43 protein-coding genes, 3 pseudogenes and 1 riboswitch are annotated in these 55,973 nt (G+C 61.1%); of the genes and pseudogenes, 33 read left to right on the plus strand and 13 right to left on the minus strand.

The features are described 5' to 3' along the window. The 3 genes from JFT80_RS14325 to hldE all read left to right on the plus strand — a co-directional run. On the plus strand, positions 1-1,032 hold a 1,032-nt coding region (locus JFT80_RS14325), incomplete at its 5' end, for an O-antigen ligase (RefSeq protein WP_201148292.1). 15 nt (positions 1,033-1,047) lie between these two features. Continuing rightward, the gene (msbA, locus tag JFT80_RS14330) at positions 1,048-2,853 is read left to right on the plus strand and encodes a lipid A export permease/ATP-binding protein MsbA (RefSeq protein WP_201148293.1); all 1,806 of its coding nucleotides are present in this window, start codon (positions 1,048-1,050) and stop codon (positions 2,851-2,853) included. Between the two features lie 112 nt (positions 2,854-2,965). Then, positions 2,966-4,387, plus strand: a complete 1,422-nt coding sequence (hldE, locus tag JFT80_RS14335) for a bifunctional D-glycero-beta-D-manno-heptose-7-phosphate kinase/D-glycero-beta-D-manno-heptose 1-phosphate adenylyltransferase HldE (protein WP_201148294.1) — start codon at positions 2,966-2,968, stop codon at positions 4,385-4,387. Positions 4,388-4,483: 96 nt separating this feature from the next. On the opposite strand, the gene JFT80_RS14340 is transcribed toward hldE, so the two are convergent. From JFT80_RS14340 to JFT80_RS14355, 4 genes are all read right to left on the minus strand, one after another. Then, on the minus strand, positions 4,484-5,452 hold the full coding sequence (locus JFT80_RS14340; RefSeq protein ID WP_122841539.1) for a metal ABC transporter ATPase: 969 nt from the start codon (positions 5,450-5,452) through the stop codon (positions 4,484-4,486). A 32-nt stretch (positions 5,453-5,484) separates the two neighbouring features. Continuing rightward, the gene (locus tag JFT80_RS14345) at positions 5,485-6,297 is read right to left on the minus strand and encodes an aldo/keto reductase (protein ID WP_201148295.1); all 813 of its coding nucleotides are present in this window, start codon (positions 6,295-6,297) and stop codon (positions 5,485-5,487) included. Further along, the gene (locus JFT80_RS14350) at positions 6,294-7,469 is read right to left on the minus strand and encodes an FAD-binding oxidoreductase (RefSeq protein ID WP_201148296.1); all 1,176 of its coding nucleotides are present in this window, start codon (positions 7,467-7,469) and stop codon (positions 6,294-6,296) included. The genes JFT80_RS14345 and JFT80_RS14350 overlap by 4 nt, the downstream gene beginning before the upstream one ends. A gap of 178 nt (positions 7,470-7,647) precedes the next feature. Further along, a complete protein-coding gene (locus tag JFT80_RS14355) occupies positions 7,648-7,980 on the minus strand; it encodes a multidrug efflux SMR transporter (RefSeq protein ID WP_201148297.1) in 333 nt (110 codons plus the stop codon). A 104-nt stretch (positions 7,981-8,084) separates the two neighbouring features. Between JFT80_RS14355 and JFT80_RS14360 the strand changes: the two genes are divergently transcribed. Both JFT80_RS14360 and waaA read left to right on the plus strand, forming a co-directional pair. Continuing rightward, complete coding sequence (locus JFT80_RS14360; protein WP_201148298.1) at positions 8,085-8,981, plus strand: LysR family transcriptional regulator; 897 nt, start codon at positions 8,085-8,087, stop codon at positions 8,979-8,981. Between the two features lie 11 nt (positions 8,982-8,992). Next, a complete protein-coding gene (gene waaA, locus JFT80_RS14365) occupies positions 8,993-10,270 on the plus strand; it encodes a lipid IV(A) 3-deoxy-D-manno-octulosonic acid transferase (protein WP_122841542.1) in 1,278 nt (425 codons plus the stop codon). Positions 10,271-10,395: 125 nt separating this feature from the next. On the opposite strand, the gene JFT80_RS14370 is transcribed toward waaA, so the two are convergent. Next, positions 10,396-11,829 carry a TolC family outer membrane protein gene (locus JFT80_RS14370; RefSeq protein WP_201148299.1) on the minus strand — a complete coding sequence of 478 codons (1,434 nt, stop codon included), beginning with the start codon at positions 11,827-11,829 and terminating at the stop codon, positions 10,396-10,398. A gap of 206 nt (positions 11,830-12,035) precedes the next feature. Then, a riboswitch (TPP riboswitch) is annotated at positions 12,036-12,141 on the plus strand. A gap of 146 nt (positions 12,142-12,287) precedes the next feature. On the opposite strand from JFT80_RS14370, the gene thiC reads away from it, so the two are divergent. Both thiC and cytX read left to right on the plus strand, forming a co-directional pair. Next, positions 12,288-14,180, plus strand: coding sequence for a phosphomethylpyrimidine synthase ThiC (gene thiC / locus JFT80_RS14375; RefSeq protein ID WP_201148300.1), 1,893 nt, complete (start codon positions 12,288-12,290; stop codon positions 14,178-14,180). Between the two features lie 140 nt (positions 14,181-14,320). Further along, a pseudogene (cytX, locus tag JFT80_RS14380) lies at positions 14,321-15,614 on the plus strand (putative hydroxymethylpyrimidine transporter CytX). On the opposite strand, the gene JFT80_RS14385 reads toward cytX, so the two are convergent. After that, on the minus strand, positions 15,583-16,329 hold the full coding sequence (locus JFT80_RS14385; RefSeq protein ID WP_201148301.1) for an RsiV family protein: 747 nt from the start codon (positions 16,327-16,329) through the stop codon (positions 15,583-15,585). The pseudogene cytX and the gene JFT80_RS14385 sit on opposite strands and share 32 nt — an antisense overlap. A 206-nt stretch (positions 16,330-16,535) precedes the next feature. Here JFT80_RS14385 and JFT80_RS14390 point away from each other — a divergent pair, with 206 nt between their 5' ends. From JFT80_RS14390 to JFT80_RS14430, 9 genes are all read left to right on the plus strand, one after another. After that, entirely contained in the window at positions 16,536-17,153 is a 618-nt protein-coding gene (locus tag JFT80_RS14390; protein WP_201148302.1) for an NUDIX domain-containing protein, read from the plus strand. Next, positions 17,144-17,596 (plus strand): DUF1249 domain-containing protein, encoded by a 453-nt coding sequence (locus JFT80_RS14395; protein WP_008079245.1) that lies wholly within the window; start codon positions 17,144-17,146, stop codon positions 17,594-17,596. Before JFT80_RS14390 ends, JFT80_RS14395 begins: the two co-directional genes overlap by 10 nt. Before the next feature lie 99 nt (positions 17,597-17,695). After that, positions 17,696-18,511 carry a 3',5'-cyclic-AMP phosphodiesterase gene (cpdA, locus tag JFT80_RS14400; RefSeq protein ID WP_201148303.1) on the plus strand — a complete coding sequence of 272 codons (816 nt, stop codon included), beginning with the start codon at positions 17,696-17,698 and terminating at the stop codon, positions 18,509-18,511. Between the two features lie 122 nt (positions 18,512-18,633). Continuing rightward, entirely contained in the window at positions 18,634-19,242 is a 609-nt protein-coding gene (locus tag JFT80_RS14405; RefSeq protein WP_201148304.1) for a YqiA/YcfP family alpha/beta fold hydrolase, read from the plus strand. 51 nt (positions 19,243-19,293) lie between these two features. Further along, positions 19,294-21,201: a DNA topoisomerase IV subunit B gene (gene parE / locus JFT80_RS14410; protein ID WP_201148305.1), complete on the plus strand. Its 1,908-nt coding sequence runs from the start codon at positions 19,294-19,296 to the stop codon at positions 21,199-21,201. After that, on the plus strand, positions 21,201-22,190 hold the full coding sequence (locus tag JFT80_RS14415) for an esterase-like activity of phytase family protein (RefSeq protein WP_201148306.1): 990 nt from the start codon (positions 21,201-21,203) through the stop codon (positions 22,188-22,190). Before parE ends, JFT80_RS14415 begins: the two co-directional genes overlap by 1 nt. Then, entirely contained in the window at positions 22,187-22,711 is a 525-nt protein-coding gene (locus tag JFT80_RS14420) for a TIGR02281 family clan AA aspartic protease (RefSeq protein ID WP_201148307.1), read from the plus strand. Before JFT80_RS14415 ends, JFT80_RS14420 begins: the two co-directional genes overlap by 4 nt. 7 nt (positions 22,712-22,718) lie before the next feature. Beyond that, the gene (gene parC / locus JFT80_RS14425; protein WP_201148308.1) at positions 22,719-24,986 is read left to right on the plus strand and encodes a DNA topoisomerase IV subunit A; all 2,268 of its coding nucleotides are present in this window, start codon (positions 22,719-22,721) and stop codon (positions 24,984-24,986) included. Positions 24,987-25,163: 177 nt separating this feature from the next. Then, on the plus strand, positions 25,164-25,877 hold the full coding sequence (locus JFT80_RS14430; RefSeq protein ID WP_201148309.1) for a membrane integrity-associated transporter subunit PqiC: 714 nt from the start codon (positions 25,164-25,166) through the stop codon (positions 25,875-25,877). A 905-nt stretch (positions 25,878-26,782) separates the two neighbouring features. Here the strand turns inward: JFT80_RS14430 and JFT80_RS14435 are convergent. After that, the gene (locus JFT80_RS14435) at positions 26,783-28,297 is read right to left on the minus strand and encodes an AhpA/YtjB family protein (protein ID WP_201148310.1); all 1,515 of its coding nucleotides are present in this window, start codon (positions 28,295-28,297) and stop codon (positions 26,783-26,785) included. Between the two features lie 134 nt (positions 28,298-28,431). Between JFT80_RS14435 and serB the strand changes: the two genes are divergently transcribed. Beyond that, a complete protein-coding gene (serB, locus tag JFT80_RS14440; RefSeq protein ID WP_201148311.1) occupies positions 28,432-29,646 on the plus strand; it encodes a phosphoserine phosphatase SerB in 1,215 nt (404 codons plus the stop codon). A 113-nt stretch (positions 29,647-29,759) separates the two neighbouring features. Here serB and JFT80_RS14445 read toward each other — a convergent pair whose 3' ends face one another. The 4 genes from JFT80_RS14445 to JFT80_RS14460 all read right to left on the minus strand — a co-directional run bounded on the left by JFT80_RS14445 (position 29,760) and on the right by JFT80_RS14460 (position 34,997). After that, positions 29,760-31,538, minus strand: a complete 1,779-nt coding sequence (locus tag JFT80_RS14445; RefSeq protein WP_201148312.1) for a molecular chaperone — start codon at positions 31,536-31,538, stop codon at positions 29,760-29,762. Positions 31,539-31,716: 178 nt separating this feature from the next. After that, on the minus strand, positions 31,717-32,577 hold the full coding sequence (gene asd / locus JFT80_RS14450; RefSeq protein WP_201148313.1) for an archaetidylserine decarboxylase: 861 nt from the start codon (positions 32,575-32,577) through the stop codon (positions 31,717-31,719). 13 nt (positions 32,578-32,590) lie between these two features. Next, a complete protein-coding gene (locus JFT80_RS14455; protein WP_201148327.1) occupies positions 32,591-33,436 on the minus strand; it encodes a rhodanese-like domain-containing protein in 846 nt (281 codons plus the stop codon). Between the two features lie 22 nt (positions 33,437-33,458). After that, the gene (locus JFT80_RS14460; RefSeq protein WP_201148314.1) at positions 33,459-34,997 is read right to left on the minus strand and encodes an HDOD domain-containing protein; all 1,539 of its coding nucleotides are present in this window, start codon (positions 34,995-34,997) and stop codon (positions 33,459-33,461) included. Positions 34,998-35,163: 166 nt separating this feature from the next. Between JFT80_RS14460 and motA the strand changes: the two genes are divergently transcribed. Both motA and motB read left to right on the plus strand, forming a co-directional pair. Beyond that, complete coding sequence (gene motA / locus JFT80_RS14465) at positions 35,164-36,015, plus strand: flagellar motor stator protein MotA (RefSeq protein ID WP_201148315.1); 852 nt, start codon at positions 35,164-35,166, stop codon at positions 36,013-36,015. A gap of 3 nt (positions 36,016-36,018) precedes the next feature. Beyond that, positions 36,019-37,044, plus strand: coding sequence for a flagellar motor protein MotB (gene motB / locus JFT80_RS14470; RefSeq protein ID WP_201148316.1), 1,026 nt, complete (start codon positions 36,019-36,021; stop codon positions 37,042-37,044). Positions 37,045-37,182: 138 nt separating this feature from the next. Here the strand turns inward: motB and rsgA are convergent, their stop codons facing one another. Next, a complete protein-coding gene (gene rsgA, locus JFT80_RS14475; protein WP_201148317.1) occupies positions 37,183-38,214 on the minus strand; it encodes a small ribosomal subunit biogenesis GTPase RsgA in 1,032 nt (343 codons plus the stop codon). A 107-nt stretch (positions 38,215-38,321) separates the two neighbouring features. On the opposite strand from rsgA, the gene orn reads away from it, so the two are divergent. Then, positions 38,322-38,864: an oligoribonuclease gene (gene orn / locus JFT80_RS14480; protein WP_201148318.1), complete on the plus strand. Its 543-nt coding sequence runs from the start codon at positions 38,322-38,324 to the stop codon at positions 38,862-38,864. Between the two features lie 160 nt (positions 38,865-39,024). Further along, a complete protein-coding gene (locus tag JFT80_RS14485) occupies positions 39,025-39,636 on the plus strand; it encodes a trimeric intracellular cation channel family protein (protein ID WP_201148319.1) in 612 nt (203 codons plus the stop codon). Between the two features lie 146 nt (positions 39,637-39,782). Here JFT80_RS14485 and queG read toward each other — a convergent pair whose 3' ends face one another. Then, on the minus strand, positions 39,783-40,847 hold the full coding sequence (queG, locus tag JFT80_RS14490) for a tRNA epoxyqueuosine(34) reductase QueG (RefSeq protein ID WP_201148320.1): 1,065 nt from the start codon (positions 40,845-40,847) through the stop codon (positions 39,783-39,785). Between the two features lie 63 nt (positions 40,848-40,910). On the opposite strand from queG, the pseudogene JFT80_RS14495 reads away from it, so the two are divergent. The 12 genes and pseudogenes from JFT80_RS14495 to JFT80_RS14550 all read left to right on the plus strand — a co-directional run bounded on the left by JFT80_RS14495 (position 40,911) and on the right by JFT80_RS14550 (position 55,905). Further along, positions 40,911-42,409: pseudogene (locus JFT80_RS14495) on the plus strand (NAD(P)H-hydrate dehydratase). Then, positions 42,397-42,867: a tRNA (adenosine(37)-N6)-threonylcarbamoyltransferase complex ATPase subunit type 1 TsaE gene (gene tsaE / locus JFT80_RS14500; RefSeq protein ID WP_201148321.1), complete on the plus strand. Its 471-nt coding sequence runs from the start codon at positions 42,397-42,399 to the stop codon at positions 42,865-42,867. The pseudogene JFT80_RS14495 and the gene tsaE overlap by 13 nt, the downstream one beginning before the upstream one ends. Positions 42,868-42,918: 51 nt before the next feature. Further along, positions 42,919-44,295 (plus strand): N-acetylmuramoyl-L-alanine amidase, encoded by a 1,377-nt coding sequence (locus tag JFT80_RS14505; protein WP_374091358.1) that lies wholly within the window; start codon positions 42,919-42,921, stop codon positions 44,293-44,295. 8 nt (positions 44,296-44,303) lie between these two features. After that, positions 44,304-46,202, plus strand: coding sequence for a DNA mismatch repair endonuclease MutL (gene mutL / locus JFT80_RS14510; RefSeq protein WP_201148329.1), 1,899 nt, complete (start codon positions 44,304-44,306; stop codon positions 46,200-46,202). Then, a complete protein-coding gene (gene miaA / locus JFT80_RS14515; RefSeq protein ID WP_201148322.1) occupies positions 46,202-47,173 on the plus strand; it encodes a tRNA (adenosine(37)-N6)-dimethylallyltransferase MiaA in 972 nt (323 codons plus the stop codon). The genes mutL and miaA overlap by 1 nt, the downstream gene beginning before the upstream one ends. A 96-nt stretch (positions 47,174-47,269) precedes the next feature. Continuing rightward, positions 47,270-47,530 (plus strand): RNA chaperone Hfq, encoded by a 261-nt coding sequence (hfq, locus tag JFT80_RS14520; protein WP_007902656.1) that lies wholly within the window; start codon positions 47,270-47,272, stop codon positions 47,528-47,530. Between the two features lie 12 nt (positions 47,531-47,542). After that, positions 47,543-48,844, plus strand: coding sequence for a ribosome rescue GTPase HflX (gene hflX, locus JFT80_RS14525; protein WP_201148323.1), 1,302 nt, complete (start codon positions 47,543-47,545; stop codon positions 48,842-48,844). 96 nt (positions 48,845-48,940) lie between these two features. Beyond that, entirely contained in the window at positions 48,941-50,116 is a 1,176-nt protein-coding gene (hflK, locus tag JFT80_RS14530) for an FtsH protease activity modulator HflK (RefSeq protein WP_201148324.1), read from the plus strand. After that, positions 50,116-50,985, plus strand: a complete 870-nt coding sequence (gene hflC / locus JFT80_RS14535; protein WP_008078329.1) for a protease modulator HflC — start codon at positions 50,116-50,118, stop codon at positions 50,983-50,985. The genes hflK and hflC overlap by 1 nt, the downstream gene beginning before the upstream one ends. 313 nt (positions 50,986-51,298) lie before the next feature. Continuing rightward, entirely contained in the window at positions 51,299-52,486 is a 1,188-nt protein-coding gene (locus JFT80_RS14540) for an ATP phosphoribosyltransferase regulatory subunit (RefSeq protein WP_201148325.1), read from the plus strand. A 54-nt stretch (positions 52,487-52,540) separates the two neighbouring features. Continuing rightward, complete coding sequence (locus JFT80_RS14545) at positions 52,541-53,830, plus strand: adenylosuccinate synthase (RefSeq protein ID WP_201148326.1); 1,290 nt, start codon at positions 52,541-52,543, stop codon at positions 53,828-53,830. Between the two features lie 139 nt (positions 53,831-53,969). Further along, positions 53,970-55,905 (plus strand): annotated as a pseudogene (locus JFT80_RS14550) (methyl-accepting chemotaxis protein). Positions 55,906-55,973 lie beyond the last annotated feature (68 nt).

The raw sequence follows: 55,973 nt of genomic DNA on the forward strand, positions 1-55,973 counted from the left end.
CCGCCCATTACAGTTCGACTCAAAGAGCTGCTGTACGAACAGCGCTGGATCTACCTGCCGCTGCTGGGTTTGCTCGTCTGGTCGTTGATCAGCCTGTCGTGGACCAACGTCGAGGAACCCGCTCGCGAGGCCAAGCGCCTGTTGTACATAGTCGTGTTCCTGCTGTTTTTTCCGATATTGGCCAATGGTCGACCGGAGCGCGTGATTCGCCTCATGCAGTGGGGCGGTTTTGGCCTGGCGCTGACAGCCCTGGCCGCCGTCATAAAATTCTACGGTGTTAATGGCAATGCCTGGGTTGCACGTCTTGAAGGCCTGGGGGAACTGTCTCACCCGATCCTTGGCGGCTACGTCATCGGGCTGGCGGCCGTGTGGCTCGTGCTTTGGGTGCCCAGCGAGCGCTGGATGCAGGCCCTCTGGGCCGTGGCCTTGGGCTTGCTTGGCGCATTCGTGGTGATGAGCCAGAGCCGGGGTGCGGCCCTGGCGTTGTTCTTCACGTTGCTCGCCATGCCCATCTGGTGCCGGGACCGGCGCAGCTGCGTCGTCGCCATCGGTGCCCTGGCGGTGGCGCTGCTGGCGTTCTGGTTGCTCGAACCACTGGTGCTGGCCCGCGGTGCCTCCTATCGTCCGGAGATCCTGGTTGCCAGCCTCAACATGATCGCCGAGCATCCATGGCGCGGCCTCGGGCTGGGCGGCGACTACAAGGTGTTCGCCGCAGACATGTATTTCGACCATGCCCATAATCTGTTCAGCCATGTGGCAATCGAGCTGGGTCTGCCAGGCCTGCTGCTGTGGTGTGCAGTCTGGTTTGGCGTGCTGCTTGAGGCCTGGAAAGCCAGGACGTCGCTGTACGGCCAGGGCATTATCGGCATCTGGCTGTTTTCCACCCTGGCCATGCAATTTGATGCGGCCAGCCTGACCGGCACGCCCAGGGCTGAGTGGTTCATCAGCTGGCTACCGATCGGGTTGGCCAGTGTTTTGGTATGGGCGCGGGCCAACCCCGGTGCCTGTGATAAAATTTCGCGTTCTTCCTAACAAGTGAGCTCTACGATGAGTGACGCACCGCCCAAAGCGGGACAGGACTCCAGCCTGAAAATCTATCTTCGGCTGTTGGGGTATGTAAAACCCTATGTTGGCCTTTTCCTGCTGAGTATCGTGGGCTTCGTGATCTTTGCTTCCACCCAGCCGATGCTGGCGGGGATCCTCAAATATTTCGTCGACGGCCTGAGCAACCCTGAAGCGGTGCTCTTTCCCAATGTTCCCTATCTCAAGGACCTGCAGTTGCTGATGGCGGTGCCACTGCTGATCATCCTGATCGCGGCGTGGCAGGGCTTGGGCTCGTTCCTGGGTAACTACTACCTGGCGAAGGTTTCGCTGGGGCTGGTGCATGACCTGCGCGTCGAGCTGTTCAACAAGCTGCTGGTACTGCCCAACCGCTACTTCGATACCCATAACTCGGGGCATCTGATTTCGCGCATCACCTTCAACGTGACCATGGTCACCGGCGCCGCCACGGACGCGATCAAGGTCGTGATTCGTGAAGGCCTGACCGTGGTGTTCCTGTTTGCCTATCTGTTGTGGATGAACTGGCAGTTGACGATCGTGATGCTGGCGATTCTGCCGGTGATTGCCTTTATGGTGGGTACCGCGAGCAAGAAATTCCGCAAGCAGAGCAAGAAGATCCAGTTGGCCATGGGCGATGTCACTCACGTGGCGTCGGAAACCATCCAGGGCTATCGCGTGGTGCGCAGCTTCGGCGGCGAAGTCTACGAACAGAAACGCTTCCTCAAGGCCAGCCAGAGCAACACCGACAAACAGCTGCGCATGACCCGCACCGGCGCGATCTACACGCCAATGCTGCAACTGGTGATCTACAGCGCCATGGCGGTGCTGATGTTCCTCGTGCTGTACCTGCGTGGCGATTCCTCGGCGGGCGACATGGTCGCCTACATCACCTTGGCCGGCCTGCTGCCGAAGCCGATCCGCCAATTGTCCGAAGTCAGCTCGACCATCCAGAAAGGCGTGGCCGGTGCAGAAAGTATTTTCGAACAGCTGGACGTTGAGCCAGAAGTCGATACCGGTACCGTCGAGCGCGACTCGGTGACCGGTCGTCTGGACGTGCGCAATCTGAGCTTCACCTACCCAGGCACCGAGCGTGAAGTGTTGAAAAACATCAGCTTCACCGCGGCACCCGGCCAGATGATCGCGCTGGTGGGTCGCTCCGGCAGTGGCAAGTCGACCCTGGCCAGCCTGATCCCTCGTTTCTACCATCACGAGACCGGCGAGATCCTGCTCGATGATGTCGAAATCGAAGACTATCGCCTGCGTAACCTGCGTCGGCACGTGGCACAGGTCACCCAGCACGTCACGTTGTTCAGCGACACCGTGGCCAACAACATCGCTTATGGCGACCTGGCCGGCGCGCCGCGTGAAGACATCGAAAAAGCGGCGCGTGATGCGTACGCGATGGACTTCATCGAGCAATTGCCTGAGGGCCTCGATACGCAAGTCGGCGAAAATGGCGTGCTGCTCTCTGGCGGCCAGCGTCAGCGGCTGGCGATTGCCCGGGCTTTGCTCAAGAACTCGCCTTTGCTGATTCTCGACGAGGCTACCTCGGCACTCGACACCGAGTCCGAGCGGCACATTCAGGCGGCTCTGGATCAAGTCATGAAGGGGCGCACCACGCTGGTGATCGCGCATCGTCTGTCGACCATCGAGAAAGCCGATCTGATTCTGGTCATGGATCAGGGCCGCATCGTCGAGCGCGGTACGCACGACCAGTTGCTGGCGCAGAACGGTTACTACGCACGCCTCAATGCCATGGGCCTGGATGCTCCGGCCGAAGACATCGCCTGATCCAGACCCGGGGGCGAAGAACGATGTTTCATCCTGTTGCAGCCTGCGCACAAGCCTGCGCCAACCCTGTGTTAATATCGCGCCCCTGTTCATTTTGTATGTGGGTTGCTCCATGAAGTTGTCCATGCCGCGATTCGATCAAGCCCCTGTCTTGGTGGTCGGCGATGTCATGCTCGACCGTTACTGGCATGGTGGTACCTCACGGATTTCCCCTGAGGCGCCGGTTCCGGTCGTAAAAGTCGAGCAAATCGAAGACCGTCCGGGCGGTGCTGCCAACGTTGCCTTGAACATTGCTGCGCTGGGTGCGCCGGCATCTCTGGTCGGTGTGACCGGCGATGACGAAGCCGCCGACAGCCTGAGCAACAGTCTCAAGGGCGCGGGCGTGCGAGCTCTGTTCCAGCGCATCGCGCATCAGCCGACCATCGTCAAACTGCGGGTCATGAGCCGACACCAGCAATTGCTGCGAATCGACTTTGAAGAACCGTTCGCCACCGATGCCCTGGCCCTGGCCTCGCAGGTTGATGACCTGCTCGAAGGCATCAAGGTGCTGGTGTTGTCGGATTACGGCAAAGGTGCACTGAAGAACCATCAAACCCTGATTCAGGCGGCTCGCGCCAAAGGCATTCCGGTGCTGGCCGATCCCAAGGGCAAGGACTTCTCCATCTATCGTGGTGCAAGCCTGATCACGCCGAACCTCAGCGAGTTCGAAACCATCGTCGGCAAATGCAGCGATGAGCACGAACTGGTGACCAAGGGCGCGACCCTGATGCAGGAGCTCGACCTCGGCGCCTTGCTGGTGACTCGCGGTGAGCACGGCATGACCTTGTTGCGCCCCGGTCATCCCGCGCTGCACCTTCCCGCACGGGCGCGTGAAGTGTTCGACGTCACGGGGGCCGGTGATACGGTGATTTCGACCCTGGCAGCAGCGATCGCAGCCGGTGAAGAATTGCCCCATGCAGTGGCCCTGGCCAACCTGGCCGCGGGTATCGTGGTCGGCAAGCTGGGTACTGCTGCCATCAGTGCACCGGAACTGCGGCGCGCCATTCAGCGCGAAGAAGGCTCCGAGCGCGGTGTGCTGGGGCTCGAGCAACTGCTGCTGGCGGTTGACGATGCCCGTGCGCATAAAGAGAAGATCGTGTTCACCAACGGCTGCTTCGACATATTGCATGCCGGTCACGTGACTTACCTGGAGCAGGCGCGGGCCCAAGGCGATCGTCTGATCGTTGCGGTCAACGACGATGCGTCAGTGAGCCGACTGAAAGGTCCTGGGCGTCCGATCAACAGTGTTGACCGGCGCATGGCCGTCCTGGCCGGCCTGGGCGCTGTGGACTGGGTTATCAGTTTCTCGGAGGGGACCCCGGAAAACCTGCTGCGCGAAGTCAAGCCCGACGTTCTGGTCAAGGGTGGCGATTACGGCATTGAGCAGGTGGTGGGTGCGGACATCGTGGCAGCCTACGGCGGCACGGTGAAAGTGCTGGGGCTGGTGGAAAACAGCTCGACCACGGCGATTGTCGAGAAAATCCGCAAGTCGTAAGAGCTGGCCTGCGATCCTTGAAAATTTCTTTGATCGCACGTCAAAGGATCGCAGCCTGCGGCAGCTCCTGCCCTGTAGACGCTGCGATCTTTTGGTTCAGGAACTGACCTTCTTGCGTGGCACGATTCTCTTGAGCAATTGCTTGGCCTTGCCCCGCAACCTCGCTAAACCCGAGTCCTTCCCCGGTGGGCTCAGTCCCTGCTGCTTCACCCAATCCTTCCACTTGATCCGCTCATCGCGCACCAGCCAGCCTTCCTGCAGGGCAAAACTCTCTGCCAGGTACAACCCGCGAGTGCTCGCCGGATACAGGTGGTCCTTCTTCAAGGTGTAGAGCTCAGCCATCGGCTGGCCGTCCTGCAAGGGCATCAGGTACAGATCGGGCCGTTTGCGATCGAGCCTGGCCACCAGTTGGTCGCCTTCCAGGCGTTCGTCGACATGGAACAGGCTGAGCGACTTGGCTTCCTTGGGGACGTCGAGGCGTAAGTCGTAGATCAGTTGCAACGAGGCTGTGGGCAGGTGCACGTAAGCGCGTGGACGTTCGATCAGTTGCATGTTCGCGCAGCGCACCGGTCGAGCCGATCCCGACAGGGGCGTCAATCGAAACGGCAAGGCTTCCCGATAATGCAGGGCGGACGAGTAGGGCGCAGGCAGCCAGGTGTCATTGAAGCGTCCGCCAAGCCAGCCTTCGGGCGTTTCCAGCAGGCATTCTTCGGCGATTTCCTGAATGGCCGTGTGCAGCGGCAGGTTGAGCTCGTGGGCCGGCACATAACCGGAGATCAGCTTGAGCACCACGTCGCCGCGATCCTGTCGGCGCTGGCGCACCAAGACCCAGTAATCGCGGTTCTGCCAGTGCAATGTAAGGCGCACCGAAACCCCGAGGTTGGCCAGCTCCACGGCGAAGCGCTCTGCATCGGCCACGGCCACGGGGCGGCGACGCTGCAGGGTTTGCGAGAAATTGAGCGGCATTCCGACGCTCTGGTAACTCAGGCCTTCGGGAGTCGCTTCGACGAATAACGGCAGGGTCTTGAAGTTGCTGGGGTTCTTTCTTATGAGCGTACGCGGCATGTCGGCTCCTGCTTAAGGCCGCGTCGGCGGCGTCAGTTTCTACGAAGGACCTGGGCAACGGTCGCGACATTGTGGGCGAGGTGCAGCGGATTGATCGTGCCGACAATAGCACTGGCAACGCCCGGATGTTCAAACAACAACTCGAAGCTGGCGCGCACCGGATCTACGCCGGGGCTCAGGCAAACATGGCCGCTGGCCAAGGCTTTTTTCACCAGAATGGCTTTGCCGTGGGCAGCAGCATAGTCAATGACAGCTTTCTCGTTTTGTTCGTTCAGATTGTAGGTGACCATCGCGCAGTCCCCTTGCTCCAAAGCTTTCAGGCCACCTTCGACGGTTTTGCCGGAGAAGCCGAAGCCGCGAATCTTGCCCTCGGCCTTGAGCGCCGCGAGTGTCGCGTAAACCTCTTCGTGCTCGAGAATCGCCACGTCGTTGCCGTCGGAATGCACCAGTACCAGATCGATAAAATCGGTTTCAAGACGTTGCAGGCTGCGCTCGACGGACATCCGCGTGTGAGTCGCACTGAAGTCGTGACTGGACTGGCCATTGGCAAACTCTTCGCCCACCTTGCTGACGATCACCCAGTCCTGGCGCTGGTCACGCAGCAACGGGCCGAGGCGTTCTTCGCTGTGGCCATAGGCCGGGGCGGTGTCGATCAGGTTGATCCCCATGTCCCGTGCGAGCTTGAGCAACATGCGCGCTTCATCATCGCCCGGGATCTGGAAACCGTTCGGGTACTTGACGCCCTGGTCGCGGCCCAGTTTCACGGTGCCCAGGCCAAGTGGCGAAACCATCAGGCCGGTGCTGCCCAGCGGGCGGTGCAGTTCGTGCAGGGTTGGTTGGCTCATGGCAACAGTTGCTCCCAGGCTGGAACGCCCATCGGTGGTTTCGGCAGCGCCGGCAACGGTTCAGTGGCTTGCGGCTGGATGCCGTCACGCTCAAGAGAAGCGATCACCCGGTCAGCGAAGTCCGGCGCGAGCGCCAGTTTGGTTGGCCAGCCGACCAGCAAGCGACCCTGTTCGGCGAGAAAGGCGTTGTCGGGGCGTGTCAGCCCGGTTTGCAGTGGCTCGGCACGATCCACTCGCAAAGTGGCCCATCGGGCGCTACTGAGGTCGATCCAGGGCAGGAGCTGGCCGAGTTCTTTCTGCGCGGTGGCAATCTGCTCGACCGGCTCGCGGGCGACGCCTTCGGCTTCGGCAATATCGCCACCCAGGTACCAGACCCACTGGCCATCGGCCGCCGGGTGCGTGGTGACGGTGATGCGCGGCTTGGTCCCGCCACCCAGGCAGTGGGCGTACAACGGCTTCAGGCCGGGGCCCTTGGCGATGATCATGTGCAGCGGTCGACGTTGCATGGCCGGCTGGCTCAACCCCAGTGCTTCGAGCAGCTCTGCGGTACCCGCCCCGGCGCTGAGAACGATGCGCTGCGCCCGGATATCGCGCCCGTCGACTCTAAGGCCGACCAGCAGGCCAGCTTCCAGAAACGGTTCGATCTCATGCCCGGCCAGCAGGCCGTCGCCCGCGAGGTCGGCCAGGCGCTGGATCAGGCTCGGTACATCGATCACCAGCTCGGCCAGGCGATAGACCTTGCCCTTGAAACGCTTGTCTTGCAGAGCCGGCGGTAACTGCTCGCCCTTGACCTGATCGACACGGCCGCGTACGGCTTTGCTGGCGAAGAAGCTGGTGAGGTTGCCAGCGATGGTGCCGGGGGACCAGAGATAGTGGGCTTCGGACAGCAGGCGTACGCCGCTCAGGTCCAATTCGCCGTTGCCGGCCAATGCTTCACGCCAGCGTCGCGGCATGTCGGCGATGGCTTCCGAGGCGCCGGTCAGCGCACCGTGCAGCGCGTACTTGGCGCCACCGTGGATGATGCCCTGGGACTTCACACTCTGCCCGCCGCCGAGGCTGGCGCTTTCCACCAGCACGGTCGAAAAACCCTGACGGCGCAGACGCGCGTTCAGCCAGAGGCCGGCGACACCAGCGCCGACAATCAGAACGTCGGTGGAAATAACGGATGGCATGCAACGACCTCAGTGTTCAAGACGAGGGCGCAGTATACAGACTCAAACATTGCAGCGGCCGACAGACCCGTGTGGAGTGAACCTGCTCGCGATAGCGGTTTACCTGGCAACCGATGCTTCGATTGGCGCACCGCTATCGCGAGCAGGCTCACTCCCAGACTAGACAGCATTGCGGGCGTTAGTGGCCTGCAGTTTTGGAGAACAACTGGATAACCACCACCCCCAGCACAATCAGCGCCATCCCCAGCATCGCCGGCACATCGAGTTTCTGCCCATAAATGAACAGCGCGGCCACGCTGACCATCACGATACCCATGCCGGCCCACACCGCATAGGCGACACCGACTGGCACCGAGCGCACCACCAACGTCAGCATCCAGAATGCAATTGCGTAGCCGACGATAACCAGAATCAGCGGCAGGGGAGTGCTGAAGCCCTTGACCGCTTTCATCGACACGGTGGCTATCACTTCGGCACAGATGGCAATGGCCAGATAGACGTAGGCGTTCATGTTCAATCCTCAATGTGAAACGTTACTTTCCAGGGCGGCATTTTAGTGATTCCTCAGATGCGGTAAAGTCATTACCTATCTGTATTGGAGATAGGTCGACGGGCATGCAATGGAATCTCGATCAGCTACGCATATTCGTCAACGTCGCCGAGCAACGCTCGTTTTCTGCCGTGGCGCGCCAGCAACGCAAGGCGCAGTCGGCGATCAGCAGTGCCATCGCCATGCTCGAAGATGATCTGGGCGTCAGCCTGTTTGAGCGTAGCAGCGGCCGCCAGCCTAGCCTCACTGAAGCCGGCGAGGCGCTGCTGGAAGAAGCGCGCGAAGTGCTGCGCCAATGCGAGCGCCTCAACGGCCGGGCGATGGCCATGATGCGTGGGCAGGAAGCGCAACTGCGAGTGGCGCAGGATGAAGCGATGCCCTATCAGGCGCTGGTGGAAAGTTTTGGTGAGCTGGGCGAGCAGTTTCCCAGCCTCGAAGTGCAACTGACCAGCGCCGCGCAAGGTGAAGTCGCGCGCAAACTGGTCGAGCGTCGTGCCGATCTCGGACTGCTGTTTTATCACGACGAAATCCCCGAAGCGCTGGAGCGTCGGGTGCTCGGCAGCGTGGAAATGGTTACAGTGTGTGGCACCGGCCACCCATTGGCAGGCAAAAACGAAGTTGATTGCCAGCAGTTGGCGCAGCATCGCCAGTTACTCATGTCCACTCAATCCAGTGTCTACCCCGGTAGCGAACCCGCCAGTCCGCAGGTCTGGCGGGCCGACAGTTTCTACGTAATGGCCGAATGGCTGGTACGTGGTCTCGGCTGGGCCTGGTTGCCGCGGCACGTGGTGCAGTACCCGGCTTATCAGGGGCAGATGGTAGAGCTGGTCAGCGAATGGACGCCTCCGGCCCTCGTCGTGGAGCTGGTGTGGCGTCGCGACGAACCACTGGGCCCGGCCGCTCGCTGGCTGGCGGAACGTTTTGCCGTGCACTTGCGGGCGATCGGCGACAAAAGCCGATAAACTCCGCCGCCATGAATAGAACTCTGTACACCGCGCTGTTTTATCTGGGGCTGCCATTGGTGGCGATTCGGCTGTGGCTGCGCGCGCGCAAGGCGCCGGCGTATGCCAAACGCATCGGCGAGCGATTTTCCTATGGCCTGCCGGTGTTGCAGCCCGGCGGAATCTGGGTACACGCGGTGTCAGTTGGCGAGAGCATCGCGGCGGCGCCAATGATCCGCGCTCTGTTGCAACGTTATCCTCAGTTGCCGATCACCGTGACCTGCATGACCCCGACCGGATCCGAGCGCATTCGGGCCCTGTTCGCCAATGAACCGCGAATTCAACACTGCTACCTGCCCTATGACCTGCCCTGTGCGGCAAAGCGATTCCTGGATCGCGTGCGGCCGAAACTGGCCGTGATCATGGAAACCGAGCTATGGCCCAACCATATCCACCAGTGTGCAAAACGGGGTATTCCCGTGGCGCTGGCCAATGCCCGACTGTCCGAGCGCTCGGCCAGGGGTTACGGCCGTTTGCCCAAACTGACCCGGCCGATGCTCGCCGAAATGAGCCTGTTTGCGGTGCAGACCGAGGTCGAGGCCTCACGCTTTCGCGACCTGGGTGCGCGCCCGGAAACCGTCGAAGTCACCGGCTCGATCAAATTCGATCTGACCATCGACCCGCAGCTGCTGCAGCGTGCCACCGAGTTACGCGGCCAATGGCAAGCACGGGAGCGTCCGGTGTGGATTGCCGCCAGCACCCATGAAGGTGAGGACGAGGTGGTGCTGGCGGCGCATCGTCAGTTGCTCGCCAATCATCCCGATGCGCTGCTGATCCTGGTACCGCGCCATCCGGAGCGGTTCAATTCGGTGTTCGAGCTGTGCACCCGGCAGGACTTCGCCACGGTTCGACGCTCCACCGGCGAGACGGTCAGCGCCGGTACTTCAGTACTGCTGGGCGACACCATGGGCGAATTGCTGTTCCTTTACGCCCTGGCGGATACCGCATTCGTCGGTGGCAGCCTTGTACCGAACGGCGGGCACAACCTGCTGGAGCCGGCAGCACTGGCCAAGCCGGTACTGAGCGGCCCGCACCTGTTCAACTTCCTCGAAATAGCCGCGCAACTGCGCAATGCCGGCGCGCTGCAGGAGGTGGAAGATGCCGAAGGGTTGGCGGTAGAGGTGCAACGTTTGTTCGAATTGCCCCGGGACGCGCAGCGCATGGCCCAGGCCGGATTGAGCGTGATGCGCGCCAACCAGGGCGCGTTGCAACGCTTGCTGGATGGGTTGGGGCGGTTGATCGATCGTTAGACTGCGTCGCCTGGAATCAAAGATCGTCCGAACGCGGCCCGAGCCTGCGCGGCAGCGTCTACTTTGGAATGCATTTCCATGTAGGAGCTGCCGCAGGCTCGGGCCGTGTTCAGACGATTTTGCGTCTACGGTCGAGCTTTCAATTGCTCAGCCGCAGCCTTGGCCAGATCCGGTGGCAGGAAGTCCTTGTCCGGGTTGTAGTCGGCCTTCAGATAACGCCGCAGATCTTCCAGATCCCCAGGATTCAACGTCCCCGCCGCCTGCTTCAAACGCAGGTTGTCGAGGATGTAGTCATAACGCGTGTTGTTGTAGTTGCGCACCGAGGTGTACAGCTGACGCTGCGCGTCGAGCACATCAACGATGTTGCGCGTACCCACCTGATAACCGATTTCCGTGGCTTCCACCGCGCTCTGGTTGGAGATGATCGATTGCTTGCGTGCCTGTACCTGCTCGACGTCGGTGTTCACCGCCCGGTGCAGGTTGCGGGTGTTTTCCACCACTTGCCGGCGCAGGGACTCACGCTGTTGCTCGCTCTGATCCAGTTGCGCATACGACTGGCGCACCTGCGAACTGGTCAGCCCGCCGCTGTAGATCGGGATGTTCAGCTGCAGGGCCAGCGTGGTTTGCTCGACGTTGCCACCGTACGGCGCGCCGAAGGCGTTCGGGTTGGCGAAACCGAGAGCATCGTTGTCGCCTTTTTCGTATTTCGCTACGGCATCCAGGGTCGGCAGGTGGCCGGCCTTGCGCTGTTTCAAGGTTTCTTCGGCCGAGCTGACGGCAAAGTTGCTGGCGAGCAGATTCAGGTTCTGTTTCGCCGCGGTATCGACCCAGGCCTTGGCGTCGTTCGGCGCCGGCGGCAGGATCGGCAGGGTGTGGACGATGCCCTGAATCGAGTTGTACTGACGGTTGGTCAGGGTGATCAGCGCTTCGAAGGCGTCGTCGACCTGACGCTGAGCGACGATGCGGTTGGCCCGTGCGGTGTCGTAACTGGCTTGCGATTGCAGGACGTCGGTCTTGTCCGACAGGCCGACATCGAAGCGCTCGTTGGACTGGTCGAGCTGGCGCTTGAACGCGGCTTCTTCAGCCTTGGTCGAGGCCAGGTTGTCTTGGCTGCGCAGGACGTTGAAATAGTTCTCGGCCGATTGCAGGATCAGGTTCTGTTCCGTCGCCGAGAGTTGCAGCGCGGCTTGCTCGTTGACGTCCTTGGCGGCCTGGTACTGGAACCAGCGATCGGCGCGGAACAACGGTTGAGCGAGGGTCGCCTGATACGAGTGAGCGCTGCGATTGGCGATGGCCGATGGCTGATCGATCGAGGTACGCACGTTGGCTGTTTCGGCACCGCCTGACAGGTTCGGCAGCAGCCCTGCGCGGGCCTGCGGCACCACTTCTTTCTGTGCGCCGTACTGGGCGCGGGCGGCGGCCAGATCGGCGTTGTTGTCGACCGCTTCCTGATAGACGCTGACCAGATCGGTTTTGGTCGACAAGGGCGCTTCTGCTGCCCAGGCCATTGCGTTGGACGCACAAGACACGGCAACAGCCAGTGAAAGTTTGCGCAGCATGAGGCGATCCCTAGCATGAATATTATGGAAATAATGTGCGCGCCAAGGCTACGGCGCGGCCCCCGCAGCGTCAAGGCGCAGCGGGGCTAGGCGAGTGTAGTTGTGCATTGCAGCGGCAACAATCCTGCAAGTCCTGCCAATTGCGCCATTCATCATGGTGTTTGCCGCGGTGTTGGCGTTCTTTGCCAGTTGTGTCTAGACTGGCCGGGTTCTTGTCGGGGTGCCTTGCTATGAGGCTGAGATCGAATAATTTCGGATCCCGTTGAACCTGATCAGGTTAGCGCCTGCGTAGGGAACAAGATTTCTCGTCACCCGGCGAGTCCTCTTGTGCTTCGTCCGGGAAATTGTTCGACAATCGAACGCTCGACGACGATGCACAGCACCAGTCCTGGTGCGTCCGTGCCTTTCAGGTTCTGCTCCGACAATCCACTGCCTGGATGCTGTCTGGAGAGCCCGTGATGACCACTACAAAATCAAAAAACGCGATCAACCTGAGTGACTCGGCCAAGGTCGACGAGCAATCGGTCAAGCCGTTCACACGTTCGCAAAAAGTCTACGTTCAGGGCTCTCGCCCGGACATCCGCGTGCCGATGCGCGAAATCTCCCTCGACGTGACCCCGACCGACTTCGGCGGCGAAATCAACGCGCCAGTCACCGTCTACGACACCTCGGGCCCGTACACTGATCCGAACGTGGTCATCGATGTGCGCAAAGGCCTGGGCGATGTGCGTTCGCCGTGGATCGAAGCCCGTGGCGACACCGAGCGCCTGAGCGGCCTGAGCTCCAATTTCGGCCAGGAACGTCTGGCCGATGCCGAGCTGACCAAGCTGCGCTTCGCTCACGTCAACAACCCGCGCCGCGCCAAGGCCGGGGCCAACGTCAGCCAGATGCACTACGCGCGCCAAGGCATCATCACCGCCGAGATGGAATACGTCGCCATCCGCGAGAACATGAAGCTGGAAGTGGCCCGCGCTGCCGGTCTGTTTAACCAGCAACACGCCGGTCACAGCTTCGGTGCGAGCATCCCGAAAGAAATCACCGCCGAGTTCGTCCGCGAAGAAATCGCCCGTGGCCGTGCGATCATTCCGGCCAACATCAACCACGTCGAACTGGAACCGATGATCATCGGCCGTAACTTCCTGGTGAAGATCAACGGCAACATCGGCAACAGCGCTCTGGGTTCTTCGATCGAAGAAGAAGTGGCGAAACTGACCTGGGGCATTCGTTGGGGTTCGGACACCGTGATGGACTTGTCCACCGGTAAACACATCCATGAAACCCGTGAGTGGATCATCCGTAACTCGCCAGTGCCGATCGGTACCGTGCCGATCTATCAAGCGCTGGAGAAGGTCAACGGCGTCGCTGAAGACCTGACCTGGGAGCTGTTCCGCGACACGCTGATCGAGCAGGCCGAGCAGGGCGTCGACTACTTCACCATCCATGCTGGCGTGTTGCTGCGCTACGTGCCGCTGACCGCCAAGCGTGTGACAGGCATCGTTTCCCGTGGCGGTTCGATCATGGCCAAGTGGTGCCTGGCGCACCACAAAGAGAACTTCCTCTACACCTACTTCGACGAAATCTGCGAAATCATGAAGGCCTACGACGTCAGCTTCTCGCTGGGCGACGGCCTGCGTCCTGGCTCGATTGCCGACGCCAACGATGAAGCGCAATTTGGCGAACTGGAGACCCTCGGCGAGCTGACCAAGATCGCCTGGAAACATGACGTGCAGTGCATGATCGAAGGCCCGGGTCACGTGCCGATGCAGTTGATCAAAGAGAACATGGACAAGCAGCTCGAGTGCTGCGATGAGGCGCCGTTCTACACCCTCGGCCCGCTGACCACCGACATCGCGCCGGGCTACGACCACATCACTTCCGGTATTGGTGCGGCAATGATCGGCTGGTTCGGTTGCGCCATGCTTTGCTACGTGACGCCGAAGGAGCACTTGGGTCTGCCGAACAAGGATGACGTGAAAACCGGGATCATCACTTACAAGATCGCCGCGCATGCCGCCGACCTTGCGAAGGGACATCCGGGCGCGCAGATTCGCGACAACGCGTTGAGCAAGGCGCGTTTCGAATTCCGTTGGGAAGACCAGTTCAACCTCGGTCTCGATCCGGACACCGCCCGTTCCTATCACGATGAAACCCTGCCGAAGGATTCGGCGAAGGTCGCGCACTTCTGTTCGATGTGCGGGCCGAAATTCTGCTCGATGAAGATCACTCAGGAAGTCCGCGAATACGCGGCCAACCAACGGATCGAAGCGGTCGACGTGGATGTCGCCCAAGGCCTGGCGGAACAGGCCGAGCGGTTCAAGAAGGAAGGCAGTCAGCTGTACAAAAAGGTTTGATCTGACCTGAGAAGGTGGGGCCTGCAAGGGCTCCTTCGCGAGCAGGCTCGCTCCCACATTGGAATGCATTCTCCTGTGGGAGCGAGCCTGCTCGCGAATGCGGTCAACACAACAACAAATGTCCCTCTGAGATGACACCCTTGAGCATTCAACCCAGCACCTATTCCCCCGACCTCGCCGTGCCCGCCGACAAGCGTGTATTCGGCGGTCGTGACCTGTTTTCCCTGTGGTTCTCCCTTGGCATCGGCCTGATGGTCTTGCAGACCGGCGCATTGCTCGCGCCGGGTCTGGGCCTGTCGGGTTCGTTGCTGGCGATTTTCCTCGGCACACTGGTCGGCGTTTTGCTGCTGGCCGCTGTTGGCGTGATCGGCAGCGACACCGGCCTGTCCTCCATGGCCGCACTCAAACTCAGCCTCGGCAGCAAAGGCGCGAGCCTGCCGGCGCTGCTGAACCTGCTGCAACTGATCGGTTGGGGCTCGTTCGAAATCATCGTCATGCGCGACGCCGCCAGCCTGCTCGGCACCCGCGCATTCAGCGAAGGCAGTCTGCTGTCGAGCCCACTGTTATGGACCCTGTTCTTCGGTGGCCTGGCGACTTTGCTGGCGGTCAGCGGCCCACTGACGTTCGTGCGCCAGATCCTGCGCAAGTGGGGTATCTGGCTGTTGCTGGCCGCGTGCATCTGGCTGACCTGGAACCTGTTCGTCAAAGCCGACCTGGCCGCACTGTGGGCGCAGGCGGGCGACGGTTCGATGCCGTTCGCCGTGGGCTTCGACATCGCCATTGCGATGCCATTGTCCTGGTCTGCCGCTGATTGCCGACTACTCGCGATTCGGCACGCGTGCGAAAAACGTCTTCGGCGGAACCGCGCTGGGCTTTTTTATCGGTAACTTCTGGCTGATGAGCCTTGGCGTGGCCTACACCCTGGCGTTCGCCCCGAGTGGTGAAGTCAATGCCTTGCTGTTGGCACTGGCTGGCGCCGGCCTGGGGATTCCGCTGCTGCTGATCCTGCTGGACGAGTCAGAGAACGCCTTTGCCGACATTCACTCGGCGGCAGTGTCCAGCGGGATTCTGTTGCGCTTCAAAGTCGAGCACCTGGCGTTGGCCATCGGCCTGGTCTGCACGCTGATCGCCTTGCTGGCGCCGTTGGCGCAGTACCAGAATTTCCTGCTGCTGATCGGCTCGGTGTTTGCGCCGCTGTTCGGCGTGGTGCTGGTGGATCACTTCATCCTGCGCAAACGCAGTGGCCAGGTTGCATCGGCCGCCTTGCGCTGGCCGGCGCTGCTGGCCTGGCTGGGTGGCGTCAGCACCTATCACTTGCTGGCCAATTTGTATCCTGATGTCGGCGCGACCCTGCCGGCGCTGGTGCTGGCAGGGCTGTTGCAGCTAGTGCTGGGCCGGGCCTTCAGTTACGGCCGGGAAACAGCTCGGGCTTGAGAATGCCGTTCAGGCGTGGGTAAGGGATCTTCAGTTCGACGTGGCCCAGCGCGTAAGGCGCGATGGTGCTCACGTCGTATTTGAGGATCACGCCGCCGTAGGTCAGCGCCACGTTCGGGGTTTTCTTGAACGGCCAGCTCGACACGAACTCCGCTTCCTGATCGAGCTTGGTGCTGATCAACCAGCTGTTGTGCGCCACTTGCGCCGCCTTCCAGAATGCGTCTTCCTGGCCCGGCACCAGCATGTCGGACAGGTTCAGCACCTTGTGCTGCTGGCGCGAATAGTTGATGAAACCACGACCCGGGGTGCCATGGGCGCCGCCGGTGTCGAGGTAGCTCGACAACTCGATGATCACCAAGCCGTCATGCTGCTCGCGTACTTTCGCTTGCAGGTAACTGCTGTTGCGTGGGCCGGCGCTCGCCAGAAACTGCTCGCGATAAGCCGCCAGCGTTGGCGCTATCGGGGCATTCGCCTCGGTACGGGTCATTTGCAGCAGGCGTTTTTCAATGATGCCGTCCAGCGCAGGTTCCGCCGGGAAGCGCAGCGTATCGATGTTCACCAGTGGGCAATCAGGGTTGGAACAGCCAGGCTTGAGCTGTTCCGACGCATCTCGCGTGGTCTCCAGCGGCGAGCGGTAGTTGGGCTGGAACAGGCTCGCGCACGCGCCCAGGGTCAGGGCAATGGCGGCCACGGAGGCAATTTTGAAAAGCGACATGGGCGTCCTTTCTGAAACAGGGGAAGGCAAAAAGATATCCGCTTCGACTCTCGCAGAAGCAGTCAGTTCGCCACTAAGCTAATTAGAGTGGGTTTCGCCTTCACCGTCCATCCCGCTGACGGTAAAGGGGCTGCATCAAACGGTGCGGGCGCGTTAGGATGGCGCGAAGTCGAGGCTGGAGCCTCGGAGCAACTACGAGGATTGTCATGACTGATTTTGCCAACGCCATTCCGACCACCGTCGACGTCGTGCGACGCGAACGCTGCTACGAGGGCTTTTACAAGCTTGATCGTGTGCACCTGCGCCATGAACTGTTCGCCGGAGGCATGAGCCGCGAGATCAACCGTGAAGTCTTTGTCCGTCACGATGCCGTGTGCATGCTGCCCTACGATCCGCAGCGCGACGAAGTGGTGCTGATCGAGCAGTTTCGCGTTGGCGCCATGGGCAAGATCGACAACCCGTGGCTGGTCGAACTGGTCGCCGGTCTGATCGACAAGGATGAACAACCGGAAGAAGTTGCTCACCGCGAGGCGCAGGAGGAAGCTGGGCTGGACATCAAGGCCCTGTGGCCGATGACCAAATATTTCCCGTCGCCGGGCGGCAGCAACGAGTTTGTGCATTTATATCTGGGGCGTTGCAGCACCGACGGTGTAGGCGGCCTGCATGGGCTGGAGGAAGAGGCAGAAGATATCCGCGTCACGGTCTGGGCATTCGAAGATGCCTTGCAAGCCGTACGCGACGGACGCATTGCCAACGCGGCGAGCATCATCGCGTTGCAATGGCTGGCGCTGAACCGCGCCGAAGTGAGGGGGTTATGGTTGTAAACAAGCTGCGCGATCGTTATCGAGTAGACCTCGTGGGGCTGCAAGCCGCCTGCGAGGCCAACTACGCGCGCCTGATGCGACTGTTGCCGGACATGCGCAACGAACCCGAGGCACGGCGCATTGCCGTGACCCAGGGCGAGCAGATGCTCGGCGTGCTGGCCCTCGAAGTGCTGCAGGCCTGCCCGTACACCACGACCTTGCAAGTGCGTCAGGAACACAGCCTGCCGTGGCTGCCGGTGCCGCAACTGGAAGTGCAGGTCTATCACGATGCGCGCATGGCCGAAGTGGTCAGTGCCGAACATGCGCGACGCTTTCGCGGCATCTATCCTTACCCGAACGCCGCGATGCATCAGCCCGATGAAAAGGCTCAGCTCAATCTGTTCCTGGGGGAGTGGTTGAGCCATTGCCTGGCGTTGGGGCATGAGTACGAAGTCGTTCGCTAGTTGTGAACTGCGTCCGGTTCGGCGGTTTCCTCTTTCAGTGATCCCCCAGCATAATTGCGCCACTTGATCGATTCCGTGCTTTTGCCTTGGGAGAACGCCTTGCCGAGCGTATCCACGTTGACCACCGCCGAATCGGCGTTGCTGGTGCAGCTGTCTGACAGCCACTTGTTCGCCGCCGCGGATGGCACGTTGCTGGGCATGAATACCCGGGACAGCCTCGTGAAAGTCATCGAGCTGGTGCGCCTGCAGCAGCCCCGGATTGACCTGGTGATTGCCAGTGGAGATTTGTCCCAGGACGGAACACTGGAGTCTTACCAGCGGTTTCGCGACCTGACCCGCCAGCTCGACGCCCCGGCGCGCTGGATTCCCGGTAACCACGATGAGCCGCAGATCATGGCCGAGGCGGCGGTTCAAAGCGCTTTGCTGGAGCCGGTGGTGGATATCGGCAACTGGCGAGTGACGCTGCTGGATTCGGCGGTGCCGGGCTCGGTGCCGGGTTATTTGCAGGATGAACAGCTGCAATTGCTTGCGTGTTCGCTGAGCGAAGCGCCAGAGCGCCATCACCTGGTGTGCTTCCATCATCATCCGGTGCCGATCGGGTGTGCCTGGATGGAGCCGATCGGCTTGCGCAATCCAGAGGCGCTGTTTGCCGTGCTGGATCGCTTTCCCCAAGTGCGGGCGGTGCTCTGGGGGCATGTGCATCAGGAAATTGACCGTGAGCGCAACGGTGTTCGGTTGATCGCGTCGCCTTCGACCTGCATCCAGTTTGAACCGGGGAGCGATGATTTCAAGGTGGGGGATCAGGCGCCGGGGTATCGATGGTTGCGGTTGCTGCCGGATGGGCGGATCGAGACGGGCGTTGAGCGGGTTACGGGGTTCGAATTCCAGGTTGATTACGACTCTGACGGTTATTAGTCATTCCTGAGGACCGCGTGATGGCCTTCGCGGGCACAGACGCTCCAAATTCCACGGATATCCCCGCTTCCCCCGACACCCTGTAAACTCCGCCTTCTTTACCTGACGAACAGGGAGCTCAAATGTCCGGTTCGATCCTCTATATCCACGGTTTCAACAGCGCGCCGGCCTCGAAAAAGGCCTGCCAGCTGGTCGAGGTGATGGAACGGCTGGGTTTGAGCGAGCAACTGCGGGTTCCGGCCCTGCATCACCATCCGCGCGAAGCCATCGGTCAGTTGGAGCAAGCGATTGCCGAGCTGGGCAGCCCGCTGCTGGTCGGCAGCTCACTCGGCGGCTACTATGCGACTCACCTGGCCGAGCGCCATGGCCTGAAGGCCCTGCTGGTCAACCCGGCCGTAAGCCCGCACCGGATGTTCGACGGGCACCTGGGGACGCAGAAAAACCTGTACACCGATGAGGCCTGGGAACTGACCCACGACCATGTAACGGCCCTGGCCGAGCTGGAAGTGCCGGCACCGCAGGACTCCCAGCGTTATCAGGTGTGGTTGCAGACCGGTGATGAAACCCTGGACTATCGCCACGCCCAGCACCACTACCGGGCCTGTGCCTTGCGCATCCAGGCCGGCGGCGACCACGGCTTTCAGGGCTTTGCCGCGCTCCTGCCGGCCATGTTGAGTTTTGCCGGCATTGGCGCAGATTTGTATCAAGCGATTGATTTCACAACACTGTGAAGCCGGTCCCTATTTCTACAGAACGACTTTTTCAAAGGACGACGAGACCCTATGGCCACTCCCAGCGCTAGCTCTTATAACGCCGACGCCATCGAAGTCCTCTCGGGCCTCGACCCGGTGCGCAAACGCCCCGGCATGTACACTGACACCAGTCGGCCGAACCACCTCGCCCAGGAAGTCATCGACAACAGCGTCGACGAAGCCCTGGCCGGCCACGCCAAATCGGTGCAGGTCATCCTGCACGCCGACCACTCGCTGGAAGTCAGCGACGACGGCCGTGGCATGCCGGTCGACATTCACCCGGAAGAGGGTGTGTCAGGCGTTGAACTGATCCTCACCAAACTCCATGCGGGCGGCAAGTTTTCCAACAAGAACTACCAGTTCTCCGGCGGTCTGCACGGGGTAGGTATTTCGGTGGTCAACGCCTTGTCGACCGAAGTCCGGGTGCGCGTCAAGCGTGACGGCAACGAATACCAGATGACTTTCGCTGATGGCTACAAAGCCACCGAGCTGGAAATCGTCGGCACTGTCGGCAAGCGCAACACCGGCACCAGCGTTTACTTTGCGCCGGACCCTAAATATTTCGATTCACCGAAATTCTCCATCAGCCGCCTCAAGCACGTGCTCAAGGCCAAGGCTGTTCTGTGCCCGGGCCTTTTGGTCAGTTTTGAAGACAAAGGCACCGGCGAGAAAATCGAATGGCATTACGAAGATGGCCTGCGTTCCTATCTGGTCGATGCGGTCAGCGAATTCGAGCGTCTGCCGAACGAACCGTTCTGCGGCGCCTTCGCCGGTAATAAAGAAGCGGTCGACTGGGCACTGCTGTGGCTGCCGGAAGGTGGCGACGCGGTGCAGGAAAGCTACGTCAACCTGATCCCGACGGCGCAGGGCGGTACTCACGTCAACGGTCTGCGTCAGGGCCTGCTCGATGCGATGCGCGAGTTCTGCGAATTCCGCAGCCTGCTGCCGCGCGGCGTCAAGCTGGCGCCGGAAGACGTATGGGAGCGCATTGCTTTCGTCCTTTCGATGAAGATGCAGGAGCCGCAATTCTCCGGCCAGACCAAAGAGCGCTTGTCGTCGCGTGAAGCGGCGGCGTTCGTCTCCGGTGTGGTCAAGGACGCCTTCAGCCTGTGGCTCAACGCCAATCCGGAAACCGGCTTGGCGCTGGCCGAACTGGCGATCAACAACGCCGGCCGTCGTCTCAAGGCGAGCAAAAAGGTCGAACGCAAACGCGTCACCCAAGGGCCGGCACTGCCGGGCAAACTGGCTGACTGCGCCGGGCAGGACCCGATGCGTTCCGAGCTGTTCCTGGTCGAAGGTGACTCCGCTGGCGGTTCCGCCAAGCAAGCGCGGGACAAAGAGTTTCAGGCGATCCTGCCGTTGCGCGGCAAGATCCTCAACACCTGGGAAGTCGACGGCAGCGAAGTGCTCGCCAGTCAGGAAGTACACAACATCGCCGTGGCTATCGGTGTCGATCCGGGCGCAGCCGACATGAGCCAGCTGCGTTACGGCAAGATTTGCATCCTCGCCGACGCCGACTCCGACGGGCTGCACATCGCGACCCTGCTCTGCGCCTTGTTCGTCCAGCATTTCCGCCCGTTGGTGGATGCCGGTCACGTCTACGTCGCCATGCCGCCGCTGTACCGTATCGACCTTGGCAAAGAGATCTACTACGCCCTCGACGAAGCCGAGCGCGACGGGATTCTCGACCGTCTGGTGGCCGAAAAGAAACGCGGCAAACCGCAGGTCACCCGATTCAAGGGTCTGGGTGAAATGAACCCGCCGCAGTTGCGTGAAACCACCATGGACCCGAACACTCGGCGTCTGGTGCAACTGACGCTGGGCGAAGACTTCGCCGAAACCTCGGAAATGATGGACATGCTGCTGGCGAAGAAACGCGCCGGTGACCGCAAGACCTGGCTCGAATCCAAAGGCAACCTCGCCGAGGTGCTGGCCTGATGCGGTCTCGCTGGGCCTTGGCGTGTGCGTTGCTGCTGAGTGCGATGACGGTATCGGCCGAGCCGCTACAAGAGTTGCGCCTGCTGGCCGAACACCCGGTCGACGGCATGCGCGGCGGCAACCTGTCGGGGCTGGCGCTTTGCGGTAACGAGTTGTGGACGGTGTCTGATCGCGATGATGATCAAATCTACCGTCTCGATACCCGGCAGGATCCCTGGCAGGCCGAAGCCGTGCACGTCGATGTGCCCGTGGTACCGGCCAGCGGTTTGCCCTGGAGCTTGAGCTCGCGCAGTTGGGCGGCATCATTCGTGCGCGGCGGCGACCTGGACTTCGAAGGCATCACCTGCGACAACGCCGGTAATCGATACATCGTCAGCGAATCCCATGCGGCCGTGTTGCAGGTGCCGCCAACCGGGCCTGCGTCCTGGTTGAACATTGCGCCCAGGCTGGTCCGCGAGGCGCGGGCGGGGGGCATGTTGTTGCGCTTCAATGCACTGTTCGAAGGCCTGGCGGTCAACCCGCAAGGCGACCAGCTATGGCTGGCCGCCGAGCGTGATCGCCGCGGCCTGCTGTTGATCAAGCGTGGGGCCACGCAATGGGACTGTGACGGCAACTGTGTGCTGCTGAGCGAGGGTGGCAAGCGAGCGCAGCCGCCGCAGTTTCACCACGCAAGACCGGTGTCGCTGGACTTCGCCGACCTGTCATTGTTCAACGGCAAGCTGTTCACCCTCGAACGCAATGCCTATGAAATATGCCGGCGCGATGCAACAACGGCCAAGGTCGAGCGTTGCTGGTCGTATGCCGCCGAGTTGCTGCAGGATGACCGGCGTTATCCACAGGACTACGGGCTGGAAGAAGCACTGGTAGTGGACGCCACGGGCGTCTGGATAGGCGTAGACAACAACACAGGGGCTCGCGTCGATGGCGAGGTTCGCCCGTTCATCTGGCGCTTTGCCGCGCCTGAGGGTGGCTGGAGCGCCAAACCGTGAGTCAGCAACCGCCGGGCAAACGCGCCGGTCGGGTTTTCATGATCCTGGCCTGGTGCGCGGCGCTGTTTCTGGCTACACGGTTTTTCGGCCAGTGGGAACAACGCCAGCAGAACCCGAACGTGGTCGTCAGTTCGGAGCAGGGCGAAGGTTTTATCGAAGTGAAACTGGCCGGCAACGCCCAAGGGCATTTTGTCGCCAGCGGTCAGATCAACGGTGAACCGGTGGAGTTCATGCTCGATACCGGCGCGACTGACGTAGCGATCCCGGCGGATCTGGCCAAGCGCTTGAAGCTGGAAGAAGGTTTCGGTGTGACCCTGAGCACGGCCAATGGCCTGAGCCAGGGCTATCGTACAAAAATTGACCGCCTGCAACTGGGCGACATCGTGCTGCGGGATGTCCGCGCACTGGTGGCGCCGGGGCTGCATGGCGATCAGGTGCTGCTCGGCATGAGCGCCCTGAACAAACTTGAATTTACTCAGCGCGGTGGCACCATGCTGCTGCGCCAGACAACGAACCGATGAGGCCTGCATGAGCAATCCCCTTGATCTCAGCCTGGACGGTGTAGAACGCCGGTCGCTGGCTGACTTCACCGAAAGTGCCTACCTCAACTACTCCATGTACGTGATCATGGACCGTGCACTGCCGCATATCGGCGACGGTCTGAAACCGGTACAGCGTCGCATCATTTATGCGATGAGCGAGCTGGGGCTGGACGCCGATTCCAAGCACAAGAAATCGGCGCGTACCGTCGGTGACGTGCTCGGTAAATTCCACCCGCACGGTGACTCGGCCTGCTACGAAGCCATGGTCCTGATGGCCCAGCCGTTCAGCTATCGCTACACGCTGGTCGACGGCCAGGGCAACTGGGGTGCGCCCGACGATCCCAAGTCCTTCGCGGCCATGCGTTACACCGAAGCGCGCTTGTCGCGTTACTCCGAAGTGCTGCTCAGCGAGCTGGGCCAGGGCACGGCGGATTGGGGGCCAAACTTCGACGGCACGCTCGACGAACCGCTGGTATTACCTGCACGTTTGCCGAATATCCTCCTCAACGGCACCACCGGTATCGCCGTGGGCATGGCCACCGACGTGCCGCCGCACAACCTGCGTGAAGTCGCCACCGCTTGCGTACGCTTGCTCGATGAGCCGAAAGCCACGGTCGAGCAGCTCTGCGAGCACATCCAGGGCCCGGACTATCCGACCGAAGCGGAAATCATCACGCCGCGCGCCGATCTGCTGAAAATGTACGAAACCGGCAAGGGCTCGGTGCGCATGCGCGCCGTGTACCACGTCGAGGACGGCGACATCATCGTTACCGCATTACCGCACCAGGTGTCCGGTGCCAAGGTGCTGGAACAGATCGCCGCGCTGATGCAGGCGAAACCTTCCAAGGCCCCGCAGATCGCTGACCTGCGCGACGAATCGGACCACGAGAACCCGTGCCGGATCGTGATCATCCCGGGCGCGCGCAAGAATTTCGACCACGATGGGTTAATGCAGCACCTGTTCGCCAGCACAGAGCTGGAGTCGACCTATCGGGTCAACGTCAACATCATCGGTCTGGACGGCAAGCCGCAGCTGAAAAACCTCCGCGCTTTGCTGGTCGAATGGCTGGAATTCCGCGTGCAGACCGTGCGTCGCCGCCTGCAATTCCGCCTCGACAAGGTCGAGCGTCGCCTGCACCTGTTAGACGGTTTGTTGATCGCCTACCTCAATCTGGATGAAGTGATTCATATCATCCGTACCGAGGAACACCCGAAAGCCAAGCTGATCGAGCGTTTCGCCCTCAGCGAGATTCAGGCCGACTACATCCTCGACACCCGTCTTCGTCAGTTGGCGCGACTGGAAGAGATGAAGCTGCGCGACGAGCAAGACGAACTGCTCAAGGAACAAGCCAAGCTGCAAGCCCTGCTGGGCAGCGAAGCCAAGCTCAAAAAACTGGTGCGCACCGAGCTGATCAAGGACGCCGAAACCTATGGCGACGATCGCCGTTCGCCAATCGTCGAGCGCACCGAAGCCAAGGCGTTGACCGAACACGATCTGCTGCCGAACGAGAAAGTCACCGTTGTGCTGTCGGAAAAGGGCTGGATTCGTTCGGCCAAGGGCCACGAGATCGACGCCACCGGGCTGTCGTACAAGGCTGGCGATGGCTTCAAGACCTCGGCGGCGGGGCGTTCCAACCAGTCTGCCGTGGTTATTGACTCCACCGGCCGCAGCTATTCGGTCGCCGCGCATACGCTGCCGTCGGCGCGTGGTCAGGGCGAACCGCTGACCGGTCGTCTGACACCGCCACCGGGCGCAACCTTCGAATGCGTGCTGATGCCTGAAGACGATGCGTTGTACGTGATCGCTTCCGATGCCGGTTACGGATTCGTGGTCAAAGGCGAAGACCTGCAGGCCAAGAACAAGGCCGGTAAAGCCCTGTTGAGTCTGCCGAACAACGCCAAGGTTATCGCGCCTCGCCCGGTAACTGACCGCGAGAATGATTTGCTCGCTGCAGTGACAAGCGAGGGGCGCATGCTGGTCTTCAATATCAGCGATTTGCCGCAGTTGGCGAAGGGCAAGGGCAACAAGATCATCGGTGTTCCGGGTGACCGTGTCGCCAGCCGTGAAGAGTTTGTCACGGACATTGCTGTCATCCCCGCAGGCGCTACGTTGATCCTGCAAGCGGGTAAACGCCCTTACAAACTGAAAGCCGAGGACCTCGAACACTACAAAGGTGAGCGTGGACGTCGCGGGAATAAACTCCCGAGGGGCTTTCAGCGGGTCGATGCGCTGCTCGTCGAAAACCTCAATTAGGCGCCCTAGAGCGTTCGATCTACGATTTAACGCGTAGATCGACGCTTTGGCGCTGGAGTCGGAACGCATATTCACGGATGATATGGCCTTTCCAAGCGCCGGCGTGGCCGAGCGTTCTTCATATTTATTGAGAATTTTCACTGTGGTCAGCCTTGTGGCGGCCACCTGGACGGGATGATGACTGCTCTGCGCCTTCCTTTTATCTTGATGCTCGCTGGCGTTCTTGGCCTGGCGGGTTGCAGCGTTCACCAGCCGGTGTCGCTGTATCAACTGGACAGCGGAAGTCCGGTTCAGCCTGCGCAAAGCGCGGGTATGGCGGTTTTGTTGGGCCCGGTAGTCGTAGCCGATTACCTGCAACGTGAGACCCTCTTGCAGCGGCAACCGGATGGCAGCCTCCAGGCGTCGACCGACGGTCGTTGGGCTGGCAGCCTTTCGTCGGATATCGATCAGTTGCTGATGCGTCAGGTGGCTGGTCATCTGGACAGCCAACGAGTCGTGCTGGCGCCGGCTACAACCGGGTTCACTCCGGATGTGCAGGTATTGTTGACCATCACGCGTCTTGATTCCGGCGAGAAACAACCGGCGATCCTCGATGCGCAATGGCGCTTGATCGACCGTCGTGGTCAGGTGCGTGATAACCGCATCATTCATCTGCAAGAGTTGCACGCGGGTAGCACGGCTTCGCAGGTGCAGGCGCAAGGGATTTTGTTGCAGCGTCTGGCCGAGCAATTGTCGGTGGCGCTGAAACCGTTGGCCAATCAGCCACCCGTGGCTGAAGCACCGCGTAAGTCGGCCCCGAAACCGGCCGCACCAGCGGCAGAAGCCGAGAAGCAACCGAAGATACCGATGGCATCGCCGATTCGGACAGACATGGAAGTGTTCCGCTTCTAAGCTTGGATCGAGTCAAGACAGAGCCCGCCTTGTGCGGGCTTTGTTGTGTCTGTCTTGGGAGATCGATGTTGCCTGTGGGGGCCTCTTCGCGGGCAAGCCCGCTCCCACAGTGGAATGGTGGTGGGCGCGGCATTTATGTACGGCGCAGACCACTGTGGGAGCCAGCCTACTGGCGATGGCGTCTGCACATTCGACATTGATGTGGCAGGGAGATTGCCATCGCGGACAAGCCCCGCTCCCACAGGGTAGTGGTGGTGGACGCAGCATTTATGTACAGCGCAGACCACTGTGGGAGCCGGGCTTGCCCGCGATGGCGTCTGCACATTCGACATTGATGTGGCAGGGAGATTGCCATCGCGGGCAAGCCTGGCTCCCACAGGGTAGTGGTGGTGGACGCAGCATTTATGTACAGCGCAGACCACTGTGGGAGCCGGGCTTGCCCGCGATGGCGTCTGCACATTCGACATTGATGTGGCAGGGAGATTGCCATCGCGGACAAGCCCCGCTCCCACAGGGTAGTGGTGGTGGACGCAGCATTTATGTACGGCGCAGACCACTGTGGGAGCCAGCCTGCTGGCGATGGCGTCTGCGGATTCGACATTGATGTGGCAGGGAGATTGCCATCGCGGGCAAGCCCGCTCCCACAGTGGAGTGGTGGTGGGCGCAGCATTTATGTATGGCGCAGACCACTGTGGGAGCCGGGCTTGCCCGCGATGGCGTCTGCACATTCGATATTGATGTGGCAGGGGGAAGACAGTTGCTCCCACAGTGACCTGCGGTGGTCCACAGAACATGTGCAGACCCATAACGGGAGCAAGGCTTGCCCGCGATGGCGCCAGCACAGGCAACAAAAAAGCCCGCAGACAATCACTCGTCTGCGGGCTTCTGTGTTTCAGGCCTGAGGCTTAAGCCCGGCGCTCATGCATCCGCGCCAGTTGCCGTTCCAGCATCGACGGATAAGGCTCCATCAACCGCTCAACGCAGCAAGCGCCTTCAGGGCTGGCAATCGGCCGGATCCGCGCACGCTGACGAATCAATGCATCGTCGCCGATCTTGCGTTCAACCAGCAGCAGGTTACGGCTGTGTTGCGACAAGGCCAGTGCGTCCTGCGCCGAATCGGTCAGCAGCAGATCAATCTGGCTCAGACCGAACAGCTCGTCACCCAGGGTCAGGCCCAGCTGCAGTTGCAGGGTAATGCCCGAGTCGGCCACTTCGATCTGCAACTGATGACCCAGTGCGCGCAGCAACTCGCCACAGCAGATCGCATTGGTCAGGTAGTCTTCGCCGCTGTCTTCAGTGTGGAACAGCATCAGCGTGCTGCCATCGTTGAGGGTGTGCAGCTCGCTCTGATAGAGCGAGGCGGCCTGGTCGAGGCAGTCGCGATAACGCTTGAGCAACTCCTCAAGGCGAGTACGGGGCAGGCGGCGCAGTTGATCCTGGGCACCCAGTTGCACGGCCAGCACCGCGCTGTGTTGAGGCACGTTGGAAGCAGGCGCTTTAACCACGGGCTTGGGCGCGCTGGCCACTGCTTCGTCGCGCAGATCGGCAAACGCATCGTCGTCTTCATCGTCTTCAACGGTGCTGACCACGTGGCGTGGCGCCGGTTTTTGTGCGGCCATCGGACGGCTTTCGTCAAAGCTCGGATCGCGCAGGTTGCGCACTTCGAACTCAGGCTCGTCGTCTTCTTCGAACTCGGGTTCCGGCTCAGGCTCAGGCTTTGGCGCTGGTTCCGGGGCGAAGTCGGCGTGCAGTTGCCGCGCCAGATCGCCGATCTCGTCCTGACGATCCGTGCCCGGCGTGTATTCATCGATATTGCGCAGCCAGACGCGCAATTGCAGCAGCGGCGTCGACAGGTAACGGCCCATGCGCAGGCTCAAGGCCAGCGACAGCGCCAACAGAATCGCACTGAGGATGCCCATGCTTTGCAGGCTGATGGTCATCGGCTGCTGGAACTGATCCATGTCGAGGCTGATGCGCAGTTGCCCGGCGGTCACGTCCTGGAAAGTGATCTTGCTCTCGTACATGCCTTCGGCTTCGCCCAGCAGGCTGTGCTTGGGGCGCTGACCGGATTCGGCGAGGATGCGGTTATCCACGCTATAGATTGCCGCATGGGCCACCAGTTTGTTCTTGGTCAGGTTATTGAGCAGCACGTTGAGGCTGAGGATGTCGTTGGACACCAACAGCTCCGTGGCGGAGGTGGCGGTCTGCGTGGTCAGGCTTTCGCCCAGCGCATCGGCCTGCTCGTGCATGGCCTGCTTGAATTGCAAACCCATCACGCCGGCATAGATGACCAGGGCCAGAGCGACCAGGATCACGTTATGGCTGGCAATGCGCAATGCAATCGGTACACGGCGATGGCGCAGTGCACGGAAGATCAGCAGGAAGAAGTTATCGGTTTTAACTGGCGTGGGCCGGTTCACTGAGCTCGGCTCTTTTGTCCGTGAAGTTGACGCGCAGTATAGCGACAGGCCCTAGACCGGCAAAGCGCTCGCGGTGCCCGATGGTCACTGAAAGTGGGTAGAATGCGGTTTTTTTCCAGTTGCGGGGGTGCGCGTTGCGCGAAATCGTCCTGATTAACATCACGGGAGTCGACCGTCCGGGTCTGACGGCAGCCATTACCGGCGTTCTGGCACAAGGTGGTGTGAACATCCTCGACATTGGTCAGGCGGTGATCCACGACACCCTGTCGTTCGGCATCCTGGTCGAAATTCCCGACTCCGAGCAAGGTAAGTCCGTGCTCAAGGACATCCTGTTCAAGGGCTACGAGCTTGATCAGCAGGTGCGCTTCACTCCGGTGTCCGAAGAGGATTACCAGCAATGGGTGGGCAATCAGGGCAAGAAACGCCACATCGTCACCTTGCTGACCCGCAAAGTGACCGCCGGCCAATTGCAGGCCGTCAGTTCGATCACCGCCAAATACGGCCTGAACATCGACCACATCGACCGTCTGTCGGGTCGCATGCCCTTGGACACGCCAGCTGACAAGGGCAAGGGCTGCATCGAGTTTTCCGTACGTGGCGAAGCGGCCGATCCGCAGGCGTTGCGTGCCGAATTCCTCAGCGTTGCGCAAGAGCTGAACGTCGATATCGCCTTCCAGGAAGATTCGCTGTTCCGTCGCAACCGTCGTCTGGCGGTGTTCGACATGGACTCGACGCTGATCGAGGCCGAAGTCATCGATGAGCTGGCCAAGGCTGCCGGCGTGGGTGAGCAGGTCTCGGAAATCACTGAGCGGGCGATGGCCGGCGAACTGGACTTCCGCGCCAGTTTCAAAGAGCGCCTGGCCTTGCTCAAAGGTCTGGATGTCAGCGTGCTCGATTCGATTGCCGCCTCGTTGCGTCTGACCGAGGGCGCCGAAACGCTGTTCGCCGAGCTCAAGCGTCTGGGCTACAAGACCGCAATCCTTTCCGGTGGCTTCACTTATTTCGCCAAGCAATTGCAGGCCAAACTTGGCATCGACTACGTGTTCGCCAACGAGCTGGAAGTGGTTGACGGCAAGTGCACCGGCGTGGCGATCGAGCCGATTGTCGATGCCCAGCGCAAGGCAGATCTGCTGAAAGAACTGGCGCACAAGGAAGGTTTACGTCTGGAACAGACCATCGCGGTCGGCGACGGCGCGAATGATTTGCCGATGCTGGCGATTGCCGGGTTGGGCGTGGCGTTCCGGGCCAAGCCGCTGGTCAAGCAGTCGGCGAAGCAGGCGATCTCGACGTTGGGTCTGGATGGCGTGCTGTACCTGCTGGGCTTCCGCGATCGCGACGGGCAGCTCTGAGGCTTTAGTCCCTTGATCAGGCCTCATCGCGGGCAAGCCTTGCTCCCACAGAATCACCGACCTGGGAGCAATGGCTGCCCGCGATGGCCGCACCACATTTTTCATGCCTAACCTCAAAGCGACTTCCACAAAGAATCAAAGTCTTCCTCGACGCCGCCACCGGCGGCGTTATCGTTTTTGGCACCCTCCAGAGACCGGTAAGCGAACTGATTAAAACTGTTGGTACTCGCCACCCGTCGATCCAGCCCTGCCCGATGTTCCTCGCCGTTGGTGTTGATCATCACCTTTTGCCCTTCCTGAAAGGGCAGCCGCGGTGCCAGTAGGGTGGCGGGCAAGTCTACCGCGCTGATCGCGGGCAACAACAGGCCGCGCAGGTAGTGGCTGTGATCATCACGGGTGCGCACCAGTTGCAGGCCACAGGGCTCGGCGTACGGTGCAACCTGTTCGATGCCCATCTGTGTGCCGCCGCCACGAACCTGACGAATCCAGCGCACCACCGCAATGCTCCAGCCCTGGCCCGCGACATCCTCGATGCCGACCATCTCACCCGCCTGAAGCTCGGCGGGTACTTCGCCAGGCCATGCCAGGCAATAGCCTCCCGGGCTGTGGTTGACCACAGGCAAGACATAAGTCGGAAAATGCCGATTGCTGTCGGCCGTGTCATTGCCGTCATCATTTTGCAGCTGCGGGTATTCGATTTCTTCGTAGGGCAGCAGGTCCTGGGTGTTGCCCTCCGGCGCCACGTCGAAGGCGTGGCTCCATTGGTCCTGGCCCTTGGTGGCCGACGACAGCGCAGAAAATTTCGCCTGCCGGCCGCCGTGGTTTTTCAGCAGCTCACTGAACGAGCGCTGGCCACCCAGATAGAAATGCAGGGCGCTCATGCCGACGCACAGGGTCAGTTGGCCCTGGCTTGCCGTGCGTTGAAAACTGCGCTCGGCGGTCTGCCCCCAGGCGGCACTCAGGTGTTGCAAGGTATCCAGGCTCAAACCTGTCGGCACCAGTAGAGGTTGGGCCGAGTCGGTCTTGTGCAGATGAGCGTCGATGGCCGCCACCAGCGGGGTGGTATCAATGGCCAGCAAATCGCCCTGCTGTTCGCTCCTGAATTTGGAGCGGTAGCGCGGCGCGGTATCGAGCATTGGCGCGACGGCGAACAGCCCTTCCACCGATTGGCCCGGATTCAGGCGTATCAGCGAGCTCCATGACTCCAGCACTTCGGCGAGACGGGCAATCTGGTTCTGCCGCAGTTGATTGCAGCGTGCAGCACCCATCAGCAGCGCCGTGACATAGGTCTGCTCAATGCTGAGGTTTTGCGTCTGGCTGGCCAATTCGTCGCGCACATTCTGGCGCTGGAGCTGGTGCGAGCAGGCGAGTTGGTAGAGTTGATGCAGCTCCAGCCAGAGGCCTTCAGGCGCCGGGCAATACAGCTGCGTCGCGCGCATCAGCGGCCCGTTGAGGCAATGGATTGCCCGTTGCAGCGCTTGAGTCAAGAGCGCGGCGCGATCCTTGCTGAAGCGCGGTGACACGCGCAGGACGATCTGCTTGTAACCAATCGCCAGGTGACTTTGCAATGCCTGGCACAGGTTGGCGATCTTGCGCGAGCGCTCGTCCAGCACAATCGCCTGATGCAGGAAGTGCCGCTCCAGGTGTTTGCAGACGTAGTACACCTCGGGTCGCAACAGCTCGAGCAATTGCAGGCGATTGTCACTGGGGGTGAGCAGCTGGTTGAGTTCGCCCAGGCCCTGATAGAGCAAGCGGGCCGTTTCGCCAATGTTGGCCTTGGGCAGGTTGGCGATCCAGCGCTTGAGATCGCGCGGGGTTGGCTCACAGAACGACAGGCGAGCCTGTTGAGGGAGCGGTGCACGTAACAGCTGGAGTGGGGTGGTCTCATTCATGGCGAAAACCATAGCAGGAATCAGACCGTGCAGGCGCTGCCGCAGGCGGCGATCTTTTGATTGCGAATATAAAAACCATGCCGCCTCGTAGAGCTGCCGCAGGCTGCGATCTTTTGACTCTGTTTTTAACATCAAAAGATCGCAGCCTTCGGCAGCTCCTACCGGGACAGGCCGGTTATCAGGCCTTCGGCAAGCCCAGCGCCTGGCCCATCTGCACCGGCGACAGTGCACCCAGGCCCTCAGCCCATTTCACCTGATCCGGGCCGAACAGCACCACGGCGGTCGAACCTAGCTTGAAGCGCCCCAATTCCGCCCCTTTTTCCAGGTGGATCGGCGCACGGGCGGCTTCGTCGTAACGGAAGGTTTTCAGTTCACGCTTGGGCGGCGTGACCTGACCGGCCCAGACGGTTTCAATCGAAGCGACAATCATCGCGCCGACCAGCACAACGGCCATTGGCCCGCGCTCGGTGTCGAAAATGCATGCGACGCGCTCGTTGCGGGCGAACAGTTCCGGCACGTTTTCAGCAGTCGTCTGGTTGACGGAGAAAATGCGGCCCGGGATGTAGACCATCTCGCGCAGGGTGCCGGCCAGCGGCATGTGCACGCGGTGGTAGTCCTTCGGCGACAGGTAAATAGTCGCGAAGTCACCGCCCATGAACGGCGCCGCGTTGGCCCCGTCACCGCCGAGCAATTCCAGCACGCTGAAGCTGTGGCCCTTGGCCTGGAACACGCGACCATGCTCGATCGGGCCAAGTTGGCTGACGGCACCGTCGGCCGGGCTGAGGATCGCGCCCGGAGTCTGGTCCAGTGGGCGCGCGCCGTCTTTCAGGGCGCGGGTGAAGAAGGCGTTGAAGTGCTCGTAAGCGGTCAGGTCTTCGACCAGTGCTTGCGACATGTCCACCTGGTAACGCTTGGCGAACCACTGGGTGAAGGCATTCTTGAACCAGCGCACGCGGCACTCGGCAACGCAGCCGGCCAGGCGCGACAGCAGGTGATGAGGCAGCAGGTACTGGCTGAGGATAAACAGACGCTCTTTCATTAATTAATAGTCCTTAAAAACCTTGAATCTCGACGGGCGTGTCAGGGTGGTTGCCCCATTCGCCCCAGGAACCGGCGTAGCCCTTGACCCGCGGGTAACCGAGGGACTTGGCCACCAGATAAGTGAAGCCCGACCGGTGATGGGTCTGGCAGTGGGTAATGATTTCTTTGTCCTTGGTGATCCCGAGGTCTTCGAGGATCTGCGGCATGTCTGTGCGAATCCGCAGTTGACGTGCCTTGTCCATGCCGGCAGTCCATTCGAAATTGACCGCGCCGGGGATGTGCCCGGCCTTGGCAGCCAGGACCTTCTCGCCGGAATACTCCTGCGGCGCGCGCGCGTCCCAAATGGCCAGGTCGGCGGCGCCAATCCGGCTTTGCAGGTACTCTCGGGTGGCCGTGGGTTCGTCGTGCAAGGTCAGGCTTACCGGGCCTCCCGCCGAAGCCGGGACCTCGGTCGAGACCGGCAGGCCATCCGCCAGCCAGGACAGCAGGCCGCCATCCAGATAGTGGTAGTGCTTGTGGCCGATGACGTCGAGCAGCCAGATGAAGCGCCCGGCCCAGCCGCCGCCTTCGTCGTCATACACCACGTACAGCGCATCCTTGTGGTGGCCCAGTTCGCCGAACAGCGCTTCAAGTGCCGCGTGTGGCGGGATCAGGCCCGGAGCGGGTAGCTGGCCGAGTTGCGTGCGCTTGGGGTCGACAAAGCGCGCGCCAGGAATATGCCCTTGGGCGTAGCGGGCACTGCTGGTGAGGTCCACCAGGATCAGATTGCGCGCGTCGAGACGGGCGAGCAGGTCGCCGGGCTCGATGACCAGCGCCAAGCCAGAGAAGTCAGGACATGTGAGGTCTCCCGAGCACAAAAAGGGGGATTGTAACGCAGCCTCATTGGCCACGGTGGCTAAAGCTGTGCAGCGCCTTCTCGATGCACTGCGCGGTTTTGCCGAAGGCTTGTACGGTGATATCCGAGAACGGTCCGCCACCCTGGTCCGCCACCACCAGCATGATCACCCGGCCATTATTGACCAGTGAACGCAGCAGCAAATGCTCGCCGCCAAACAGCGAGCGCAGGCTGGCCGGGAGCAATGCGGAAAATTGTGCATTATTTTCCGGGGTCAGGCGCACCTGGGCCTGCTGGGCGAGCAGGCGTTGCAGCACGGTGCTCTGGCTGACCAGCAAATTCAGGCTGGCGGCGTCCTTGGGCAGTCCGGCGCTCTGATGCACGCGTAAATTGGCGTGAGTGCGATCAGCCATCAGGATCAGCACCCGGCGCATGCCGCAGGCAACCAGGGCATCCCTGGCGGACGTGGTCAGGTGCATCGCATTGGCAAAGCGGCTCGGCTCCACCAGCAATTCGGCACACACCTTGCGCCACTTGGCCAGGTCTTGCGCAGTCGGCGGCGGGGTCGGCTGTGAGCCTGCCTGCTGGCGCGGGGTGTCCCAGGGCCAGATCAGTGAGACCGCCGGGTGCCAGAGGTCTGGCATGGCATGGTAGCGGGCGCTGTTGGCAGCCTGCTGGTGCAATTGCTGCTGCACCTCGTCCATCGAAACTTGCAGGTACAGGCTGGTCAGGTTCTGCCAGCGTCTGCTGTGGGGGCTGTCCCAGGCTTGTTGTGCCGAAAGCGCCAGGCCATTGGCCAGTAGTACGGTGTTGGCAGGTTGATTGAGCCAGCGACGCAGGGTCGGGTCGTCATCCAGGCTATTCTGCTGGCGCAACGGGTGGTCACTGTCGCGGGCAATGCGCAGCACCTTGACCAGTTCGCGCTGTTCCTTGAGCAACAGGCGGTAACCCTGCTGCACCCAGATCGGCAGGCGCCACAGATCGACCAGGGCCTGGCAGATGTCCAGCAAACGCACGCCGAACAACTGCTGTTCGACCTTGCGCGCGGATTCACCTCTATGAATCACGCGCCGTTCCCACTCTTCGAGCAACTGCGGGTAGATCAGCGCCATCGGCCACAGTGGTGACAGAAACAGCAGGCTACCCCAATGGATGTCCTGCCAGAGCCGGGCCAGGCGGCTGGCGAAAAAGCCGTTGGCCTGCTGGGTCGCGTGCTGGCTGATCAGCTGCAACTGGCGCAAGGTCGCAGGGATTTGCATCTGGGGCAGCGTCGGCAGGCGGGCGAGCAGTTCTTCAGTGCGTTTGAGGCCGAGACGATTGATCGCCACTTCCAGGTTTTCCGCCGGTTCGCTAAGGCCGCTGCGCACCTGCCGATTGGCTTCACGAATCACGCTCAGCGCCAGGGCCGGGCTGTCCTGGATCAGTTCGGCGATGTCACGCAGTGAGCTGCGGCTGTTGCGAATCGCCTGGCATACCCGGTCATGGCTGGCCTGCGGTACGGGCAGTCGGACGCCATCGAGCAACTTGACCCAGCCATCGAGTGTGGTCGGTTTTACGTGTGGGACGTTCGTTTCATTAGCCATGTCTGGACGAGATCTTCACTGACTGTAGACGCGCCCGGCATGGGCTAAATTGGCTTTTCGCCTGAACTGGCTATAGTCTGGCGCAGTTTTGCCGATAAGTAGAAGAAGAGATTTTTTAACTTCCGAATATGACCTTGAACCCGACTCAGTAAGTACTTTCCTACCTATGGCTAAAATTATCGGCATCATCGTCGTATTCGCGAGCGTGCTCGGCGGATACGTGCTCTCCCACGGCAAGATTGCCGCCCTGATCCAGCCTTTCGAGGTGATGATCATCGGTGGTGCGGCACTGGGTGCATTCCTCCAGGCCAACCCCGGCTACATGACGATGCACGTGCTCAAGAAATCCCTGAGCATGTTCAGTTCGCGTTTCAGCCACACGTTCTATCTGGAAGTGCTCGGTCTGATCTACGAGATCCTCAACAAGAGCCGCCGCGAAGGCATGATGGCCATCGAAGGCGACATTGAAGACGCCGCCGCGAGCCCGATCTTCGCCAAGTACCCGGCAGTTCTTAAAGACGAGCGCATGACCGCGTTCATCTGCGACTACCTGCGCATCATGTCCTCCGGCAATATGGCTCCGCACGAGCTGGAAGGCCTGTTCGACATGGAACTCTACAGCCTCAAAGAAGACCTCGAGCATCCTTCCCACGCAGTGAACGGCATCGCCGACGCCATGCCGGGTTTCGGTATCGTGGCTGCGGTACTGGGTATCGTGGTGACCATGGCTTCCCTGGGTGAAGGCGACCAGAAAGCGATCGGCATGCACGTCGGTGCGGCACTGGTGGGGACCTTCTTCGGTATCCTCGCGGCCTACGGTTTCTTCGGCCCGTTGGCGCATTCCCTGGCTCACGATGCCAAGGAAGAGCTGAACGTTTATGAAGCCATCAAGGCCTCTCTGGTGGCTTCGGCTTCCGGCATGCCGCCATCGCTGGCGGTGGAGTTCGGTCGTAAGGTTCTGTACCCGGCCCACCGTCCAAGCTTTGCCGAGCTGGAACAAGCCGTTCGCGGTCGTTAAGCCATGGAAAATAATCAGCCGATTATCATCAAGCGCGTCAAGCGCATAGCCGGCGGGCATCACGGCGGGGCGTGGAAAATCGCCTTCGCCGACTTCGCCACGGCGATGATGGCGTTCTTCCTGGTGTTGTGGCTGCTGTCCACCGCAACACCGGAACAGAAGATCGCCATCGCCGGTTACTTCAAAGACCCGGTCGGCTTCTCCGAAAGCGGCACGCCGTACATCATCGATCTCGGCGGTACGCCGACCCTGGCGCCGGAAAACACCCTCAACCCCGAGGTGAAATCCCAGCCGCAACCGGACAAGGTCACGGTCGACACCGAGCAGGTCGAAGGCATGGCCGAGCAGGTCGAGAAAGAACGTCTGGAACTGCTTCTGCAAGAACTGCAGAACAAGGTCGACGAGAACCCGCAACTGCAGAAATTCAAGGACCAGATCCTCTTCGAGATCACGCCGAACGGCTTGCGCATCCAGATCATGGACGCCGAGAACCGGCCGATGTTCGACTCGGGTTCTGCGCGTCTGAAACCGTATTTCGAAGACATCCTGCTGGCCATGGCCGACACCATCAAAGCGGTGCCGAACAAGATCAGCATCAGCGGCCACACTGATGCCACGCCGTACACCGGCAGCGGCGAGTTTGGTAACTGGGAACTCTCGGCCAACCGCGCCAACGCCGCACGACGTGCACTGGTAGCGGGCAGTTATCCTGAATCGCAGGTGGCGCGCGTGGTCGGTTATGCGTCTTCGGCCTTGTTTGACCGGGTCAACCCGGTCAATCCGGTCAATCGCCGTATCGACATAGTGGTCTTGACCAAAAAGGCCCAGGAAGCCATTGAAGGGGCGCAAGGTGCTGATCCTTCGGGAGCGCTGCCCCAGGGGCAGGGCGCGCCGGGGGAGGTCCCGGCCACTCCGGTTGATCCGAATGCCTTGCCTGCCGACCAGCAGCCGATACCGGCGCATGAGATTCGCGAGCGGTTGAATCTGTTCGAGGATGCGGCGCCGAAACCGGGCGCGCCGGCGCAATAGACGTGGACAAGCCCTGCAGAAACATCTGACATCTAATGGTTTCAGGTTTCAGGTTTCAGGTTTCAGGTTTCAGGCAGGCAGGCAGGCAGGCAGGCAGCAGCGAGCCCACCCCTCGGCATCGAGGGGGCAGGGCAGCTGTTAGTAGGTGCTTTCCGGCAGACTGGCGATGATCGAGCGGTAGCTGTTCATCCGTTGCTGTTGCACGCGTCCATCTTCCAGTGCCTTGAGCAGTGCACAACCTGGTTCGCGATCATGCTTGCAGTCGCGGAAGCGGCAGGTGCCGAGCAGGTCGTTGAACTCGATGAAGCCGGCTTCGACGTCGGCGCGGCTGACGTGGCCGAGACCGAATTCACGAATACCCGGGGAGTCGATCAGCTCGCCGCCGCCCGGGAAGTGGAACAGCCGTGCGGTGGTGGTTGTGTGCGTGCCTTGGCCGGACAGCTCGGAAAGCGGCCCGACGCGGGTTTCAACCTCAGGCAGCAAGCTGTTGACCAGCGAGGACTTGCCGACACCGGACTGGCCGACGAACACGCTGATGCGCCCGTCGAGCTGCTGTTGCAGTTGTTCCATGCCATTGCCGTGGTGCGCCGACACTTCCAGCACCGGGTAACCCAGCGTGCGGTAAACGGCCAGCAAGGCGTTGAGCGCCGGGGCGTTCTGCTCGTCGATCAGGTCGTACTTGTTCAGCAGCAACAGCGGACGGATGCCGGCGTGTTCGGCGGCTACGAGGTAGCGGTCGATCAGGTTGGCATGCGGCTCGGGCAGCGGGGCGAAGACGATGACGATCATATCGACGTTGGCCGCGACCGGTTTCAGTTGGCCACGGCTGTCCGGGCGGCAGAGTTCGGTGATGCGCGGCAGTTGCGCGACGATCACACCAATGCCCTGATTGCCGGCACGCCAGACCACCTGATCGCCGGTCACCAGCGCAGGCAGGTTGGCGCGCAAGTGGCAACGGAACACCTGGCCGGCGAGCTCGCCGTCTTTGGCTTCGACCTCGACCTGCACACCGAAGTGGGCGATCACCAGGCCATGCTGTTCCGGGCCCAGGTCACCGCCCTCAAGGGCTTCGACCGCCGAGGACTCGCGTTTGGCGGCGCGGGCAGCGCGTTCGCCCTGAATCTTTTCGATGCGCCAGTTTTGACGACGATTGAGTTGGCGTTTGGCCATGGGTGTTCCGTCTGAAGAATGCTGCGATTAGGTAAAACGGCCGCGAGTTTAGCACGCCCGGGCACCGGCCTAGGCTAAACTGCGCAGCATTGCCCAGGAGCCGAAATATGCAAAACCCGCAGAACTTAATCTGGATCGACCTCGAAATGACCGGTCTTGATCCGGATAACGACGTCATCATCGAAATGGCCACCATCGTCACCGACAGTGACCTCAACACCTTGGCCGAAGGCCCGGTGATCGCTATCCACCACAGCGACGAAGTGCTCGCGCGCATGGACGAGTGGAACACCCGTCAGCATGGCGGCTCCGGCCTGACCCAGCGCGTGCGCGACAGCCGCATCAGCATGGCCGAAGCCGAAGCCGAAACCATCGCTTTCCTGGAAAAATGGGTACCGAAGGGCAAGTCGCCGATCTGCGGCAACAGCATCTGCCAGGATCGTCGCTTTCTTTATACCCACATGAAGTCGCTGGAAAGTTACTTCCATTACCGCAACCTCGACGTCTCGACGCTCAAGGAACTGGCTGCCCGCTGGGCGCCGGACGTGCGCGACAGCTTCAAGAAGGGCAGCACGCACCTGGCGCTGGACGACATCCGCGAATCGATCGCCGAGCTGCAGCACTACCGCAAGCACTTCATCAAGTTCTGATTGCGGACTACGCGCCCTGCGTAGGCGCTGCCGAAGGCTGCGATCTCTTGATCTTGAAAAAAGTTAAAAGACCGCAGCCTGCGGGGGGCACCGCACGCGCCCTCTTTTGGTGCCTCGGCGAAGTGAGTAGACTGCGCGCCTTCCTGTCTGGATCGCCACCATGTTGCTGATGCTCTATCTGATCGCCATCACCGCCGAAGCCATGACTGGCGCCTTATCTGCCGGGCGTCGCGGCATGGACTGGTTTGGCGTGGTGCTGATCGCCTGCGTCACGGCCCTGGGCGGTGGATCGGTGCGCGATGTGCTGCTGGGGCATTACCCGCTGACTTGGGTCAAACACCCGGAATACCTGGTGCTGACCTCGTTCGCAGCCATGTTCACCATCTTTGCGGCACGCTGGATGCGCCACTTGCGCTCATTGTTCCTGGTGCTGGACGCCGTGGGGCTGGTGGCTTTCACCCTGATCGGCTGCATGACCGCCCTGGAAATGGGCCACGGCATGCTGGTGGCCTCGGTCAGCGGTGTGATCACCGGGGTCTTCGGTGGCATCTTGCGCGACATCTTCTGCAACGACATCCCGCTGATCTTCAGGCGCGAACTGTACGCCAGCGTGTCGTTTGCCGCGGCATGGTGCTACATGCTCTGCCTGTATCTGAACGTGCCGAGCGAACAAGCCATCCTCATCACCCTGTTCGGCGGCTTTCTGCTGCGCCTGCTGGCGATCCGCTTCCACTGGGAAATGCCCAAGTTCGTTTACAACGACGCGCCTTGACGCCGCCACCCTGCCTGCGGGGCACAGGTTATCGTTGACTGAAACGCCTCCTGTAGGAGCGAGCTCGCTCGCGAAAAACCTGAGAGCGCCGCCGGGTGCCAGGTCCCCAGCGTCATCGTTGACGACCATCGCGAGCGAGCTCGCTCCTACAGCAGTCCATGTTGCTTGAGGGCCCATTCGACATGTTCGCGCACCAGCTCCGACGGATACTCGCGCCGAGCCTTCAGCGCCTCCAGTACCGGAATACTCGACGGTGCATTCCCCAGCCCCACCGCCAGATTGCGCAGCCAACGCTCATAACCCGCCCGGCGTAGCGGCGAGCCTTCAGTGCTGCCGAGAAATTTTTCTTCATCCCACATGAACAGCTCGGCCAGTTCAGCGTTGTCCAGATTGTGCCGCGGCTTGAAATCGCTTTCGCCAGATGGCCGGGCAAAACGGTTCCATGGACAGACCATCTGGCAGTCGTCGCAGCCGAACACCCGATTGCCGATCAGCGGCCGGAGTTCTTCGGGAATCGCGCTTTTGAGTTCGATGGTCAGGTAGGAGATGCAGCGGCGGGCATCCAGCACATAGGGCCCCACGAAGGCATTGGTAGGGCAGATGTCCAGGCAAGCGGTGCAGCGGCCGCAGTGCTCGGTGGCGTGGGGCGGGTCTTCCGGCAGGGGCAGGTCGACGAACAGCTCGCTGAGAAAGAAGTAGCTGCCGGCTTTGCGGTTCAATACCAGGGTGTTCTTGCCAATCCAGCCCAGGCCGGCCTTTTCGGCGATCGCTTTCTCGAGCACCGGAGCGCTGTCGACGAAAGCGCGATAGCCGAAGGGGCCGATGACCGCCTGAATTTTTTCTGCCAGCTGTTGCACACGTTTACGGATCAATTTGTGGTAATCGCGGCCCAAGGCATAACGCGATACGTAAGCTTTTTCCGGTTGGGCCAGACGTTTGGCCATTTCGGTGTCGCCCGGCAAGTAGTCCATGCGCAGAGAAACCACGCGCAGGGTGCCGGGAACCAGTTCCTCGGGGTGCGAGCGTTTGCTGCCGTGGGCGCCCATGTAGTCCATCTCGCCGTGGTAGCCGGCCTCGAGCCAGCGCTCCAGGTGCTGCTCATGCTCGGCCAGATCGAGGCCGCTGATGCCGACTTGCTGAAAGCCCAGCTCGCGGCCCCAATCCTTGATCGATTGGGCGAGGGCGGGCAGGTCTGTGGTGATGGCGGACATGAGGCGAGAGAAACCGGAGCTGAGGTGCGTATAATTCTGCCAGACATCGGAGCCCGAAGACGTATGCCGCACACTAAAGATGAATTACCCGACGCGCTGTACAGCGCCGCACAAGTCCGCGAGCTTGATGCGAGCCTGATTGCGGCAGGTACGCCAGGCTTCGAATTGATGCAGCGCGCGGCGCGGGCAACCTGGCGCGCGCTGGTGCGCCAATGGCCGGCGGCGAACGAACTGAGCGTGTTGGCGGGGCACGGCAACAATGCCGGTGACGGCTATCTGGTTGCCGTGCTGGCCCGGCGCGCGGGATGGTCGGTGCGAGTGCTGGCTGTTGCTGACCCCCAGCGGCTGCAGGGAGATGCGGCGCGGGCTTATGCCGAAGCCGTTGCCGAACAGGTCGTCATTGAGGCCTGGGATGCGCAGCCATGCTTGCGTGGCATCGTGCTGGACGCTTTGCTCGGCACCGGGCTGAGCGGCGAAGTACGTGAACCCTATGCCAGTGCAATCGCCGCCATCAATTGTAGCGACCTGCCAGTGGCCGCGGTGGATATTCCTTCAGGCCTGTGTGCCGATACCGGGCGCATCCTTGGCTGCGCCGTGTGCGCCGACCTGACGGTGACTTTCATTGGCCTGAAGCTGGGGCTGTTCACCGGCGATGCGGCGGATCAAGTAGGAACGTTGGTATTCAACGACCTGCAGGCGGAGCCGCAGCTGCTGGCGCGGGCGCCTGTCAGCGCTCGTCGCCTGGGTACTGGCAATCTGCCTCGACTGGCACCCAGGGCGCCGGCGTCACATAAAGGTAAATTTGGCCATGTGTTGCTTATCGGCGGTGATCGGGGCTTCGGCGGCGCTATTCTCCTGAGTGCGCAAAGCGCCCTGCGCAGTGGTGCGGGCATGGTCTCCGTGGCGACTCGTAGCGAACACGTGCCCGCCGCTTTAGCCAGAATGCCAGAAGCCATGGTGCTGGGGACTTCCTCCGCGAACCAGCTGATGGGGTTACTGGAAAAGGTCTCGGTGCTGGTCGTCGGCCCAGGCTTGGGTCGCGACGCCTGGGGACGCAGCCTGTTGTCGGCCGCTGCCAACGCACCGCTGCCGCAAGTCTGGGACGCCGATGCACTGAACCTGCTGTCCGAGGCGCACGTCAGCTTGCCCAAAGGCTGCATCATTACCCCGCACCCGGGGAGGCCGCGTGCTTGCTGGGCATGTCGACGGCCGAGGTCCAGGCGGACCGCCCGGCTGCAGCCCGCGCGTTGAGCAAAAAATATACAGCTGTCGTCGTTCTCAAAGGCGCCGGCAGCTTGATCGCCAGCCCGGATGGGCGTCTGGCGCTGTGTCATCAAGGCCATCCGGCGATGGCTACCGCCGGCTTGGGCGATGTACTCGCAGGATTGGTCGGTGCGTTGCTGGCCCAGGGCATGGACGCGTACGACGCGGCCTGCCTGGGGGTATGGCTGCATGCCAATGCCGGCGCGCAAGAAGGAAAATCGGGCCGTGGGCTGGCGGCCAGTGATCTGATCCCGGCCATTCGTCAGTTGTTGGAGGAGCAAGCACCGTGTCTGAAGTAAACCTGTACCTGGCCGATGAACAGGCCATGAGCGACTTTGGCGCACGGATCGCCCGCGTGACCCAGGGCCATGGCCTGATTTTCCTGGAAGGCAATCTGGGGATGGGCAAAACCACGTTGTCGCGAGGGATCATTCGCGGGTTGGGCCACGTCGGCGCGGTAAAAAGTCCGACCTTCACCTTGGTCGAGCCCTACGAGATCGGTGACGTCCGCGCCTTCCACTTCGACCTGTATCGCTTGGTCGATCCGGAAGAACTGGAGTTTCTCGGCATCCGTGACTACTTCGAAGACGATGCCCTGTGCCTGATCGAGTGGCCCGATAAAGGTGCAGGCTTTTTGCCAAAGCCTGACCTGACCATTACCATTAGCCCGCAAGACAGCGGGCGTTCGCTGAAAATTTTATCCCAGGGCTCGCGTGGCGAAGCCTGGTGTGCCGCTTTGGCATTGGAATCCAATTAAATGATGGGGTTAGGTATGCGCTTTCGCGCGTTGGTGGCTGCCGCTGGACTGATGTTGATGGCAGTAACCGTCAACGCTGTGGCCGATACAAAGGTCAACAGCGTGCGCCTGTGGCGGGCGCCGGACAACACGCGACTGGTCTTCGACCTGAGCGGCCCGGTGCAGCACAGCGTCTTCACGTTGACAGCGCCGGATCGACTGGTCATTGACATCAATGGCGCGTCCCTTGGCGCACCATTGAGTGTCAATTCGGCGAATACGCCGATCACCGCCATGCGCTCGGCCCAGCGTACGCCGACCGACCTGCGCGTGGTCATCGACCTGAAGAAAGCCGTGACTCCCAAGAGCTTTACCCTGGCGCCGAACGCCCAGTACGGCAATCGCCTGGTGGTCGACCTGTTCGACGACGCTGCCGATGCCGCGCCTATTCCCGCGCCGACCAACGTCGCCAAGGTGGCGCCGGTGCCGGTCACACCCTCCGAACCGGCAATCAAGTTGCCGCCAGCCCCGGCCGGCAAGCGCGACATCATTGTGGTGATCGACGCCGGCCACGGTGGCGAAGACCCGGGTGCGTCCGGCTCGCGCGGCCAGCGTGAGAAAGACGTGGTACTGGCCATTGCCCGGGAGCTGCAGCGTCAGGTCAATGGCATGAAAGGCTTCCGCGCCGAACTGACCCGCACCGGCGACTACTTCATCCCGCTGCGCGGCCGAACCGAAATTGCCCGCAAGAAAGGCGCCGACCTGTTCGTCTCGATCCATGCCGACGCGGCCCCATCGGCGGCGGCATTCGGCGCTTCGGTGTTTGCCCTGTCTGATCGCGGTGCCACTTCGGAGACAGCCCGTTGGCTGGCTGATAGCGAAAACCGTTCCGACCTGATCGGGGGCGCTGGCAATGTCAGCCTCGATGACAAGGACCGCATGCTCGCAGGTGTACTGCTCGACCTGTCGATGACTGCGTCGCTGACGTCCAGCCTCAACGTTGGTCAGAAAGTGCTGACCAATATCGGCCGCGTGACGCCGCTGCACAAACAGCGCGTGGAACAGGCCGGGTTCATGGTGCTGAAGTCGCCGGACATTCCGTCGATCCTGGTCGAAACCGGCTTCATCTCCAATGCCAACGAAGCGAACAAGCTTTCGGCCTCGGGCCACCAGCAAGCGCTGGCGCGCTCGATCAGCAGCGGCGTGCGCCAGTTCTTCCAACAGAACCCGCCACCGGGCACCTACATCGCCTGGCTGCGTGATTCCGGCAAGATCGTCCAGGGCCCACGCGACCACCGCGTCGGCCCAGGCGAAACCCTGGCGATGATCGGTGTGCGTTATCAGGTATCGCCGGCCACGTTGCGCAGCGCGAACAATCTGAAAAGCGATGAGCTGAAAGTCGGCCAACACCTGACCATTCCTGGCACCGAACTGGCGTCCAAAGAATGAACGAGGTGCTGAACGCTGCCGCCCGCATCGAACTGCTCAGCCCACGGCTGGCGAACCAGATTGCCGCCGGTGAAGTGGTTGAACGCCCGGCCTCGGTGATCAAGGAACTGTTGGAAAACAGCCTCGACTCCGGTGCCAAACGCATCGATGTCGACGTTGAACAGGGCGGCGTCAAACTGCTACGCGTGCGTGACGATGGCAGCGGTATTTCTGCCGATGACCTGCCGCTGGCCCTGGCCCGTCACGCCACCAGCAAGATCCGCAACCTCGAAGACCTCGAGCAGGTGATGAGCCTGGGTTTCCGTGGTGAGGCGTTGGCGTCGATCAGTTCCGTGGCGCGCCTGACCCTGACCTCGCGCACCCGCGACGCCGATCAGGCCTGGCAGGTCGAGACTGAAGGTCGCGACATGGCGCCTCGGGTGCAACCGGCAGCGCATCCGGTCGGCACCTCGGTGGAAGTTCGCGACCTGTTCTTCAATACCCCGGCGCGGCGCAAATTCCTCAAGACCGAAAAAACCGAATTCGATCATCTGCAAGAAGTGATCAAACGTCTGGCATTGGCGCGTTTCGACGTGGCTTTCCATCTGCGCCACAACGGCAAGACCATCCTCAGCCTGCACGAAGCCCACGATGACGCGGCCCGTGCCCGCCGTGTGGCGGCGATTTGCGGCTCGGGTTTTCTCGAGCAGGCGCTGCCGATCGAGATCGAGCGTAACGGTTTGCATCTGTGGGGCTGGGTCGGGTTGCCGACCTTCAACCGTAGCCAGGCGGATTTGCAGTATTTCTTTGTGAACGGCCGGGCAGTGCGCGACAAACTGGTGGCCCACGCCGTGCGTCAGGCCTATCGCGACGTGCTGTTCAACGGTCGCCATCCGACCTTTGCACTGTTTTTCGAGGTTGATCCGGCGGCGGTCGACGTCAACGTCCACCCGACCAAACACGAAGTGCGCTTCCGTGACGGGCGCATGGTGCATGACTTCCTTTACGGCACCTTGCACCGGGCGCTGGGCGATGTGCGTCCGGAGGATCAGCTTGCCGGTTCAGTGACCACCGCCATCGTCCGTCCGACAGGGTTGGATGCTGGCGAATTCGGCCCGCAGGGCGAAATGCGTCTGGCGGCCAATGCGCTGCTGGAGCAACCGCAGGCGCAACCGATGTTCAATACGCCGGCGGGTTCGGGCGCGGGTGCCGGCTACCAGTATCAATACTCGCCACGGCCACAGTCCACAGTGCCGGCAGCTGAAGCGCAGGCGGCCTACCGTGAGTTCTTTGCCCCGCTGCCCGAAGCCAACGCAGCCGCGCTGCCGGCCGGACAAGAGGACATTCCGCCGCTGGGTTACGCCCTGGCGCAGCTCAAGGGCATCTACATCCTCTCGGAAAACGCCCAGGGGCTGGTGCTGGTCGATATGCACGCCGCCCACGAGCGGATCATGTACGAGCGCCTGAAGATCGCCATGGCCAGCGAGGGCCTCAGCGGCCAGCCGCTGTTGGTGCCGGAATCGCTGGCGGTCAGTCAGCGCGAGGCGGATTGCGCCGAAGAACATGCGGCGTGGTTTCAGCGTCTGGGTTTCGAATTGCAGCGCCTGGGCCCGGAAACCCTGGCGATCCGCCAGATTCCAGCCTTGCTGAAGCAGGCCGAAGCCAATCGTCTGGTCGGCGACGTGCTGTCCGACTTGATGGAGTACGGCACCAGCGACCGGATTCAGGCGCACCTGAACGAACTGCTCGGCACCATGGCCTGTCACGGCGCGATCCGCGCCAATCGGCGCCTGGCTTTGCCGGAAATGAACGGCCTGCTGCGTGACATGGAAAACACCGAGCGCAGCGGTCAATGCAACCATGGCCGACCGACCTGGACCCAACTGGGCCTGGACGATCTGGACAAACTGTTCCTGCGCGGTCGTTGATGAGCCAGCTCCCTCCAGCGATTTTCCTGATGGGCCCGACCGCTGCGGGCAAGACCGATCTGGCCATCGAGCTGACCAAGGTGCTGCCGTGCGAGCTGATCAGTGTCGACTCGGCGCTGGTCTATCGCGGTATGGACATCGGCACTGCCAAGCCTTCGAAAGAGCTGCTGGCCGAATATCCGCACCGTTTGATCGACATCCTCGACCCGGCCGAAGCCTATTCGGCTGCGGATTTCCGTCGCGATGCCCTGCAAGCCATGGCGGAAATCACCGCGCGCGGAAAAATTCCGCTGCTGGTCGGCGGCACGATGCTCTATTACAAGGCTTTGGTGGACGGGTTGGCGGACATGCCGGCGGCCGATCCGCAGATTCGCGCGCAGATCGAAGAAGAAGCTGCACGCCTTGGCTGGCAAGCCCTGCACGATCAATTGGCGGTCATCGACCCGGTGTCGGCCGCGCGGATTCACCCGAACGATCCGCAACGCTTGAGTCGCGCGCTGGAAGTTTATCGAGTCAGCGGTCAGAGCATGACTGCTCTGCGCCAGCAACAATCTGCGCAAAGTACTGAAGCAGCCGCTTCGGGACTGCAACAATTGCCCTATACTGTCGCGAACTTGGCCATTGCCCCGGCAAATCGTCAGGTATTGCACGAGCGCATTAAACAAAGATTCACAAATATGTTGGAACAGGGATTCATCGACGAGGTCGTAGCCCTGCGTAATAGAAGTGACCTGCATGCCGGGTTGCCGTCTATACGTGCAGTAGGTTACCGCCAAGTCTGGGATTACCTGGATGGCAAGCTGACATTGGCCGAAATGCAAGAGCGCGGCATCATCGCCACGCGCCAATTGGCCAAACGCCAGTTCACCTGGCTGCGCAGCTGGGAAGATTTACACTGGCTGGACAGTCTTGATTGCGACAATCTGCCACGCGCCTTGAAATACCTTGGGACCATCTCCATATTGAGCTGAGTCCTTGCAATTGCCGTCTATCCTTGGGGGTGTGACGGCCACAAGCCATCTGAATTACCTATTTTTTATTATTGAATCCTTAAAGGAGTGCGGCACATGTCAAAAGGGCATTCGCTACAAGACCCTTACTTGAATACTTTACGTAAAGAGAAAGTTGGGGTTTCCATCTACCTGGTCAACGGTATCAAACTGCAAGGCACGATCGAGTCGTTCGACCAGTTCGTGATCCTGCTGAAAAACACCGTGAGCCAGATGGTTTACAAACACGCTATCTCGACAGTAGTGCCGGTTCGTCCAATTCGTCTGCCTAGCGCAACCGAATCCGAAGCAGGTGACGCTGAGCCAGGTAACGCCTGATAGGAGTCTCCTTTGTTCTTTGAGCGCCACGGTGGTGGTGAACGAGTAATCCTCGTTCACTTGGATGGACAGGACCCTGAGGCGCGCGAAGATCCGCAGGAGTTTCAGGAATTGGCTAATTCGGCCGGCGCCGAGACCGTTGCGTTTTTTAACGTGCCGCGTCATCGGCCAACCGCCAAATACCTGATTGGCAGCGGCAAGGTCGAGGAACTGCGCGACCTGGTCAAAGCTGAAGAAGCCGATCTGGTGATTTTCAATCACATCCTCACGCCCAGTCAGGAACGTAACCTCGAACGTGTTTTCGAGTGTCGCGTGATCGACCGTACCGGTCTGATTCTCGATATTTTCGCCCAGCGCGCCCGTACCCATGAAGGCAAGCTCCAGGTAGAACTGGCCCAGCTTGACCACATGAGCACCCGGCTGGTTAGAGGCTGGACTCACCTTGAGCGTCAGGGTGGCGGTATCGGCATGCGCGGTCCGGGTGAAACCCAGCTGGAAACCGACCGCCGTTTGCTGCGGGTTCGCCTGCGCCAGATCAAGGGCCGGCTGGAAAAAGTGCGCAGCCAGCGCGAACAGTCGCGACGCGGCCGATCGCGTGCGGATATCCCTACCGTGTCTCTGGTGGGCTATACCAACGCCGGTAAATCCACACTCTTCAACAACGTGACGAAATCCGACGTCTACGCGGCTGACCAATTGTTTGCCACGCTGGATCCGACCCTGCGCCGTCTGGATATAGACGACCTGGGGCCGATTGTTCTGGCCGACACGGTGGGCTTCATTCGTCACTTGCCACACAAGCTGGTCGAGGCGTTTCGGTCTACCCTCGAAGAGTCGAGCAACTCCGATCTGCTGTTGCACGTGATCGATGCGGCCGAGCCGGATCGCATGTTGCAGATCGAACAGGTGATGGTGGTGCTGGGCGAGATTGGTGCCCAGGACTTGCCGATCCTCGAGGTCTATAACAAACTCGATTTGCTTGAAGGCGTCGAGCCACAAATCCAGCGCGACGAAAACGGCAAGCCTCTAAGGGTCTGGTTGTCGGCGCGTGATGGCAGTGGCCTGGAGTTGCTGGAGCAAGCCATTGCCGAGTTGCTTGGCAGTGATTTGTTTGTTGGCACCTTGCGCTTGCCGCAACGATTCGCTCGACTGCGTGCGCAGTTTTTCGAACTCGGTGCGGTGCAGAAAGAAGAACACGACGAAGAAGGCATCAGTTTGCTGGCCGTTCGTTTGCCCCGGGTCGAGTTGAATCGACTGGTAAGCCGCGAAGGATTGCAGCCGATGGAATTCATCGAGCAACACACTTTGCAATAAAAGCCTGAAAAAGCGGTTGTGCCGCGACGGCAGGCATTCTGTAGCATTGGTCGGCGCGCCGTGGGTGCGTCTTTGCTTTATCAGATGGAGAGCGCTATGGCTTGGAATGAGCCGGGTGGCAACTCGAATAATCAGGATCCTTGGGGTGGCAAGCGCCGCAATAACGGCGACCGCAAGGGGCCACCAGATCTCGACGAGGCCTTCCGAAAGCTGCAGGAAAGCCTGAACGGGTTGTTCGGTGGTGGAAAAAAACGTGGTGATGACGGCGGTGGTTCGGGCAGGAGCGGTGGTGGCTTCGGCGGCCTGCTCGGCATCGGCCTGGTCGTGCTCGCGGCTGTCTGGCTGTACAGCGCGGTTTACGTGGTCGACGAGCAGGAGCAAGCCGTGGTGCTGCGCTTCGGCAAGTACTACGAGACCGTTGGCCCGGGCTTGAACATCTACTTCCCGCCGATTGATAAAAAGTACATGGAAAACGTAACGCGTGAGCGTGCGTACACCAAGCAGGGCCAGATGCTGACCGAAGACGAGAACATCGTCGAAGTGCCGCTGACCGTGCAGTACAAGATCACCAACCTGCAGGACTTCGTGCTGAACGTCGATCAGCCGGAGATCAGCCTGCAGCATGCGACCGACAGCGCCCTGCGCCACGTGGTGGGTTCGACCGCCATGGACCAGGTGCTGACCGAAGGTCGTGAGTTGATGGCCAGCGAAATCAAGGAGCGTCTGCAACGCTTCCTCGATACTTATCGCACCGGTATCACCGTCACTCAGGTCAACGTACAGAGCGCAGCGGCACCGCGTGAAGTGCAGGAAGCCTTCGATGACGTGATCCGCGCCCGTGAAGACGAGCAGCGTTCGCGCAACCAGGCTGAAACCTACGCCAACGGCGTCGTGCCGGAAGCACGTGGTCAGGCCCAGCGCATCCTTGAAGATGCCAACGGTTACCGCGACGAAACGGTCTCGCGTGCCAAGGGTGAAGCGGATCGTTTCACCAAACTGGTTGCCGAGTATCGCAAGGCTCCTGAAGTCACCCGTCAGCGTCTGTATCTGGACACCATGCAGGAAGTATTCAGCAACACCAGCAAGGTACTCGTGACCGGTAACAAAAACGGCCAGAGCAACCTGCTTTACCTGCCGTTGGACAAAATGATTGACAGTGGTCGCAGCACCAGCGCTCCGGTGACGGGCGCAGCAGCCACCAGCAATGAAGCGAATGCGCGTGCAGCAGCTGATCTGCAGCAACAGCAGGCACGTACCAGGGAGACCCGCTGATGAGCAATAAATCGCTGATCGCCCTTATTGTTGGCGTCGTTGTGCTACTGGTTGGCTGGAACTGCTTCTACATCGTCGCTCAGACCGAGCGTGCGGTGCTGCTGCAATTCGGTCGTGTGGTTCAGGCCGATGTTCAGCCAGGTCTGCATGTGAAAGTGCCTTACGTTAACCAGGTGCGTAAATTCGACGCACGTCTGATGACGCTGGATGCACCGACACAGCGCTTCCTGACCCTGGAAAAGAAAGCTGTGATGGTCGATGCCTACGCCAAGTGGCGCGTGAAAGATGCCGAGCGCTTCTACACCGCAACGTCGGGCCTCAAGCAAATCGCCGATGAACGTCTGTCGCGTCGACTGGAATCCGGTCTGCGTGACCAGTTCGGTAAGCGCACCCTGCACGAAGTCGTGTCGGGCGAGCGTGATGCGCTGATGGCTGACATCACCGCGTCGCTGAACAAGATGGCGGAAAAAGAGCTGGGTATCGAAGTGGTCGATGTCCGGGTCAAGGCCATCGATCTGCCGAAGGAAGTAAACCGCAGCGTGTTCGAACGTATGAGCACCGAGCGTGAGCGTGAAGCTCGCGAGCATCGCGCCAAGGGTAACGAACTGGCCGAAGGCATCCGTGCCGACGCCGATCGTCAACGCCGCGTGCTGCTGGCTGAAGCCTATCGTGAATCCGAAGAGATTCGCGGTGACGGTGACGCCCAGGCCGCTGCGATCTACTCCAAGGCTTACGGTCAGGATCAGGAGTTCTACGGTTTCTACCGCAGCCTTCGCGCCTACCGTGAAAGCTTCGCGAACAAATCCGACGTCCTGGTCCTCGACCCAAGCAGCGACTTCTTCCGTTACCTGGAAAAGTCCAAGCCTTGATACGACGTTGACCTGAATCATTCCGCCCGGCGGCTAAAACCTCGGGCGGGGTGATCCTTTGGGAAAACGTGTGTATGATGCGGCAGCCGGGAAATTCCCGGCTTTTTTGCGTCTGCACGTTTGATTGCTGTTTTTTGTTGCAGGCATCGGGTTGAATGGCCCGAGAGTATTTCGAGGAAAGTGATGGGCGAAGCCGATAACAGGCCTTTCGCCGCGTCGTTCATGCGCGTGCGTTTTGAACGGATCGGTCATTTTCTGCTTCACTCAAGGCTCGCCCGCAGGCTGGCCGCCCGGATCAAAGGGGAATGGCGTAATGGCAACGGTAGACCGCTGGCTGCTGCCAGATGGCATCGAAGAAGTACTGCCACCGGAAGCGGCGCGCATTGAAGTAGCGCGTCGTCAGGTGTTGGATCTGTTCCAGAGCTGGGGTTACGAGTTTGTCGTGACTCCCCATATCGAGTACCTGGAATCCCTGCTGACCGGCGCGGGCCAGGACCTGGATCTGCGTACCTTCAAGGTCATCGACCCGCAATCGGGCCGGCAGATGGGTTTCCGTGCCGACATCACGCCGCAAGTGGCGCGCATCGATGCGCACACCCTGCGTCGTGAAGGCCCGAGCCGTCTGTGCTACGCCGGCAGCGTGCTGCACGCTCAACCGCGTGCCCTGTCGTCGTCGCGCAGCCCGATCCAGTTAGGCGCCGAGCTGTACGGCGATGCCAGCCCGAGCAGCGACGTCGAAGTCATCAGTCTGATGCTGGCCATGCTGCAACTGGCCGACGTGCCGGACGTGCACATGGACCTTGGTCATGTCGGCATTTACCGTGGCCTGGCGCGTGCCGCCGGTCTGTCCGGTGAAGTCGAGCAGCAGTTGTTCGATGCATTGCAACGCAAGGCCATCGACGAGGTCATTACCTTGACCGAAGGCTTGCCGGCCGATCTGTCCAGCATGCTGCGTGCGTTGGTCGATCTGTGTGGCGGCCGTGAAGTGCTGGAAGCGGCCCGTGAGCGCCTGGCTCATGCGCCGGCGCCGGTACTGGCTGCACTGGACGATTTGCTGGCCATCGCCGAGCGTTTGTCGGCGCGCTTCCCGCAGTTGCCGCTGTACTTTGACCTGGGCGAACTGCGCGGCTACCACTACCACACCGGTGTGGTGTTCGCGGTGTTCGTCCCGGGCGTAGGCCAGTCCATCGCTCAGGGCGGTCGTTACGACGACATCGGCGCCGACTTCGGTCGCGCTCGTCCGGCGACTGGTTTTTCCACCGATTTGAAAACCCTGGTGACCCTGGGGCGTGCTGAGATCGAGCTACCGTCTGGCGGTATCTGGATGCCTGACAGTACGGATGCGGCACTCTGGCAGCAGGTTTGCCAGTTGCGCAGTGAGGGTCAGCGTGTCGTTCAGTCTTTGGCTGGGCAACCTTTGGCCGCCGCCCGTGATGCGGACTGCGACCGGCAATTGATTCAGCAGAACGGGCTTTGGCAAGTATCGCCACTGGCTTCTTGAGTTTTCCTGCCGGCCATCGCCGGCACCAAGTTTGCGCGAATGAGGACAAGTGTTATGGGTAAGAATGTCGTAGTCCTGGGCACCCAATGGGGTGATGAGGGCAAAGGCAAGATCGTTGATCTGCTGACCGAACATGCTGCCGCCGTAGTGCGCTACCAAGGTGGCCACAACGCTGGCCACACCCTGGTGATCGACGGCGAAAAAACCGTCTTGCACCTGATTCCGTCGGGCGTGCTGCGCGAAGGCGTGCAGTGTCTGATCGGCAACGGTGTAGTGGTTGCACCAGACGCCCTGCTGCGCGAGATCACCAAGCTGGAAGAGAAAGGCGTACCGGTGCGTGAGCGTCTGCGTATCAGCCCGTCCTGCCCGCTGATCCTGTCCTTCCACGTAGCGCTGGACCAGGCCCGTGAAAAGGCCCGTGGCGAGCTGAAGATCGGTACCACCGGTCGCGGCATCGGCCCGGCGTACGAAGACAAGGTTGCACGTCGTGGCCTGCGTGTTGGCGATCTGCTCAACATGCCGCGCTTTGAAGACAAGCTGCGTGAACTGGTGGAATACCACAACTTCATGCTGGTGGGTTACTACAAAGAGCCGGCCATTGACTACGACAAGACGCTTGCCGAGTGCAAAGAATACGCTGAGCTGCTCAAGCCGCTGATGCTCGACGTGACTGCCGAGTTGCACGACCTGCGTCGCGCCGGTAAAGACATCATGTTCGAAGGCGCCCAGGGCTCCCTGCTGGACATCGACCACGGTACCTACCCGTACGTGACCAGCTCCAACACCACCGCTGGCGGCGTTGCGACCGGTTCGGGCGTTGGCCCGATGTTCCTGGACTACATCCTGGGCATCACCAAGGCTTACACCACTCGCGTCGGTTCGGGCCCGTTCCCGACTGAGCTGTTCGACGAGGTCGGTGCACACCTGGCCAAACAAGGTCACGAGTTCGGTGCTACCACCGGCCGTGCCCGTCGTTGCGGCTGGTTCGACGCCGTTATCCTGCGTCGCGCTATCGACGTGAACAGCATCTCGGGCATCTGCCTGACCAAGCTGGACGTACTCGACGGCCTGGAAACCATCAACATTTGCGTCGGCTACAAAGACGCGCAAGGCAACGCCGTTGCTCCGACTGACGCTGACAGCTACGTGGGCCTGCAGCCTGTGTACGAAGAAGTGCCAGGCTGGACCGAATCGACCGTGGGTGCCAAAACCCTGGAAGAGCTGCCTGCTAACGCTCGTGCTTACATCAAGCGCGTTGAAGAATTGATCGGCGCGCCGATCGACATTATTTCGACGGGCCCGGATCGCAACGAAACCATCGTTCTGCGTCATCCGTTTGCTTGATAAGTTGTTGATGTAAAAAACAAAGGCCCCTTAATCGGGGCCTTTGTCGTTTATGCCTGTAGGACGGCATGACCTTTGCTGTGAATCTTCCTACAAGAGTGCCATCAATTTAATGGCGTCAGAAGTAGAGGTATTCACAGTGTCGGCCGTTCTCTCACTGTTACAAAGCCGGTTGTTGCGGCCTGTGTTCGTTACCCTTGGTATCGCCCTTTTGGTGCAGGTGTTGGTGGCGGTTGCCCTGACGCGGAGCACCGTGACGGCGCTGGAAGCAGATCTTGCACTGCGCCTCGGTGCTGACAGTCAGAAACTGTCCGGCGAACTGGAGCAGGCTGGACGTGAAGTCACGTCGAGCCTCGATGCCTTGTCCACCAGCACTCGTCAGCGTCTGACCGCTGGTCTGTCCTCGCGGCTGAAGGACGAGCAGGCGCAGCTGCGTACGACATTGGAAAAGGATCTCAAGGATTCGGCCAATGACATGGCGCAGTTGCTGGCCTCGGTCGCCCCGCGCGCCATGTGGGACAGCGACGTACCGACACTCTCGGAGTTCGCCCGCCGGGCGCAGCGCAATCCCAACGTGCTGTTTGTGGTGTATGACGACGCCACCGGGCAGCACCTCACGCGTTATCTGAACCGTGAGAACCCGATCAACAAGGCCCTGCTGGAAAAGGGCCAGGGCGAGCGCGCGCTGGACAAGGTGCTGGATGCGGCAAAGAACGATCCATCGGTTTACTACCTCGAAGCCTCGATCAACCCCAATGGGGTGGAAATCGGCAAGGTCCTGATGGGCGTCTCGACAGCCTCGGTTGAAGCCGACCTGGCAGCCCTCGACAAGCGCTTCTCGGCGTTGATCGGCAGCAGCGACCAACTGGTCGCCGACAGCCCTCAAGGGCGCCGCCGCCGACAGCGCCACGGCCATGCGTGCGCGCCTGCAGTCGGCGCAATCGACCGCATCGGACATGAAAGCCAACACCGCCGCCACTGTGCAGGAGGCGGCGGGTACATTGCGCTGGCGCATAGGCATGAGCCTGGCCGTGGTTGGCTTTGGTGTGCTGCTGTTGCTGGCCGTGGTGTTGGGTCATCGTGTGGTCAACCGACTGAAGATGCTCAACGCGGCCATGGATGATCTTGCTGCCGGTGAGGGCGATCTGACCAAGCGAGTGCAGATCAACAGCAAGGACGAGATCGGCGACATGGCCTCTGCGGTCAATCGCTTTGTGGATAAGTTGCAACCGATCGTGCGCGAGGCGGGTGACGTGGCTCAGCGTACCGGCGTGGAAATCGGCGCGATGACCCTGCGCAATGCCGGTGCCGACGCCGCAGCGGGTATGCAGCGTGACGAAGTCGCCGAAAGCCTGCGCGCGCTGTCGCAAATGGCTGACGAGGCGCAGTCGGAAAGCCACGCGATGCAGGCGGCGTTGAAGCAGGTGGTGGATATCCGCCACGCCACGGATGAAAACACCCGCACGTCAGCCAAGGTTGGCGGTTTGATCGAGGCGCTGGCCGGGCAAGTCGATACCGGGGCGAAAGTCATCGAGCGACTGGCTCAACAGAGTGAGCAGATCGAAGTGGTGCTGACGGTGATTCATGGCATCGCCGAGCAGACTAACTTGTTGGCATTGAACGCGGCCATCGAAGCGGCAAGGGCCGGCGAGACCGGGCGTGGTTTTGCAGTAGTGGCGGACGAAGTGCGTGCGCTGGCGAGCAAAACGCAAAGCTCCACCGGCGACATTCAGGCGCACATCGTTGCCCTGCAACAGGGCGCGCGTGAAGCGGTAGAGGCCATCGGTCAGGCCGGTCGACAGGCCAGTGAAGGGTTGCTGGTGTTGCGTGACAGCGCGCGGTTGCAGCAGTCGGTGCAGGCCTCGGTCGAGCAGGTGCATGCGGCAATTGGTCTGGCGACGCAGGCCGCTGCGCATCAAGCGCAAGGCGCACAGGCCGTGCGTGGACGGGTCGAGACGATTCATGCGCAGGCCGAGAAAGCGGCGCAGGCGGTGGTCGAGACCACCGCCAGCGGCAAGGTGCTGGATGGTTTGGCGGCGCAGCTGAAGGCAAGCCTGGGGCAGTTCAGGGCTTAGATTTTGTACTGGCAGGTCTGACGCTATCGCGGGCAAGCCCGCTCCCACAGTGACTTCTGTTGAGCACA

Source organism: Pseudomonas sp. TH10, from assembly GCF_016651255.1.
In the GTDB taxonomy this organism is placed as follows: Bacteria; Pseudomonadota; Gammaproteobacteria; order Pseudomonadales; family Pseudomonadaceae; genus Aquipseudomonas.

What these genes read in the sequence shown, in the direction of transcription:
- msbA (WP_201148293.1), top strand. Translation starts at nt 1,048, where the DNA reads ATGAGTGACGCACCGCCCAAAGCGGGACAGGACTCCAGCCTGAAAATC.
- hldE (WP_201148294.1), top strand. Translation starts at nt 2,966, where the DNA reads ATGAAGTTGTCCATGCCGCGATTCGATCAAGCCCCTGTCTTGGTGGTC.
- JFT80_RS14340 (WP_122841539.1), bottom strand. Translation starts at nt 5,452, where the DNA reads ATGCCGCGTACGCTCATAAGAAAGAACCCCAGCAACTTCAAGACCCTG.
- JFT80_RS14345 (WP_201148295.1), bottom strand. Translation starts at nt 6,297, where the DNA reads ATGAGCCAACCAACCCTGCACGAACTGCACCGCCCGCTGGGCAGCACC.
- JFT80_RS14350 (WP_201148296.1), bottom strand. Translation starts at nt 7,469, where the DNA reads ATGCCATCCGTTATTTCCACCGACGTTCTGATTGTCGGCGCTGGTGTC.
- JFT80_RS14355 (WP_201148297.1), bottom strand. Translation starts at nt 7,980, where the DNA reads ATGAACGCCTACGTCTATCTGGCCATTGCCATCTGTGCCGAAGTGATA.
- JFT80_RS14360 (WP_201148298.1), top strand. Translation starts at nt 8,085, where the DNA reads ATGCAATGGAATCTCGATCAGCTACGCATATTCGTCAACGTCGCCGAG.
- waaA (WP_122841542.1), top strand. Translation starts at nt 8,993, where the DNA reads ATGAATAGAACTCTGTACACCGCGCTGTTTTATCTGGGGCTGCCATTG.
- JFT80_RS14370 (WP_201148299.1), bottom strand. Translation starts at nt 11,829, where the DNA reads ATGCTGCGCAAACTTTCACTGGCTGTTGCCGTGTCTTGTGCGTCCAAC.
- thiC (WP_201148300.1), top strand. Translation starts at nt 12,288, where the DNA reads ATGACCACTACAAAATCAAAAAACGCGATCAACCTGAGTGACTCGGCC.
- JFT80_RS14385 (WP_201148301.1), bottom strand. Translation starts at nt 16,329, where the DNA reads ATGTCGCTTTTCAAAATTGCCTCCGTGGCCGCCATTGCCCTGACCCTG.
- JFT80_RS14390 (WP_201148302.1), top strand. Translation starts at nt 16,536, where the DNA reads ATGACTGATTTTGCCAACGCCATTCCGACCACCGTCGACGTCGTGCGA.
- JFT80_RS14395 (WP_008079245.1), top strand. Translation starts at nt 17,144, where the DNA reads ATGGTTGTAAACAAGCTGCGCGATCGTTATCGAGTAGACCTCGTGGGG.
- JFT80_RS14405 (WP_201148304.1), top strand. Translation starts at nt 18,634, where the DNA reads ATGTCCGGTTCGATCCTCTATATCCACGGTTTCAACAGCGCGCCGGCC.
- parE (WP_201148305.1), top strand. Translation starts at nt 19,294, where the DNA reads ATGGCCACTCCCAGCGCTAGCTCTTATAACGCCGACGCCATCGAAGTC.
- JFT80_RS14415 (WP_201148306.1), top strand. Translation starts at nt 21,201, where the DNA reads ATGCGGTCTCGCTGGGCCTTGGCGTGTGCGTTGCTGCTGAGTGCGATG.
- parC (WP_201148308.1), top strand. Translation starts at nt 22,719, where the DNA reads ATGAGCAATCCCCTTGATCTCAGCCTGGACGGTGTAGAACGCCGGTCG.
- JFT80_RS14430 (WP_201148309.1), top strand. Translation starts at nt 25,164, where the DNA reads ATGACTGCTCTGCGCCTTCCTTTTATCTTGATGCTCGCTGGCGTTCTT.
- JFT80_RS14445 (WP_201148312.1), bottom strand. Translation starts at nt 31,538, where the DNA reads ATGAATGAGACCACCCCACTCCAGCTGTTACGTGCACCGCTCCCTCAA.
- asd (WP_201148313.1), bottom strand. Translation starts at nt 32,577, where the DNA reads ATGAAAGAGCGTCTGTTTATCCTCAGCCAGTACCTGCTGCCTCATCAC.
- JFT80_RS14460 (WP_201148314.1), bottom strand. Translation starts at nt 34,997, where the DNA reads ATGGCTAATGAAACGAACGTCCCACACGTAAAACCGACCACACTCGAT.
- motA (WP_201148315.1), top strand. Translation starts at nt 35,164, where the DNA reads ATGGCTAAAATTATCGGCATCATCGTCGTATTCGCGAGCGTGCTCGGC.
- motB (WP_201148316.1), top strand. Translation starts at nt 36,019, where the DNA reads ATGGAAAATAATCAGCCGATTATCATCAAGCGCGTCAAGCGCATAGCC.
- rsgA (WP_201148317.1), bottom strand. Translation starts at nt 38,214, where the DNA reads ATGGCCAAACGCCAACTCAATCGTCGTCAAAACTGGCGCATCGAAAAG.
- orn (WP_201148318.1), top strand. Translation starts at nt 38,322, where the DNA reads ATGCAAAACCCGCAGAACTTAATCTGGATCGACCTCGAAATGACCGGT.
- JFT80_RS14485 (WP_201148319.1), top strand. Translation starts at nt 39,025, where the DNA reads ATGTTGCTGATGCTCTATCTGATCGCCATCACCGCCGAAGCCATGACT.
- queG (WP_201148320.1), bottom strand. Translation starts at nt 40,847, where the DNA reads ATGTCCGCCATCACCACAGACCTGCCCGCCCTCGCCCAATCGATCAAG.
- JFT80_RS14505 (WP_374091358.1), top strand. Translation starts at nt 42,919, where the DNA reads ATGTTGATGGCAGTAACCGTCAACGCTGTGGCCGATACAAAGGTCAAC.
- miaA (WP_201148322.1), top strand. Translation starts at nt 46,202, where the DNA reads ATGAGCCAGCTCCCTCCAGCGATTTTCCTGATGGGCCCGACCGCTGCG.
- hfq (WP_007902656.1), top strand. Translation starts at nt 47,270, where the DNA reads ATGTCAAAAGGGCATTCGCTACAAGACCCTTACTTGAATACTTTACGT.
- hflK (WP_201148324.1), top strand. Translation starts at nt 48,941, where the DNA reads ATGGCTTGGAATGAGCCGGGTGGCAACTCGAATAATCAGGATCCTTGG.
- hflC (WP_008078329.1), top strand. Translation starts at nt 50,116, where the DNA reads ATGAGCAATAAATCGCTGATCGCCCTTATTGTTGGCGTCGTTGTGCTA.
- JFT80_RS14540 (WP_201148325.1), top strand. Translation starts at nt 51,299, where the DNA reads ATGGCAACGGTAGACCGCTGGCTGCTGCCAGATGGCATCGAAGAAGTA.
- JFT80_RS14545 (WP_201148326.1), top strand. Translation starts at nt 52,541, where the DNA reads ATGGGTAAGAATGTCGTAGTCCTGGGCACCCAATGGGGTGATGAGGGC.